The following is a 57,671-nucleotide window of genomic DNA, read 5'->3' as shown; positions in this document are numbered from 1 at the left end:
TGTTTTAGGAATATTTCAATAGAACATCATACGACACTCACTGTCGTTTAGCCTCCCAGCACCCTCAATATTGGCCTTGGATTTTGTTATAATTGCCTTATCTAATCAACAGTGATATAAAATAGGGTGGCTTAAAAATTACGTGAAAAGCACGTGCTAACTAAGCTTACTGACATTATTACGCTTATTTACTAGCAAAAATTATGAACTTTTTTTTGCTTTTCTCATTATTGAATTTTACTGTATAGTAGGGTGATATATTCGATATCACCGTCTGAAACCTAATATTTCCAGCCACTTCAACTTTGCTTGAAAACATCCCTTACTGACGACTGAGCCTGTAAGCTATTCCATTGAGCAAGTGGTTTGTGACGAGTAGTTCTAAATAGTCAGTACGTTTATTACCCATACTCATTATTTACACTTATTATTAATAACAAGGAGTCCTACATGGACGAAAATAAAGCCAAAGCCCTCAAAGCAGCCCTTGGTCAAATCGAAAAGCAGTTTGGTAAAAACACCATCATGCATTTAGGTGATGACTCTGCCATTCTTGATGTGGATGTGGTCTCAACGGGCTCGTTGGGTCTGGATATTGCGCTTGGTATTGGCGGCCTACCAAAAGGTCGTATCGTTGAGATTTACGGCCCAGAAAGCTCTGGTAAAACGACCATGACGCTGCAAGCAATTGCAGAATGCCAAAAGCAAGGCGGTGTCTGCGCCTTTATCGATGCTGAGCATGCGCTAGATCCAGTTTATGCGCGCAAGCTTGGCGTGAACACTGATGACCTACTGCTCTCTCAGCCTGACAATGGTGAGCAAGCACTTGAAATCACCGACATGCTAGTGCGTTCTGGGGCGGTTGATATGATTGTCATTGATTCCGTGGCTGCGTTGACGCCGCGTGCGGAGATTGAAGGCGAGATGGGCGACTCACACATGGGTCTGCAAGCACGTCTAATGAGCCAAGCGCTACGTAAAATCACTGGTAATGCCAAACGCTCAAATTGTATGGTGGTGTTTATTAACCAAATCCGTATGAAAATCGGTGTGATGTTCGGTAGCCCTGAGACCACGACTGGTGGTAATGCGCTTAAGTTCTACGCCTCGGTACGTATGGATATCCGCCGTATCGGTGCGGTTAAAAACGGTGATGAAATCATCGGTAACCAAACCCGTGTTAAAGTCATCAAAAACAAGATGGCACCGCCTTTCCGCCAAGCCGAGTTTGAGATTACTTATGGTGAAGGTACTAACCATTTAGCCGAAGTGATTGACTTGGGTGTTGAGATTGGCGCAGTTGGCAAAGCTGGCTCTTGGTATAGCTATGGCGATGAAAAAATCGGTCAAGGTAAAGCCAATTCTGTGTTGTTCTTAAAAGAGAACCCCGCGATTGCACAAGAAATCGAAGCTAAAATTCGTGATGAAAAGCTTGGGACAAAAAAACAAGCTAAAACCACAGATACTGACGAAGCCAATGAAGAACTAGCTTCTGAACCTGTACAATAGCGGCTTCATTATTCACCGTTATCAATGATCATGACTTGTTATGAAAATTAAATTGTTATGAAAATTAAAACCTTAGCTGAAATACTTGCTGAATCGGACGCCGATTCAGCGAGTATTCCTACTATCAAAGCAAAAAAACCTGTCAAATCTTCTGAATCTGTCAAGCATTCTCAACACTCCTATCAAGACAAGCCAAAAAAAACGGCTAAGACGCGCAAGCATTCAACCTACTCTCGTGAAGATTATTCGTTATCTGACGACTCTGGCCTCGAGTTAGAATCAGCTGACGCTTACTCTTCTACTAGCAAAAACCCTACTAGATCCAAGAAACGTAAAAAGCGTTTTCACCCAGCGGCTAACTTTAGCCCTGAGCCTAGTGATGTGCCTGCTTATCAGCCACCAGAAGCGCAAAGTATTAAGCAGATGCTGGCTGAGGTTAAGCAAGATATTCACGGTCATAAAAACGATGATGATGCGAATCCTGAGACTCATACTGGGCACAATCTAGAAAGCTCAAGTTATTCCTCTACGCTAACGGCAAGCCATAACCATGATGGTGATGCTGAAGCCGATAGCACAGCCGACAACCTACCCGCGGCGCTTAAAGCGTATTTGCGTACCCCTGAACAACGCCAAGCGGATATTGATGCCATTAAAGCCGAAAGCCGCTTACGTTGGTTGGCATTTTATTATTTATCGCGCCGTGAATACGGCAAGGCTGAGCTCAAGCAAAAACTGCTGGATAAAGAGCAAGACCCAGAAAAAATCGATGCCCTGCTCGATGAGTTTGAAGAAAAAGGTTATCAAAGTGATTATCGTACTACCCTGATGCTTATTCGGGAAAATATTCGCAAAGGGCGCGGACGCGGGCGTATTAAGCAGGAGTTTTATCGTAAAAAAATTGCCATGCCCGGTAATATCGACGAGCTTATCGATATGGCCAATGCAGAATCGGAAGAATTTAGCGAGTTTATAGACGACAGCGCCGATAATTTAGTTGAAGGCATTGACTGGCTAAAACTGGCAGTCAGCGCACGTACCAAAAAATACGGCGATGACATACCGACCGAACAAAAAGACAAAGCCCGTCAGCTACGGTTTTTACAATATCGCGGCTTTAATACCGATATCTGCTTTGAGGCGCTCAACTATACCTTGGAGACATTGGATGAGCGTTTTTAGCTCGTTTAAGCGCTCACTATTAACTTTTAACCTTTAACCTTTAATAATAACCAAGTAGCTTCCACCAAATCAAACCAGCGCCGATCCATACGACCAGGTTTACCACACTCATAATGGCGCCAATACTCCACCATTCTCCTAACGTCACATAGCCTGAGTTAAAAATAACGGGCGCAGTACCGGTTGCATAATGGGTAAGCGTCATCATGATATTACCGGCGGCTGCTAAAATGAGCGCATATAACATCGGCGGTGCACCTAAGCTTAACCCGACAGCATAAAAAGCGGCAAACAGCGCGGTAATATGCGCGGTGGTACTGGCAAAGAAATAGTGAATATAGAGATAGACCAAAGTTAAAATAACCACAGCGCCGACCCAACCGACTCCTATCATGCCAATCATTGATTCGATATTATCAGAGAACCAGCTGATAAGACCGAGTTTGTTAAGGTATGACGCCATCATAATCAGAGCACCAAACCAGATAATCGTATCCCATGCCGATTTTTCTTTCAGTACATCATCCCAAGTTAAGACACCCGTCAATATCAAGGTCGTCAAGCCAATAAACGCGGTGGTAGTGGCGTCAACGCTTAACTGTTCACCAAAAATCAGCGCTGGGATATTCGCCCACAATATCAACATCAGCGCAAAGACGCCCAGCATGATTCTTTCTTGCAAGCTTACCTGACCCATCTCGGTCAGATTGTCTTTGGCAAATTTCTTCGCATCAGGCGTTATCTTAACATCGGGTGGATAAATCAGATAAATCACCAGTGGCATTAATAATAAACACAGCATCCCTGGTATAAACATCGCCACCGCCCACGTCGTCCATGACAGCTGAATCTCACTACCCGTTGCCTTATTGACCAAATCTACCACCAATGGATTTGGCGCAGTGGCGGTAATAAACATACCGGACGTAATCGGATTTGCATGGTAATTGACCATTGCTAAGTAGCGGCCAATTTTATTTTGGGTACCCTCTTCTGGCGTAGAATGAAAGCTTTGCGCAATTGATCTCATAATTGGGTGAATAATACCGCCACCACGAGCGGTATTAGATGGCGTGATAGGCGCTATCATCAGCTCTGCGGCAGTCAAAGAATACGCAACCCCGATCGTCTTTTTGCCAAAAATAGAAATAAAATAATACGCAATACGCCGACCTAAACCCGTTTTTATCAAGCCACGCGATATCATCACGGCAATACCAATCAGCCAAATCAGAGGACTTGAGTAGCTTGATAAAGCATCAGCGATGGCTTCTTTTGGACTCTCATTGGTCACCCCAGTAAGCGCGACCAAGGTAACGGCAATAATGGCAATCGCGCCAATGGGTAACACCTTACCAATGATGGCGACAATAGTAGCGATAAATAAAGCCAGCATATGCCACGCTTCGGGTGTGACCCCGTTTGGTACCGGAATAACAAACCAAATGATTAAACCAACTACAATGGCAATCGCTGCTTGGATAGGTTTAAATGGCATGAGAAATATATCCTTATCAATGCTTATAAAATCACACAGTCATGTCATATGAAATGCTATCGCAATAGTAACTGCGATAGGAAAAATACATGGGTCATATGAACATCTTATAAGATTTATATCAGCATTTTTCTATTGTTGACTATTTTTAACATATTTATTTAGCATACAGCATAAATATACGGAGATAAGTTATTAATGACAGCGCTAAATAATTGGTCATAAAAAAGGAGCACTTTATTAAAAGCGCTCCTTTTTTATGATATCTTGGCTAAATTTGACGTTTAATCATACTGAATTTCAAAGTGCTCAATTATTTTAACGTCCCTAAGCGGCTCGATAATTGATTCATAATTTGATCAATCTCTTCGTTGGCTTCAGGTTCATTATCCAAATTGCCATTGGGCGTCAATTGATTCATCACTTCAGGCAACAGCTCAGCGAGACCTTGACGTACTTCCATCTCATTTGCGCCAGTATGCGCGGCTACCTGCTGGATTTCGCTTTCATCAAATAAACGGGTAATTTCATTAGGGTCTAAATTATCATTGGCTTCTTGATTACTCATCCAAGAACGCGCTTGATTGTCATACCCCATACCAGTAATTTTTGATAAAGCGCCACTTAAACCACCATTACGTTTAATCCAGCTGAGCACCATAGGCATAAGCGCAGCGATCAGCATGCCTTTACCGCCAAAGCCACTTCTAGAGGTTCGACCGCCAGTCGCCTGACCACCTAATACGCTACCTAAAATATCGCCAAGTCCGCCAGCACCTGAGCTCATACCACCGCGTTGGTTGGCGCCTGTGAGCCCACCAATGATATCGTCTAGGCCAAAGCCATTATCAGCGCGGCGCTCATACTGCTGCGGATTGTAACCACTCGGCTGATTACCGCCGCCCAATACGCCGCCCAAAATATCCCCTAATCCGCCGGTACAGCGTGGATTGATACGTTGATTGACCGGATTGCGCTGTGCATCTTCTGGATCCATGGCACTGCGGGCAACTTGGCTCACTAAATTCCCTAATAAACTCATAATCGCTTCCTTTTTATTATAAAACAGTCATTATCAAAAGCTTTGCATTCAGTTAACTCATGCAAATAGCCATTTACCAGAAATATGGCAAGTGGTTATAAACAGGTCGGTTTAAACAAACACTTAAATAAGTTAGCTATTGACGCTTAATTGCAATATAGCAAATCTCTTTCGCTATCTAGATAGGCATTTTGTTATGGGATGTAGTAGATCGTTAGCGATTAACAAGAAAATAAATGCAAGGAATGCCAATCATAAATATGAGACTGGCTTTATTTAGGCAGTTTAATGAGAAATGGTATTTGCCAAAATCGTTAATTCGCGCCAGTGTTCTGCGCTGACTTGATCGCGAAATACCGTTACTGATAAATGACGCTGATAAGGTTCTATGATAATAAAACTTAAGCATATAACCCATGGATAGCTACTCACCGCCGTAAGCTCTGCCTGCCATAGGGCATCACCGCGACTGCTACGCATGAGTAGTTGCCAATGCTGATAAACGCTTTTATTCAATGGCGGCTGGCTTAGATGCATTAATATCGGGCGCGATAACGCTAAGTAGCTGACGACGGCGACGCTAACCACAAATATCAGTACATATTGCCACAACGCCATGGACGCAAGTCCTGTCAATATCACCATCACACTTGCTAAGAGCATATAAAATAACAGGCGCAAACAGCTTGCAGGCTGAATAGGTGCATCGATACGTAGCGAAGTTGGCGATATCATAATTGAATACCCAAGCAGGCTTAAAATAAATATTAAATAATTACGTCAAGTCTTTACTATGGCGCCATGTCTTAATTTTATTGACCAAATCCCATATGGCTTCATTTTCTGGACGGCTTTGATTGGTAAAATAATCCAATAAATCAGGGTCTTCATGGGTCAGCATTTCTGCAAAAGTTGCCTGTTCACTGGGATCAGCGGTTAAATACAACTCTTTAATATAAGGGTCAATATAAAAGTCTAATTCTTTTAATCCGCGGCGGGCTTGATAAATAATGCGGCGTTGCTCGATAGTTGGCTCTGGTTGATTGCTTGGCTCTGGTTGATTGCTTGGCTCTGGTTGATTGCGAGTCGTCATAAAAGTGTTCCCATAGGTTTAAATGATATTTAACTGAATAGATATTTAGATAAATGATAAGGTTAATAAATAATAGGATTAAGCTGTATTTATAAAGATACCGTTTATAAAAAGCTTTCTTATAAAAATCATTTTATAAAAAGGTAGTAGCCTATTAGCCTTGATGATAACTTGATAATTGCTGCCATAATGCCACGGCTTGCTGCATCATAGCGACATTGTGGGTACGAATAATACTAGCGCCCTGCTGTAGCGCAAAGATTCCAGCCGCCGTTCCTACCGCATCACGCTCTAGCGCTTGGGTAGTAGCAACAGCTTCGACTCCACTTTTAGTCAGTACTTCTGCTAAAAAGCGCTTCCGTGAAATACCAAACATTATTGGCAATTTAAGCGTTTGCAGGCTATCAAGCTGACTTAATAGTGCGCGATGATGCTCATAGTCTTTTGCAAAGCCAAAACCTGGATCGATAATGATTTTCTCACGCTTAACGCCGACATTCGTTACCTCATCAATACGCGCTGCTAGCTCGGCACTGACGTCTTTAATCACATCATCATACTGTGCCAAATTATTCATCGTCGTCGGCTCACCGCGCATGTGCATCAGCATGACAGGAATATCCAGCTTGGCTGCCATTGCCGCCGCACCATCACGCTTAAGCGCTCGTACATCATTCCAAATATCTGCGCCGGCATCAAAAGCTGCCTGCATAACCGCCGGGTTACTGGTATCGATAGAGAGCCAAATGTCTTTACCTATGCTTCCTAGCTGCTGACGAATCGCTTTGACCACTGGAACAACGCGCTTTATCTCATCGCTAGTCGCCACGGCTTGCGCATTTGGACGAGTAGATTCACCGCCGATATCGATAATGCTTGCACCTGCGGCAATCATCTCTTTAGCATGAGCAAGGGCGCTATCGATAGCATTAAACTGCCCACCGTCAGAAAAAGAATCTGGGGTGACATTTAAAATACCCATGATATGCGGCTGCGATAAATCTAATACTTTATCGCGACTTATCACCGTATAATTAGGTAAAGGTTGGAATAATGACATAAGGTATCCATTATAAATTCAGTTCGTAAAATCGTTTTAGCTGTCGTGATAATCTACCAAGCTATAATGCCTATGATAGCAGCAAATCTGATGCTGTCCTAAAGCCTTCATGAAATTGTAGCAACAAAAAAGCCCTTTATTAAAAAGGGCTTTTTCTATCAAAAATAGATGCAATCTTAAAAAACTACATTAATAAACCAGAAACTACATCGCTGGTAATGGCGGCGGTGTTGAAGTCGTGGTTTTAACATCATTTTTTGATAAGTTTACTTCATTATGCTGATAAACTCTTGGCGGACGCGGTTCTTCGCCAGCTAGAATATCCTGCAATTGATCGCGGTCAATGGTTTCCCATTTCATCAAAGCATCTACCATCGCATGAATTTTTTCTTGATTGCCTTCAATCAATTCGCGCGCGATGTCATACTGCTCTTCTAACATACGGCGTACTTCTTCATCGACTTTTTGTTGCGTCGCTTCTGAAATCGTCCGACCACCGCCACCGAAGTAACCTTGTGAGTTATCATCATCTTCATAGACCATGATACCTAGCGCATCTGACATACCGTATTTGGTAACCATCGCTCGTGCCATCTTGGTAGCACGTTCAAAGTCGTTTGAGGCACCCGTCGACATCTGATTGATAAATACTTCTTCTGCGATACGACCACCAAATAAAATCGCAATATCACTGAGCATTTTTGATTTATACATACTGGTTTGGTCGTGCTCAGGCAGCTGCCACGTCACCCCAAGGGCAAAACCACGCGGCATAATCGTTACTTTATGCACAGGGTCGGTACCCGGTAGCAACTCAGCAACTAAGGCATGACCCGCCTCATGATAAGCAGTCGCACGGCGCTCTTCTTCACGGATGACCATTGATTTACGCTCAGGACCCATATATAGCTTGTCTTTTGCATCTTCAAAGTCATTCATATCGACGCTGCGCTTGTTACGACGCGCGGCAAATAAGGCCGCCTCATTCACAAGGTTGGCTAACTGCGCACCACTAAATCCAGGAGTACCACGCGCCAATGCATGCGCATCAACACCGATAGTATTTGGTAATTTACGTAAATGCACTTTCAGGATTTGTTCGCGACCTTTGATATCTGGCAGACCTACTTGCACCTGACGGTCAAAACGACCCGGACGCAGTAATGCTTTATCCAGTACGTCTGCACGGTTGGTCGCCGCAATGACGATAACGCCTTCATTGCCTTCAAAACCATCCATCTCAACCAATAATTGGTTCAATGTCTGCTCGCGCTCATCGTTACCGCCGCCCATACCTGAGCCACGATGACGACCGACCGCATCAATCTCATCAATAAAGATGATACAAGGCGCGCTTTTCTTCGCTTGTTCGAACATATCACGCACACGCGATGCACCAACACCGACGAACATCTCAACAAAGTCAGAACCTGAAATTGAGAAGAACGGTACTTTAGCTTCACCAGCGATTGCTCTCGCTAACAGCGTCTTACCGGTACCCGGAGGACCTACCATCAAGATACCGCGTGGAATTGTCGCACCCAATTTGGTGAATTTATCAGGGTCACGCAAGAACTCAACGACTTCAACGACTTCTTCTTTGGCTTCTTCACAGCCAGCAACGTCATCAAAGTTAACCTTGATTTGGTCTTCGGTCAGCATTTTGGCTTTTGATTTACCAAAGCTCATCGGACCACCGCCTTTACCGCCAGCGCCGCCCTGCATATTACGCATAAAGAATAGGAACAGACCAATAATTAATAAAATTGGGAAACTGGCTATCAATAGTTGCATCAAGACACTTTGACGTTTAGGCGCGGTACCTTGCACCTCAACTTGGTTTTCACGCAATAGCGGCATTAGCTGTTCATCAGCCACGGCTGGTCGAATGGTCTCAAATGATGAGCCATTTTTCTTTTCGCCGGTGATTTGCTCGCCATCGATTTCAACACTGGCTACTTGGTTTTCTGACACAGCGGTCACAAACTCAGAGTAGTTAAGGCTATCCGGCTCAGAAGATTGATCAAAGCCGCTAAACACCAGCACTAAAACGCCGATTACCACCAGCCACAATAAGGTATTTTTTACCATGTCGCTCACTAGTTATTCCCATCCCTTACTTATTGGTGTGTTTGTTAAACACGTGACGTCTATATGCAAACGTATGCCTCATTATTCAATAGCCATTTGTAAATTATCGTTTAAGCTTGGATTTAAATGACTTAAAACCCCAAACAAAATAAATAGACAAACGAACATAAATAACTGAGCCAATAAAGCGCTTACTATTAAACGACTTTGCTTAAAACAACTCTGTTTAAAACACAGCCTTAATATATAGGTATATATTTAAAACGATATAGATTCAAAACAAAGTTAATATACCATGATATGTGGTGCTAACCTGAATAATTCAAGCAGCATTCCTATTTATTCAGTTATCGATTGTAGCGGTTTTATGTTAATCAGCAATACTCTTGATGATGAAATCCCATCATCTGGGAAATTTGCGCAACTGATTGACCTTAAAACCATTTTATAGAAAGGTTTGCATACCTACTACTTGATGGCAATCCAAAACATCTCTTTTGAGCGTGGTCGTGAAGCACCCGGTTTGATACTACGAATTTTACTAAAATCCGCCTGCATCTGCTTGCGTAATTCCTGTGTACCCTCGCCTTGAAACACTTTCATAATAAGCGCGCCACCTTCTGGTAAGGTTGCGAGGGCGAAATCGACTGCCAGCTCGCATAAATACATCATGCGCGGCTGATCGATAGCACTATTGCCAGCGGTATTGGGTGCCATATCGGACAACACCACATCGACCTGTTTATCGCCCACTTCTGCCATGATACGGTCAAACACTTCTGCCTCGCGAAAGTCGCCCTGAATAAAGGTAACATCGGGCAAGGTATCCATTGGCAAAATATCAGAGGCAATCAACACGCCTTTTTCACCGACCAATTTGCCAGCGACTTGCGACCAACTACCCGGCGCACTGCCTAAATCGACGACGGTCATGCCTTTTTTAATCAGATTGGTCTTCTCATTAATCTCAAGCAACTTATAAGCAGCACGGGCACGGTAGCCATCTATTTGGGCTTTTTTCACATAAGGATCGTCAATGTGCTCCTGCATCCAAGCACTGCTGCTTTTTGACAACTTTTTATTTTCAATACGCGTGACCAAAATGACTGCTCCTATTACTTTGCAAAATACGGCTAGCGGCTTATAACGTGGTTATCTATGACGATTCAATATCTGTCTATTGATAAAACAATTATCTACAACATAGCTATTACTAGGCGCTTAAGTTACCTAGCTAAATTAGCTATTGAACCTCTTATGCACCTTATAACTTTTTACGGTTAAATTCTCTTGGTGAAAACACTGCTTTATAAGACCGTAGCGTTTATAATGTACTCATACTTTCAGTTTAACATTTTCATCACGTAAAATCGTGCAAAATCCTGCTGATCTCATGCAAGATGACCACAGATTATCTATAATGGTCATTATCTGCTCTCAATAGCACCATCTTTTATTTTTACCAACATCTAGGAATTATATGCAACTCGATAACGCTACCATCAAACGCCTAAAAGGCATTGGTCATGACCTAAAACCTATCGTTATGATTGGCAACAAAGGTATTACCCCAAGCATCACTGAAGAGATTGATCGCGCTTTAACGGATCATGAACTTATCAAAGTAAAGCTGCCAGCTGGCACCAAAGAAGAACGCGATGTCATCGGCGCTCAGCTTGCAGCAGCGGCTAATGCCTCTTTGGTTCATTCAATTGGTCGTATGGCGCTTTTGCTACGTAAAAACCCACATGCCAATCCTAAGCTATCAAACCTTGCTCGTCATGCGCAGTAAGTTGTTATTTTCAGCTTAGTTTATGTTCTATCCTATCTAATAAAAGCCGCTCAGCATTTTGCTCGCGGCTTTTATGCTATTTATAAGCTATTTCCTGTTTTCTATTTATAGTCAGTCCTAAATAAAATCAGTACAAGTATTATAACGCGCTACTGGTATTCATTTTTCTTGCTTGCTGTGCCTACGCAGATAGAGGCTGCACAAAGTTAATACCAGTAGCTCTGTGTTCATTTTATAGCGAACCGCCTATAAGATATCCTTAATACTATTAAACTGCGGATATTATTAACTTATGAGCCAAACTTTTCATCTATGCCTCGCAACCGACACCCTTGCCGCTGATGCCCAGACTCTTGGCGTGACGATAGAAGACTTACAAAGCATTCAGGTAGAAGTCATCGTAACCTTAGCTCAAACAAATCAGATAGCCCAAACCGCACAGATAACCCGAAGTACTCAGCAGCCAAAGTGGTATTTACAGCTTGATTATCACATAACGCTGCCACTTAAATCGTTAGCGGCGCAATTAGACTGGCCAACATGGCAACCGACGCAGGTAGGATTTGCAGATTATTTATGGGAGCAAACTTGCCTTGAGTGCTTTTTAGCAGGCGGCTTAATAAATAGCAGGTTAATAAATAATAGCGCTTCGATAAATGATATTAATGAGATTGGTATTGATGGAGCGGATGCTAATAAAACTAGCGCTTATATTGAAGTTAATGCCAGCCCTGACGGTCGTTATGCGCTTTACGAGTTTACAAGCTATCGTAATCCTGCGACACTGCCGCCAACGCCGCTTTTACAACCTGATGGGCAAACACGGGCGTTTATTAACTGGACAGCCAGCCATTGCCCTGCAAGTAATGGCATTGCGAATAATGGTACTGCCAACGCAAAGCAAAACTCCTTATCAGCGCAAATCGAACCTGCTATCGATTCATTGACACCTAATACCAGCACCGCTAACTCTTATCTTTATCAGCGCAGATTTACTGTGCCCTTAAGCCAACTATCCAACGCAAAGGCTTTTATCGACGATACTGGCATTGAATATATTCATCCCTGTGTGATTTTAAGCTTTGCTACGACGTTTGGTACAAGGTTTGGTACAACGGCGTTATATTTTGCGCCCACACACGCCTCCCCGCCCGATTTTCACAATCTGCAATATTGGTCAATATTTGATAAGCAGGCAGCACTGGCTAGATAGCTGCTTAAATTAAGCACCTTCTCCAACTACATAGCTTCTTTAATCAAATAACCTCTTTATGCCAAGCAAAAAAAACCAGTAATGTCATAAAGAGCATTACTGGGTTCGGAGAAAACTTTTGAATTACGTTACATCTAGCTGCTGCTTATTTGTCAGCCATTGCAAGGTAGATACCGCGATCTGATGCATCATCGACGTATTTTGAATCGCGCCATGTCGTGTAGTTATGATGACCGCTGTATGGGCTAATGCTGTTTTGACGGAAGTCAGAAACCCAATCATTACCATCAAATATTTGAATATGGCCATGCGGGCGTCTTGAGGTGCGATCATAGACCACGACGTCGCCTACTTGTGGCTGCGTATTGTTACTGATTTTAGTAAAGCCAGCTTGGGCCAATGTGCCACGAGAGGCATACTGATACGCTGAAGGGTTAGGCGTAAATTCATAACCCGCTGATTGTAGGGCTTTACGCACATAACGAGCACAGTAACCACTACTGCTAGATAGCGCCACACGTGAAGCATTGGCGGCGGCAATCGCAGGTGCAGAATAACGATCTGGCACTGAGCTTGCTTGCTGCTGACGCTGCTCATAAGACAAGCGGCTGGTTAGCGAGGCAAGCTGATATTCTTTTTGCTTAGCATGGGCACTAAGATTGTCAATTGCTTGACTGATTTCATCATTGCTTGAGACATAAGCACCACTTTTAGTGCTATAGATATTGCGACTTGAACCGTAGTTCGCAGAAGTAGAGATATTGGTGATGGTATGACTCAAGGTATTATTTGGTTGAAAGGTTGTTTCGACAGCACCACTCGTCTGTGCTATACCCATTCCCAATACTGACAAAATTAATAAAGCTTGTTTCATAAATTTACTACCTATTGTGAATACAGGATTGCTCGTCATCCGTGACAAAGCATGAATTAATTTAGGGAAGATGACCATGAAATAAACATGATAAAATCCTTAGTACAAAAGCTCGCTGTTTATGATGAATATCGATTTTGTCACCTATTAGATGAGTGTTCACGATGTCAAAAAAACAACCTAACCGACTTGCTAAACTTATCGATCATCAAGCCTTTGCTGGTAGTGCGCTACCTCAAACATTGGCTGATAATATGCGTTTATATCTGCAAGCTACGACCGAAGTAAAAGAGCTTTTGGTAGATTGTCTACCTGAGGAAATCCTCGATAACTGCTGGGTCGTGGGCTTAACCTCTGAGCAACTTATACTCAGTGTGGGCTCGATGACTGCCGCCAATCATATTCGCTATTTACAGAGCGCTTATTTGCAGGTGTTAACAGAGCAGTCAATTACATTTAAACAACTCAAGCAAATCCGCGTCGTAGTAGCCAAAAATTCTGCTCATAACGATTATCCCAAATCATCACAAGCCTTGTCGGCACCCTTATCAAAGCCTCGTAAAGCCCATGAAAATCAGGCTCTTAGCCAAAACACAAAGCGGACTATATCACAGGCTGCAGAGCATGTCACCACTGATGAAAATCTCAAAAAGGCACTTTTGCGCCTGATTAATCCGTAAAAATACTCGCTTTACTCTGTAAACTTATGTAAATTAAACCCGTAATTGACGCCGATAAAGCTGCGTTTTTGTAATTTCGTCAACAAAAAAAATCATCTGTCAGTGCCATTCACAATGTAAACCTCACTGACAGATGATTTTATTATTTCCCACATCTTTTATTTTACCTACTCTGAAGCAGGTTATTGGTAAAATGAGAAAGAAAATATCTATTTAAACGAATATTATTTAGCGCTACTTATAACCATCTTATGTAATATTGCGTAAATGTTTCGATACTTCGTGTATATTCCTGTATTCATCCTTCAACTGTTAAACCATTTAATGGTAAATATTCGATAGGACAGGTTACATTGTCATCAAAAGTTACAATTTCAAAGTTATCAGGATCTGATAATATCTCACGTACCAACATATTATTTAGTGCATGACCAGACTTATACGCATTAAAACGACCTAAAATCGGATAGCCAATCAGATATAAATCGCCTAGCGCATCTAAAATTTTATGACGTACAAATTCATCATTAAAGCGTAAGCCTTCTTCATTAAGGATACTGGCATCATCAATGACAATGGCATTGTCCATGCTGCCGCCTAACGCCAAGTTGTTCTGACGCAAGGTTTCGATATCACGTAAGAAACCAAAAGTACGCGCTGAGCTCAATTGCTCAATGAAGTTTTGCGTGGAAAACTGCAATTGTGCATGCTGAAAATCTTTATCAATGGCAGGATGGTCAAAATCAATCTCGAAATTGAGCTCAAAGCCTTCATAAGGACGTAGCTCTGCCCATTTATCGTCAACTTTGACGCGTACTGGGCGCACAATCTTAATAAAGCGCTTTGCCGCTTCTTGTTCACAAAATCCTGCTTGTAGCAGCAGTCCCACAAATGGGGCGGCACTACCATCCATAATCGGTATCTCTGACGCTGACACGCGGATTAACAGGTTATCAACGCCAAGTCCCGCAACCGCACTGAGCAAATGCTCAACAGTGCCCACACGGGTGCCACCAAATACGAGATTCGATGACATCATGGTATCTTGTACCAAAAAGGCACTGGCAGGAATAGGATTGCTACCGACAATATCAGAACGTTCAAATACGATACCGGTATTGATCGGCTGTGGATGAAACTCTAAGTCAACAGGTTGACCACTATGAAGACCAGTACCTGTAACGGCTATCGCTGTTTTTATGGTTCGTTGGTTCATGGCTGTCTTCTCACATATTTTGTTACAATTGACATAGTGTAGCATTACCCGACCCTATTTCGCTAGCGCTAAAAAGCGTTAATTTGCTTATGTCTTTGATTGATAACACTTATCGTCATTATTTTAACGATGACTTTTAGCAGACAATAAACTGTCAATCAGCGATAAATAACGGTTTATAGCTATTTATAAGCAGCAATTGGATAGAGCGTCACTTTATTTATAAAGGTTGTATAAATAGCTCGCTTATAAATAGACAAAGCCTAAAGACAGGCACAAAAAAGCCAGTATCGAAATACTGGCTCTTTTTTATTCATACTATCTACAACAAGCATTCATTTTAATGCCTACTTATTCTAAGCACTATTTGTTCTGTTGGCGCTTAAGATAATCTTGAATACTGTTGGTTTTAGTTTTAGGCTGCTCTTGCGTCACATTTGCGCGTATCGGGCTTTCTTGATACTGAGCTTGCGACTGTTTTTGACTGTTGAGCGCGCTGGTATGTAAGTTTGGATCAACAGGCTGGGTGCTGTTTACCGATGGCACAGGCTGCTCTACCACTTCAGGCTCTTGACCAGCATTTTCATCTAAAGTCAGACCGGTTGCGATGACTGTTACATGTAAATCATCACCCATTTTTTCATCAATCACTGAACCATAGAAAATATGCGCATCATCTATATCAGTAATTTCTTCAACGATGACACTGATTTTGCTCATCTCATCCAATGATAAAGATTCAGAAGAGATGACGTTAACAAGCAAGCCTTTGGCATTCTCTAAACGCAAATCATCAAGCAATGGCGATCTGATGGCTTTCTCGGTCGCTTGACGCGCACGATCATCGCCGCTGGCGCGACCGATACCCATCATCGCATGACCTTTAGCTGTCATCGCGGTGCGGATATCGTTAAAGTCAATATTAATCATACCTTCGCTAGCGATGGTTTCTGCAATACCTTGTACCGCATGCAACAGGACGTCATCAGCTTTTTTGAAGGCATCTTGCATAGAGATGTTGCCATACACACTCATAAGTTTGTCGTTTGGAATGGTAATGATAGAGTCAACGAAATTGGTCAACTGCTCGATACCAGCCTTAGCAGCCTTGATACGTTTGCCACCTTCAAATTTAAATGGTGTGGTCACAACTGCGACCGTCAACACTTCCATCTCTTTAGCAATACGCGCAACCACTGGAGCGGCGCCCGTACCTGTACCACCACCCATACCCGCGGTTATAAAGACCATGTCTGAGTGTTCAAGTAAGGCACGGATGGCTTCTTCTTCGCTTTCTGCGGCTTCACGGCCCACTTCTGGGTTTGCCCCTGCGCCAAGACCACGGTTGGTCTTAGCACCAAGCTGCAATTTATGCGGCGCTGTCAGACGATCGAGCGCTTGTTTATCCGTATTGGCACAGACAAACGTTACACCTCTAATCCCTTGTTGTACCATATGCTCAACCGCATTACCGCCGCCGCCGCCCACACCGAATACAGTGAAGCTTGCCTGGCCGTTGTTTTGAAGCTGATTATCATCTGGCATGGTGTATTTTGACATAAAAAGGTTTCTCCAGTTGCAGATAGCGTGATGGTCGATACGTGGTAACACACTCATATGGCGCGCTATCGACTTACTATATATAAATGTATTTAAATAAAACAGGGCAAAGGCTTAAATAGTTGTGCTTAGCCTATATATGCCGTTATTGTACAGGGTGTTGCTTTAAATATGCTTACCTATAATACTGCGGCAGGCTCTTAACTGCTTCATCTGAGTAAGTTTACAGCAGATTATAATATCTTTTTGAGTACACTGGCAAAACGTTGCCCTGCACTTTGAAAAACACCCGTGACACGATTCTTTTGAATCGCTTCCGGCTCACTTTTTTCACTACGGCGAAACTGCTCGCTTTGACTATATAGTAATGTACCAAACGCGGTTTGATAAGCGCGATCATTGACCTGCATATTCAGCTGCTTAAACGATTCATCATTATCAAAATGATTATAAGCACTAATAGCAGGATGGGTATTGGTCAATACCACCGGCATTTTCAGCAGCTTTTTGGCAAAAGGTATCATGCCTTTAATAGCGCTGCCACCGCCTGTGAGTACAATGCCTTTATCAATATAGCCTAGCAAATCCGCATCATGTAATTGGCGAACCACTTCAGTAAAAATCTGCACATATCGCGCTTCAATAATACGCGCTAAATTATACGTACCAATATTAATTTCATCGCCCGACCCTTGCGGCTTAAAGAGAAAGAATGAGCTAGGATCAACGCTATTGATATCAACGGTACCATACGTTTTTTTCAGCCTTTCCGCCTCTATCATAGAGATCCCAACGTCGGCTGAGATATCCATCGTTACTTCATGACTGCCGGTAGCGATACAGTGGGTGAAAATCAGCTTATTTTCTTTATAGACGCAAATACTGGTGGTACTCGCACCGATATCGACCAAGCAAACCCCTTGCTGACGCTCATCACTCATCAAACTGTATTCGGCGCTGGTAACCGCATCAAAAACGATATGGTCAATACCGACGTCACAGCTTTGTAATAATTTTTGGATATTCTGACGGCTAGATACTGGCATCATCATCATGTGATACATCACAGTGATATTGTGCGCGACCATATCAATAGCATCATCAACCATAAATTCTTGGTTGTCGATATAGATACCTTGCTGGCAGCAATGCATCAAATAATAATCAGGCGACAAGTCTTGCGATTTTGCATTTGACAGCGCTTGCACCATATCTTTGGCACGGACGACTTCGTCTTCGACTCTGACATCGCCTGCACTATTTTTACTTAATAGCTCAGGCGTCGCCATGGTCAACCAGACACTATGTACACGGCAATTGGCCGTATCTTCGGCTTCTTGAATGGCTTGTTTGATAGCGCCCTGCAAACGTTCACGATGCTTTATCTGACCTTGATAAAAGTCGCTATTTTTAACTTGCCCCACACCCATAATACGAATGTCTTTTGCAGAGACAACACTGCCAATGACGACATATACTGCCGTGGCACTTAGATGGACAACAACCAGATTTTCAGTATTTTTCATGGTACCAGACAAATTATCGCTAAACAGGAGACCAGATGACGTCTCCATTAAATCATTAAAAAGCGCTAGCAGCACGCGGTGATATTGTATGTTAACTCTTTATATTAAGAAAGCAGACAAATATAAGGTTTTGACTGCTTTCTTGATGTTTTATTCATTTACGGTGGTGTTTCAGTAGTTTTTGGCGGCGCCAGATTCCATGCGATAGTAAATCCATTTTTGTAACGAAGATCGACAGACTGTATTTCATCGCGGCGATTGCTTAACTGATTGCCGAGCAGCTGACTTAAATTCAACAGTTTTTGCGCGGTATTTTCATTATCAACGATGACACGTTGACCATTATCAAAGCGAATCAGCCACGTCATTCTTGGTGACAAAATGATATCTTCAACCTGCATACCAAGCGGCGCATACCAATCATTGACTTGCTGCATTTGTTGCATAATAACGGGCGCTTGCGCCATATCACCTTGCAACGTCGCAAAACGCTCTTGCGTTAAATCTCGACTGTCAGCAGGAACAAAAACCGCCCCTTTTGCATCAACCAAACGCTCAGTGCCGAAATTTGCCACCGGCTGTTTTGGTAAGGCTTTAACGACTATACCACGCTGCCAATCACGGCTCACGCTCACTTGGTCAACCCAAGCCAAACTGGTGGTAATATCTCTTAGTGCCTGCAGGTCCGAGGTGAAAAAACTGCTCACACTCTGTTGGCTCATGACATGCTGTAACGCTTGATATTGCGCAAATGTCAAATCTCGATTATCGACATGAATAGCAGCGGGCGGTGCGTCGCGTAATGCCTTACCACCCATGATTAATATCAGCACAAGCAAACCCAACACCAGTACCGTAAAGAAATATCTGACCGAAGTCGGTACTTGAAAACTAGATGTCGGGCGACGGGTCTTATCACTCATCAAGTCAGCGACGTCATTGACAGTTTGAGTCATAATAAACTTCGTCCCTATTTTTGCTTAAAGCTATTTGCATAACGCTAATAGTGCTTCTATTAAAGGTAAATCTGCTAAACATTCGCAGGAATCTATAAAACTAACATATTATCAATTTATTTGTCTAAAACGGTTTATAACGTGCGCTTATCGTCATTAAAACGTAACATTTTTCTCATTTAATGAATGACTTAAGAGATAGCGGCGCAAATAACCATAAATATCACGAATATAGACCAATATTTACAATATTAACGTATTTTACGTTTAAACAATAGCCTAACCCCTACTACTAACAACGAATTTACACAAGTTTACATGAAGCTGTGCTATAGCAGCTCTAGCGATACATTTGACAATATTTATACAGGCTAATTACCATCATTAAGTAGTTTGTAAAGCTGGTTTTAGCCGAGACATAATTGGCAGCTTAATGCTAAATATTTGCATACCTATATATAAGACGTCCAATCAGTTATTTAATAGCCAATTGAACGTTTATTAAGTAAACCTCTTCTATTTATCAGTCGTGCATTTATCAGTCGTACAGCTATTAGCGGCAAAATCGTTAATCGATACTTATACGGTTTGCGCCAAAATATGCCAACACAAGCTCTCAAAATCCATGCCGCGAGCTTTGGCCGCCATTGGCACCAAACTATGACTGGTCATGCCCGGTACGGTATTAATCTCAAGCAGCCAAAAGTTGCCCGCTTCGTCTTGCATCGCATCGATACGTCCCCAACCTTTTGCATCAACCGCACGGAATGCAGCCAAGCTCAAATCTTGCAAATGCTTTTCATCCGCAGCGCTTAGACCGCAGGGAATGTAGTAGCTGGTATCGTTACGGTTGTATTTGGCTTCAAAATCATAGAAGTTGGTGATATCAGCAGGCTCAAGGCGAATAACCGGATAGGCTTCATCATCGATAATAACAATGGTAAATTCGCGACCGGTAATCCAACGCTCAGCCATCACCGCATCACCGCATTGTACGGCGGTTGCATACGCAGCAGGAAGCTCATCAAGATTATTAACCTTGGTCATACCAATGCTTGAGCCTTCATGGACTGGTTTGATAATCAGCGGCAGTCCTAGCATATTAACCACTTGCTGCCAGTCGGTATCAGCAGTTAGCAATGAAAACGGTGCGGTCGATAAACCACAACCTTGCCACAGCTGCTTGGTACGTACTTTGTCCATACCCAGTGCTGATGCCAAAATACCAGAACCGGTCTGCGGAATATTAAACCATTGCAGCACGCCTTGTAGCAGACCGTCTTCGCCGCCGCGACCATGCAAAACGTTAAACACGCGGTCATATTGACGAAGCTCAGTAATATCTTGGTTTTTCGGGTCAAAATGCGTGGCATCAACGCCTTGGTTTTGCAGCGCTTGTAAAACGGCCGCGCCACTATCTAAAGAGACACTGCGCTCATTGCTACTGCCGCCATATACCACAGCCACTTTCCCAAATTCACTCGCATTTTTTACTTTACTAGGAGCGACATTTAAGAATGTATCTTGGCTTGATTGTTTATTTTCCACACCTTCACTCTCAGCTTGGGCAGCAGCTGCTAGGGCTGCCTCTGGATTGGTAATGGAGGTGTTCGCCCCAACATTGATATTATTATCGATATTTTTATTATCGATACTTTTATCCATGTTATTTTCATTTTCTTGGTTATTGTTTTCTTGGTTATGAGTAGTCATGAGTCTCGTTCCTAAAATTCGTTTGCGGCTTATTTGATATATAAATTATTGGCGGCCAATTCGATCGCTATTTGTCCAACATTACCCGCACCTTGGGTAATCAACATGTCATGCGCTTGAAGCAAACGCTGCATGACTGGTGCCAAATTATCCTTATCGATAATCGTCGGTTCAACGGCACCGCGCAAACGGATACTACGTGCCAAGGCTTTGGTATCGGCACCAGCAATCGGGCTTTCACCAGCAGGATACACATCCAATAACAATAACTCATCGACGCTTGAAAGCACTTCGACAAAATCATCGAAACAATCACGGGTGCGGCTATAACGATGTGGCTGGAACATCATCACTAAACGGCGCTCAGGGAAGCTTTGACGGGCCGCTTTAATGGTCGCGTCGACTTCTCTTGGGTGATGACCATAATCGTCAATAAGCAATACATTGCCATCATCGATATCTACGGAGGCATGCTGCTCAAAGCGGCGACCAACGCCTTCGAATTTCTGCAGGGCGCGCTTAATCGCTTCGTCATCTACGCCTTCGTCGGTTGCCATAGTAATAGCAGCCAGCGCATTATAAACATTGTGTACACCCGGGATATTCAAGGTTAGACGCAATGGCTCATGGTCGCGGCGCAAGACGGTAAAGTGAGTTTTGGTGCCTTCGCTGACCAAGTCAACGGCTTGTACATCGTTAAAAGGTTCAAGACCAAAGGTTAATACTGGACGACCAATATCATCAATCATGGAGTACAATTCAGGGTCGTCACCGCAGACCACCGCCAAACCATAAAACGGCATATTTTGTAAAAACTGGATATAAGCGGCTTTTAAGTTGTCAAAACTATTGCCATAGGTTTCCATATGGTCTTGATCGATATTGGTAACAATCGCCGCCATCGGATGTAAAGATAAGAATGACGCATCAGATTCATCGGCTTCGGCAACCAAATAACGGCTGCTACCGAGCGCGGCATTTTTACCTGAGGCATTGAGCTTACCGCCAATCACATAGGTGGGATCAAGCTGCGCTTCTGCCATCATGGTTGTCAGCAAACTGGTGGTGGTGGTTTTACCATGTGCGCCAGCAACGGCGATACCATGGCGATAGCGCATCAACTCGCCGAGCATATCAGCACGGCGTACCACTGGCAGACGCGCTTCAAGCGCCGCTTTGACTTCAGGATTACTACGGTCGATAGCAGACGATACGACGATAACATCGGCATTGGCGATGTTTTTGGAATCATGACCAATCGCAATAGTAATACCAATCTGCTCTAAGCGCTTAGTCACCAAGCTCTCAGCGATATCAGAACCACTGACTTCATAGCCTTGATTGTTCATAACCTCAGCGATACCGCACATCCCCGAGCCACCAATACCGACAAAATGCAGATGCTGAATACGGCGCATTTCTGGTATTTCAATCAAACGCTTAGTTAAGGCTTTAGCAGAGGTTGGCATAGGGTTTTCTCTTTATTGTAGACAAACAAATTTGGTTAATAATACGTAATAAAAATAATAGGTAATAAAATAATGATTAAGACAATCAGCTTTTATAAGGCCTGCCAGATAATATCGGCTACCTGTTGGCAGGCATGGCGGTTGGCAAGCGCATGACCTTTTTCTGCCATCTCTAAACAAGCACGCCTATCTAGCATCGCAAGCTCACTACTCAAACTTTTGGGCGTCAGCTCGCTTTGTGGCAGCAAAATCCCTGCTTTGTGTGAGGTCAAGGTGCGTGCATTTGCCGTCTGATGGTCATCAACCGCGCTTGGTAGCGGTACAAATATCGCCGCTATACCGACGTTTTGAATTTCAGTTACCGTCAAAGCACCCGCCCGACAAACCACAATATCCGCCCAATTATACGCGGCTGCCATATCATCAATAAATGGCTGTACCGTAAACTGATGGGCGCTTAACGCTTCACTGTCATACGCCGCTTGCGTGGCGGCCTCATTATTGCGTCCACATTGATGACGGACCTCAAACGGACGGTCAATCAAAGCCAGTGCTTTTGGCAGCGTCTCATTTAACACTTGCGCACCGAGCGAACCACCCACCACTAACAGTTTAAGCGGCGAGCTGTCATTGACATCGTAACGAATACTGGGTTCGGCAACACCGCTAATGGCATTGCGCACGGGATTACCCACCGTTTCTATCTTGCTATCATGCTGGCTATTGGCAAAGGTATTTTCAAACGCTTGCAATACCTTGGTTGCTATCTTGGCTAAATAACGATTGCTCATGCCTGCAATAGCATTTTGTTCATGGATAATAAGCGGCGTCTTAGTCAAACGCGCCGCAATACCGCCGGGCGCAGTGACGTAACCGCCAAAACCAACGACCACATCGATTTGATTGCCACGAATGACCTTAATCGCCGCCATCGTCGCTGACAATAACGTCACGGGTAGCTTTAGCAAGCGCCCCAATCCTTTGCCGCGCAATCCTTGCATATCAATCGCATGAAAAGGATAACCTGTGGGTGCAACCAAGCCATTTTCCATGCCATTTGGCGTACCGAGCCAGTGAATAACAGCACCGCGCTTGGTCAATTCTTCGCTAACCGCAAGTGCTGGAAATACATGCCCGCCTGTACCAGCAGCCATCATTAATATATGCGGTGTTTTCATGAACGCCTGCCTATCTTTTCTTTATTTATATGAAAGACTTATTATCTTTTGACTGTATTATTTATCGAACCAAAATGAGCCTATAAAAGCCCGCATAGTATAGTGTAAATCGCTGCCTGATAGACAGCACTTTATGCAGCGCAAATAATAAAAATCCAAGCCATGAGTAATCGCGGCTTGGCTTTTATAAATACGCTTAAAAAATCATAAAAACAGCGCTTTTAATAACGTTTTATCGCTTTTTAAAGGCGCTATTAAGCAATAAGGTTTATCAATATATCTTAGCACACCGTTTTTTAAGTATTGTGCACATAGCTTAGTAATAAATTACTGTATCCTTACCGCTTTGCATACATTGTTTTATTTAAGAGACATTATTTAAACATCGTATTTAAACGTCATTATTTAAATAGCGTTATTTAAACGGCAGTACTTAAACTGCTAACTTCTTCTCAATAGCGATAATAAAGTCAGTTGCAATATCGGTTCCACATTGATCATCAATCTCACGTACACAGGTTGGACTGGTGACATTAATCTCAGTGATACGGCCACCGATTAAGTCTAAACCGACGAACATCAGCCCTTTTTCTTTGACAATTGGTGCGACGACTTGGGCCACTTGGCGTTCGATATCGGTGAGCGGCATCGCAACACCGCTACCACCTGCCGCAAGATTACCGCGCGTCTCGCCTTTCACCGGAATACGTGCCAAGCTATAATCGACCACTTCGCCATCGACGATTAACACACGCTTATCACCTTCTTTGATTTCCGGCAAATAACGCTGCGCCATAATCGGTAGCGTCTCAAGCTCGGTTAAAATCTCCAGCGTCACGCCGATATTTGGACTGTCAGCAGTCAAACGGAAAATACCCGTGCCGCCCATACCATCTAATGGCTTGACGATAACGTCTTGCTGCTCAGTAATAAACTTGCGAATATGCGCCTGTTTACTGGTCACAATCGTCGGGCTCATATAATCGCTAAACCAAGTAGCAAACAGCTTTTCATTACAATCGCGTATCGCTTGTGGATCGTTGACCACCAGCACGCCTGCGGCTTTAGCATGGTCAAGCATGTAAGTGGCATAAATAAAACGCATATCAAACGGCGGATCTTTACGCATCAAAATCACATCATAAGCGCTGACCGGCGCTGTCGCTTTCTCACCTAATGTATAAAAATCATTCGGGTCACGCTTGACTGTCACCGGCTGAGTATCGACCATCAATTGCCCACGGTCCAACCATAAATCATGAATCTGACAGTAACCAAGGCTGTGCCCACGGTCTTGCGCCGACCACATCATGGCAAGGCTGGTGTCTTTTTTATAATTAACCTGCTTGATTGGGTCCATGATGACGAGTATGTTTAATGATTTGTTTTGTTTTTCTTGGCTCATGATAAGGCTCACTTACGTTATAGTATTAATCATTTAAAATAGTATTAATCGTTCGAACAGACATCAATAACATGACTCAAATTTCACCCAATATGGCTGAAACACAGCAATGACTGCGATAAATTATACGCCGTACTGGGCGCGGTAATGCTGCATTTTTGCAAGCTGGGTCGCATCTTTATTTGGGCTACTTTCTGCTAGGTAACTGATTAAATCATCGATATCAATCAGCGCGCGCACCGGTACTTCTAAGGTCGCAGCCAACTCTTGAATAGCAGAACGCTCCGCCAAACCTTTTTCTTTACGGTCGAGGGCGACGATAATACCGGCAACGCTTGCGCCCGCTTGCTCTAAAATCTCAACCACTTCACGCATCGCCGTGCCAGCAGTAATCACATCATCAAGCACCCAAACCGCCTTGCCTTTGACATCAGCACCGACTAAATTACCACCTTCGCCATGGGTTTTGGCTTCTTTACGGTTATAGCCCCATTTAGCATTGATACCATGATGCAGCCATAATGCTTGCGCGGTTGCTGCGACAAATGGAATGCCTTTATAAGCCGCACCAAAAATAACCAGCTCCTGCTCATTTGTACCATTATTTGCCATTGAACCTTGTGCAGCCATTTGTTCTGCCACTTTTTCAGCTAGGGCATCGGCATAACCACGCGCTAATAAAGATAACATCTCACCCGACGCCAGCAAACCCGCGTTAAAAAAGTATGGACTAATACGTCCAGACTTTAAGACAAACTCACCAAACTTTAGAACCTGATTGTCTAAAGCCAATTGGATAAATTGATGCGATGAAAATGAAACATTATTAGCAGCTTGATTATGAGGCGTTGCGGCATTAAGCATAGGGTCTTCCTATCGGCAAAAAGAAAATGGAAAGTTAAATAATGAAAAGTCGTGAAGCGCATTATAGTCGTCGTGCTTTAACTTGACCAACCATTGATATCATAATCTTGCATATTTGCGTAACGCGTCAATAACCCACAACGTGATGAGATATTGAAGTAGCATTGACCATCGCTACTGACTTGTATATCCCAGCCCAAATGATAGGCGGCAACGATAATATGCCCCGTAAATAAGCGCACTTGGCGATAGGCGTGGCGCTGTGCTGGCTCAAAAACAATCTGACTGAGCAAGTAGCTGCGCAGATGCTGACAAATTTGCGCCGCGCTGTAGCTGTGGTTAATCGTTTTTCGCGTACTGCATTGCTTTAAAGCATGGACGGCGACGCTACAGGCCATAAGATCAGTCGCCAAACTGCCCTCGCCGCTGTCAAATTGCTGTGGCTGCAATACCACTTGCCAATCGTCAGCATAGATACTATTGAGCAGCTCATCAGGATTATAACGTTTGGTCAATGCTCGCAAAGATTCTGACGCTAAAGGCTTCTTAATATTCTTAGCAGTATTTATATTGTCAGTATTTATATTGTCAGTAGCCAAAAACCCATAACGGCTCAGTTTTGGATACGCTTGCAGCGCGCGCTGGATATCTGCCATATCGAGCAAAGTCATGTCTGTTAATGAAGCTAATAACGGCTGCTCGCTATGATTGTGATAAAAACTCTCGGGCAGCTCAACCAGTTTTGCGGCACTGAGCAGTGATAAATGCTCAGCAAAGGCTTCTGAAGCCACTAGCGCCCATTTCGATAAGCTGTCTGTATTGGGCTGATAAAAACGGGTCGAGCTACCATATAAGCGGCACAGCTGACTGTTTAAGCGCCGTGCAGGCTCTGGAATATCAGTCAATGGTCGTGCAGGGTCCAATGGCAAACGCTTTGGGTCAAAATTAGGATGTACAATCGCAGGCTGCTGACTATTTGCTAACAAAGCGGATTGCTCAGCATGACCTTCTGCAAGCTGATCCTCTGCTGCTATAAAGCTAGCGTTGGATAAACGGTCATCAGAAGTAGAATGCTGGGTCATGAGTTTTCCCTAAGCTTGCAAATTTAAAAGATATAAAAATAAAAGATGTAAAAATAAAAGCAATCAAATGGTCATTTTACTCTTGATGTTATTGGCGTTGCTCTTCTTGATTGTGTTGATGTTGCTCTTGATGCTGCAAAATATCTCGGTAGCCTACTTGCCAATCAGGATAGTCCAGCCAAGCTAGCGGAATATTACTATGCAAGCGTTTTCCCGTTACCGCCGTTTTACTATCATCAATAGCAGGCGGCACTTCATCTATTTGCTCACTTAACCAAGTGCCGAGCTCAAAAGTGGTGACTGGCGCATAATCAGTAGCAATATAAAGCGGTTTTGGCATACTTATAGTCATGACATTTGCGATAATGGTGACCAAATCGCGATCCATAATGCGATTGCTCCAGTGCGCTGCTGCCACTGGCTCTTTTTGTGGCTCGCGGGCTTTACGCAGACGCATGAGGCGCTTACGTCCGTAAATACCACTTGGGCGAATAATAATAGCCTTAGCACCAAAACCTTTTTGCAATGCTTGTTCCGCTTGCAATATCACTTGCGAGGCTTCACGCTCTGGCGTCACAGGCGCGGTATCTTCATCAATCCATGCGCCATTATCTTGCCCATAGACACCCGTTGATGAAATAAAAATAATGCGCGCAAGATTGGTTAGTTTATCCGCTAATGTTGCCAAATGCTGGCTGATTGCTAAATAACTATCATGATAACCGCTGGTCGAATACTCATCAGGAGTGACGATAATCGCTATTGCGGTAAAATCTTGCAGCTGCTCAGCGCTGAGCGTTAACGCATCGGCTTGCAAAAACTTAGCGTTAGGATGTAAGTCATAATGATGACGCTCACGACGTGCCAGCCCTGTGACGTTGAGACCGTCTTGAGCGAGCTTATTGGTGACGGGTAAACCGATATCACCTTGACCAATAATCAGTAAATTTTGCGTACTCATCATATACCCTTTATTTAAAAACTGCTTCTGATGACTGTCTATGCTAATGACTGGCTAAGAAGGTTTTTATAATTTAATAACAAGCGCTAAAAATAGCGTCTATACGACAGCTGTATGTCTTCCTTGGCATCGATACGATCTTGCCATTCGTAGTTGGCATTGAGACGTAACGCTTGTTTTTTATCGATATCGTATTGCAAACCTAATGTCGATATCGGCTGCCAGTAATGACCACAGGCATTAGACTCGTCGCTGCTGCCATGATACCAATATGGCAGTTGTAATTCAGCCTGCGCACGTAACTGATTGTTAATCTGATAACGGCAACCGGCATTGACGCCTGCGCCGACACGATAGCCTTTATTAATACCGCGTCCTGCTTGCGCCGTACCTGCCAAAAGCGTATAGCATAGCTGCGGCGGCATCTCGCCTGTGCCCGCGCTAGGTGTGCCAAACGCCCACGACCAACCGGTCTCATAGCCTAAACTACCAACTAGATGATCGCTGCCCTCTTGCTGCGAGCCGTCATTTACGCGGGTCGCTTCAACACTGGCGCCCCAGGTTTTGCCTTTTTTGGCAGAATTAACCGGATTAAACGAGCGCCCTCGCACCAAGGTTACATTTTGCAAGACCACACTACTTGGCTGATTGGCTTTGTCATTATCGGTGTCATATAAACGTAAGGTTGCAGCCGCGCCTTCTAAATCAAAGAACTGCGGGAATCCTGAAGGACGATCGAGGGTATCGTGATAACCTGCGCGCACGCCTAAATCAATATAGTTATTATCACCGCGCTGCCCTAGCCCGATAAACCCCAGTTGCAAGGGATGTCTGTCTATCGGATTGTTATCCGCTACTGCAATACGACGTGGCAATAGCGTTTTTCCGTCGGCGGCTATGCTCGAGGTTGGATTCAACTGGGCAGATTTAATCTCATTTAACGTCTGCTCGGCGCTATTATGATAGCCCAATTGCTCACGCTGCTCTTTAACCTTGTTCAACTGCGCTTGGCGTAAGGTGCTATCGGCGGGCGTATAGTTGGTGCTGGCAAGTAAGCCTTCGCTATTAAGTAATTGCACGACATCTGAGGGAATAACGGCATAAGGCAAGCGACTTAATAAATGCTGCTGCGGACGTACCACGTCAATCAAGCGTAAAATCTCAGAGGCACAGTTATCAGTGGTGAAATAATACGGCAACTTCAAATCTTTGGTTTCCCAAACATGTAGCATAATCTGTTGCACTTCTGCTGGAGTCAAATCCAATTGGTATGTCCACGCATCACGCTCATCTTCTTGCAGATACTTCGCCAGCTTCTCGGGATAAGGGTCAATTTCAATCAGATTGTCATAACCGCCGGTCATCGATTTGATGGCATAGACCAAAAAACTATCGGTTGAATCGCCGCCTACCGTATAATTTAGCGCAACTGCATGATGAATTTGGCTTGGATCGGCCACGCTGGCTTTAGAATCAATGCGTAATAACGTATGAGCAAAGGCTGAAATAGGATTGTCCAAATATTCCTGCGCAAACATAATAGACAGCTGCTCAGGTGCTAGCTTTTGCATCCAGTCATTCAGCTCTGGACAGTCAACTTTTAAACCGCTCTTGTCGATATTGAGTGTATCGGTCAGCCATTGTACGCGCGCTGGGAAACGGCATAGTACTGAGTTTTGTCCCGAGTTTTTAGTCGCACGATTGGATGCACTATTACTAGCAGTGCTGTTATTTGGGGTCGTAGCCATTTCTTCAGCAAGGGCAACCAGCAAGGCATCAAGCTCGGCAGCTGAATCATGCTGTCCATTTTTACTTAAGAAAAATGCAGCATCATCAACGATACTGCTGTCTTTTTTCTTGCCGATTAAATTCTTTTGATCATCAAAGAAATATAATAAGCGTCGCCATGTTATATGTTGGGCAAGGTTTTTTGTTTTTGCTTGCGCACGCCATGATGCTAATAGCTGTTGGGTGTTCGTCTCATTAACACTATTGTTAGCACTCTGATGGTTAGATGTCCGAGAAGTGACTGCGGTATTTGAGACACTATCTGGCTTGATGGTATTATTTGATTCGGCAACAACCGTCTCAGCATAAGCCGTTAATATTGGCTCAGCTTTTTGTGATTTAGCGTCAGTAGTATCTAGCGCTAACTCCCCTGTTGTCACAAGCGATGCCGGCGTTGGCAAAAACGCCTGTGCTTGTGCGGTCAGCAGCAGTCCAGCTATGGTGAGCGGCAAACGTGCTCGCCTGCCAATGCTTGTTGGCGTACAATCTATCGTCAAAAGGTTTGAATGTTTTGAATATATGGACATGAGTAACATCTCGCACTGTAGGAGTCATACGCTTATCGCGTTATTAGGTCTATCGAATTGTCAGAGTGATATTATAAATCAGTGTTTTTAATAACAGCTTTAAACCATGGTTTTGAACGAATGTTTTGAACGAATGTTTTTTTAGTTAAATGCGCCGCTTATTGATAAAAAACTTATAATCATCAGCATTTACCGCGCACTTATTATCACATTATAAAAGAGAGTATTATGTCTACAGCATCGTCAATGACTATTAATGCCGGTCGATTATCTGCTGCGACTTGGCTTGCGTCACCCAATTATAATAAACGACCGGAAAATATCACGATTGATGCCATCGTTATTCACAATATTAGCTTGCCGCCCAATGAATTTGGAGCTTGCGATACTGACGGCTTACATTACGTTAAGGCCTTATTTACCAATCAATTAGACTGGGAGGCGCATCCTTATTTTCAAACCATTAAAGGCGCAGAAGTTTCAGCACATTTATTTATAGAGCGCGATGGCGCGATTACCCAGTTTGTCAATTTTAACGAACGCGCGTGGCATGCCGGACGCTCCAGCTATTTGGGTCGCCCTGAATGTAATGATTATAGCATTGGCATTGAGCTTGAAGGTTCAGATTTTGTGTCCTTTACAGCCGCCCAATATGAAGCGCTTGCCAAAGTTATCGTTGCTATCTATGACGCCTATCCAAAAACTCGCAGACATCTCACCGGTCATAGTGATATCGCGCCCGGTCGCAAAACCGACCCCGGTGATTATTTTGAATGGAAAAAGTTGCGTGAGATGGTTGCTCATCATTTTGCGAGCAAGTCATAAATTTTGCGAGCAAGTCATAAATTGACCAGCTAAATTGTGATAATAGTCTTATCGAAAGCTCTGTAGACAGTGGATATTATTCCCCATTCAATCCATTTATCAGGACAATGAAAGTGCTATAATCCGTCAGTTTTTTGACAACACTACATCAGCAAACAACCATCACTACACAACCTTCATTAAACAAATTAGCAGAATAGGTTCTCATGGCAAAAAGTCGGTTATTTCGTTCAACCATGGTGGTCAGTAGTATGACCATGCTGTCGCGTATTTTAGGTTTGGTACGCGATATTGTGTTATTAGGCGTGTTTGGCGCAGGTGGTCTGATGGACGCCTTTTTGGTCGCCTTTAAGATACCCAACTTTTTGCGCCGTCTATTTGCAGAAGGGGCTTTTAGCCAAGCGTTTGTCCCTGTGCTGTCAGAATATAAAGAAAAATATAGCCTACAACAGGTTCAGATTTTAGTCAGTCGCACTTCAGGAGCGCTGCTGCTGGTGTTATCGATGCTGACGGTCGTGGTGATTTTAATCGCCCCTTGGGTGGTGACTTTATTTGCCCCAGGTTTTGCTAATCAGCCCGATAAATTTGCCATCACCGCTGAGCTGCTACGCCTGACCTTTCCTTATTTATTATTTATTTCTATGACCGCTTTTGCCAGCGGTATTTTACAAAGCTACGGCCGTTTTGCCGCGCCAGCCTTTGCGCCAGTGTTACTCAACCTATCTATGATTGGTGGTGCGCTAGTGTTTGCGCCTATGTTTGATGTTCCTATTATGGCGCTTGGCTATTCTGTCGCTATCGCAGGTTTGCTCCAGCTATTGATACAACTGCCACAGCTCTCGCAGCAAAAACTGCTGGTCGCACCAAAGATTGACTTTCAGCATGAAGGCGTTCGCCGTATTTTAAAGCTGATGCTGCCGGCTATTTTTGGCGTCTCTGTCACACAGATTAATCTATTATTAAACACTATTTTTGCATCATTAATGATTGGCGGTTCGGTTTCTTGGCTTTATGCTGCTGAGCGTATGAGCGAGTTACCACTAGGCTTAATTGGCGTGGCTATCGGTACAGTTATTTTGCCAAGTCTGTCGAAAAGTGAAGCACGAAAAGATGACGTTAGCTTTAAAAAGACCATCGATTGGGCAGCGCGCTTAATTATTTTGGTCGGTGTTCCAGCATCGGCCGCACTATTTATACTCTCTGACGTACTTATGCAGGCGCTGTTTTTACGTGGCGAATTTACCTTACGCGATGCACAAATGAGCTCCTTGGCGTTAAAAAGCATGGCGGGCGGCATATTGGGTTTTATGTTAATTAAAATCTTTGCGCCCGCCTTTTTCGCCCGTCAAGACACTAGAACGCCAGTCAGAATTGGTATTGTTTCCGTTTTTGCCAATATGGTATTTAGTGTCATTTTTATCGGCATATTTTACTTCTTCGATATGCCGTTGCATGGTGGCTTGGCATTGGCAACCACGGGCGCGGCATTTGTGAACGCGGGCTTGTTATATTACTTCTTGCATAAGCGTGATATTTTCCGCTTTGGTAGCCATTGGAAAAAACTCTTTACCCAGTTTGGGATTTCTACCGCCTCTATGATTGCGGTGCTTTATGTCATGCTGCCCTATTTCCCAACCAATGATTTTCAATGGAAACGTATCGTCGCGCTGCTGATTATGTGCGTCGTCGGTGCGGTGGTTTATGGCGTTGTGCTATTGGCAACAGGCTTCCGTCCGCGCCAGCTAAAACATGGTTAAGGATTAATTATTAAGCACTAGGCAAGGCTTTAACTTACCAAACCAAAACAAGCTTAGTATGAGAATTGACAGTGAACGCTGCTGATAGTTGCCATAATTACTGTTTAATGAATAAATGAATTTTGGGGACTAATATGACGACTAAATCATCAGCTTCACAAACAGCTTTATCAGCAACCCTGTTGCGCTTACCAAGTATACTGACTGTTGGCATTTTGAGTACCGGACTGCTTTTAAGTGGTTGTAGCAATAATGATAAGGGTGAAACTGAGACTGCTGCCAGTAATAATGAAGAGGCTACAGTGGTCGCGCAAACATCTGAGAACGACGCGAGCCAAGTAGAAGTAACAGGCACTACTACTGATAGTAAACAGGCAGCAGATAGCACAAAAGATGAAACCACGATTGCTAGTAATAATATCAATCCAGTTACCGCTTCCGCTAAGCAAAAAAGCTTGGTAACCAATCCGACCCAAGACGGTACGCCGGAAGATACCGTTAAACAAGCGCTAGACAGCTTGTATTATGGCGATGTCAAGCAAGCTGCTACTTACTATAAAGTAGATATGGCAAACTTCGAAGAAGAGCTAGCCAAGACCCAATCGGCTTTTCAGCAAACGGTTGATGGCGTTACTTTTACTGATACTACATACAACGATGATAAAACCCGTGCCACCATCACTGGCGAGTTGATGTTAAGGGGACAAAGCGAGCCTGCACCCTTGACTTATGAGCTACAAAAGATTGGTGGAAAATGGAAGATTTTAGGATAAGGCATCTGACTGCTATTCTCTAAATTTACTTCATTTGGCATTATTAGCTGTATTATTTATCATCATTAGCTGCCATCACCGCTTTACCAAGCATCACCACATCGGCGATAAACCCCTGCATATCGCAAACCTTTGGCATATAGCCCCATTGCTCAAAACCAAGCTTACGGAACAATCCTAAGCTTGGTTGATTATGCGCAAAGATAAGCGCCACCACGTTATGAATACCTAATCTCGGCGCTTGCGTCAGCATCCAGCGTGTCAATAAGCTACCCAAGCCTTGACCATGATAATCCTGATGCAAGTAGATACTAATCTCAGTGCTGATATGATAAGCCGGTCGTGCATACAAATCACTAAAGCTGCCCCAAGCGACGATTGGCGATACTGTTTGCCCCTTACCTCCACCGCCTACAATTTCTTCTTCTTCGACAGCGCGAACAATATAAATAGGTCGCGTAGCATTATTTACATGCTCATCAAACCAATCCCGACGCTCTTCACAACTGACGGGCGTAAGATTGGCAGTTGCTTGCTTACCGGCGATACTTTGGTTATAAATGGCTAAAATTGCGGGTAAATCTTCTTTTTTGGCACGCTGTACCGTAAAGCCCTCATTGAGCTTATTAATTGCCAAGACAGGTGCCATCGAATGAGAGGCATCATGACAAGCAGCGACAGAGGTAGCATCAGGCATAGCGTTTCCATGATTATTAATAGTAAAAATGAATGATAAATAACGGCTAATTAGTCATTAATGTCTAATACTTAAGGCTTAGCCGTTGCACCTTTTATCTAATCTAGCTGTACATATCGGAAGTCAGCAGAAGTAATTAACAAAGCAAGCAACGTGAGCCAGATAAAAACCATACCTTTTGGGCTGTTAGCGTGGTTGTTTGATTATCAGCAGACTATAGGATGTTAGTATGGCTATTTTACTTTATAATGACTGATTTTAGACACATCAATCTTTGGTAGAGGTGTGTTTTTTCTTTTTTATCCGGTCTTATCTATCATAGCTGAAAATTTATGAACACCTATTTTCTTGAGCAACTGATGGCATCGCCAAGCGCTTTGTCTGCCAATACTAGCCCAGTAGATTTAGCACCCTGCGTGCTAACTATTGGCAACTTTGATGGCGTGCATTTGGGTCATCAAGCGATGCTTGCGCACGTGCGTGATATTGCCAAGGCGCAAAATATTGGCTCGGCAGTCATGATATTTGAACCGCAGCCGCGTGAGTTTTTTGCGCCAGCTACCGCGCCTGCCCGCCTCACCAATCTTGCCGAAAAGCAAGCCTTGCTGGCAGAGTATGGCATTGAGACTTTAATTGTCGCAAGCTTTGATGCGGAATTTCGCTCGCTATCAGCAAATGCATTTGCCGATATCTTAGCGCAGCGTTTGAATGTACAAGCATTGGTATTGGGTGATGACTTTAAATTTGGTCATGATCGTACCGGTGACAGTCAGTTTTTGCGCGATTATGGCTTAGATGTGACCAATCTACATACCGTGATCGATGATAAAGGCAAAGGCGCGCGCATTAGCTCTACGCGTATACGCAACCTATTGTTGGCCGGTGACATTGATGCGGCCAATGCCTTATTGGGTCGCGATTATGCGATGACAGGCGTCGTCGTTGGCGGCGATAAAATCGGTCGTACCATGGACTTTCCCACTGCCAATGTCGACTTAAAACGCATAAAACCTGCTCTACATGGCATCTTTGCTGTCGATGTCGTCAGCCTTGATGATAATGGTAATGTCATAGCAAACGGCTTAACCGCACTGACAGATAGCGAAAACCCAGGGGTTGCAGGTTTACGCCCGCATAGTTTATTTGGTACTGCCAATATTGGTATTAGGCCGTCAGTAGATAAAGAGCATGATTGGCGCTTAGAGGTACATTTTCCTAAGCTACAAGCAGATTTATACGGTTTAACCTTACAAGTACGCTTCTTGCATTATTTACATGGCGAGCGCCATTACGAGAGTTTAGAGGCATTAAAAGCAGGTATTCATAGTGATGTTATCGATTTACTCGAATGGCGTGCTAAGCAGTCGAATTAAAATGGTAGTTATAAGCCTATAAAAGTGTAACGTATAAAAAACCCACAGCGTGAATAACGTTTGTGGGTTTTTATTTATATTGATATTTTATTATCTTCTAGGCATCAGGATGCATACGCACGTTTAAATCATCGATAACTTCTACCCATGCGGCATCTTTATTCCACTCTTCTTGCAAAAAAGCACGCTGATTGTCATTCCATACCGCCGCTTCGATTAACTTCTCTTCTTTTGACAGTTTATTATTTTCGACAAAACTGTCAATCGCTTCATCCGAGCTATCAAGCCCTAACTGCGCAAATAACTCATTCATATTGTATTCAGGTTCACCCAACATAGTCTTTTCCTTAATGACAGAAATTTAATAATGATTTGATTGTACTTATTATTTAAATTAGCCACTTTATTGTAGCAAGCTTGCTGCTAATAGCTGTTAATCAACGTTTAGCTAACGTTAGCAATTGTATTGATGGTTACGCAAGGCACAAAAAAGCCCTCTATCGTAGAGGGCTTTTCAGATTAAATTCTATATAACAGCTTGAGTAGATTGCCTACTTATGGAAGCAAGTGTGCTACTGCATCACGCTCTTCGCTAAGCTCTTGCTCAGTTGCGGCCATTTTCTCTTTTGAGAAATCTGATGACACATCAACGCCTTCTACGATAGACCAGTCGCCGTTAGCGCAGGTTACTGGGAATGAGTAGATTAAGCCTTCAGCAATACCGTATTCGCCGTTTGAGTAAACGCCCATAGATACCCAATCATTCTCATCAGTACCTAGTGCCCATGTACGTACGTGTGCAATAGCAGCGTTGGCAGCAGAAGCGGCAGATGATGCACCGCGAGCTTTAATAATCGCTGCGCCGCGTTGTTGTACTTCTGGGATATAAGTAGCTTCGTACCATTCGCGATCGACTAAATCTAGTGCTGGCTTACCGTTTACAGTTGCAGACGTTAGGTCTGGATACTGAGTTGATGAGTGGTTACCCCAGATAGTCATGTTTTTGATGTCATTAACAGTGCTGTCTGTTTTCTCAGCCAACTGTGCCATGGCACGGTTATGATCTAGGCGAGTCATAGCAGTAAAGTTACGTGGATCTAAATCTGGTGCATTACGCTGAGCGATAAGCGCGTTGGTGTTGGCAGGGTTACCGACGACCAATACTTTTACATCACGGCTTGCAACGTCGTTCAATGCTTTACCTTGGGCTGAGAAAATCGCAGCGTTGGCTTCTAGCAAATCTTTACGTTCCATACCTGGGCCACGAGGACGTGAACCGACTAGCAAAGCATAGTCTACATCTTTGAATGCAACGGTCGCATCATCAGTTTGAACGATACCGGCCAATAATGGGAATGCACAGTCTTCTAACTCCATGACCACACCCTTTAGGGCGTCAAGTGCTGGGGCGATTTCAAGCAATTGCAGAATAACTGGCTGATCTTTACCTAGCATCTCACCAGATGCAATACGAAATAACATAGCATAGCTGATATTACCAGCGGCACCAGTGACGGCAACACGTAAAGGCTGTTTCATTGACATTGAATACTCCCTAATTATAGATTAGATAATTCATGATTCTGATTGATGGTTCTGATTGAGGATGATCGTTTTAGATAGCGATTTACTCGCTGAATATAGCAGTCATAAACCGAGAGCTAGTGTAGCACCTCAGCCTATTAACCGTCTAGAGAAAGCGCGAACGTGATGGATAACTATGCGGGTTATATTGTTACATTTTATACGAACAGATGTTTTATCTTGCGATAAAAAGCTATAAAAATAAAGTCTTAGAGAGATATAGGAGCTGAAAAAAGAAAAGAATTAATAGGAATTTTGGCAGCGTTATTTAAGAGAATTTAATACGATTACATAAGTCATATTACCGTTAAATACATAACACTGCCGTTTTTGCTTATGGTCATTTTTGCTTATGGATAATCGCGCCCTAATTAATAGTCACGCACTGAAAAGCTAGAGGGATATACTTTGTGGTTCATTACTGATTATGACTAATGCCTACTTGCTGTTTACTTGCCGCCTGAGATAATAAATTTACTGCCACAGTTATCGACGACGTTGCTACAAGTGCCAAAGGCACTGCCTTCATAACAAACATGGACGTCCGTCAATACCATTTGACGACGCGCACCTGCCTGGCAAATCAAATCAACGCTATCCGCTGACATACCACTGTTTAAGCGGGTCATTTGGCCCACAAAACGCGATTTTAATACCGTATAACTGTTGCCCGTATTCAATTCGCTCGGCAGTTTTAAGTCGCCGGCATAGTTAGTGATTTGGCGAAAATAATTGCTGGCGCTCAGCGGACTACAGATGCCATAGCGCTGCCATGCTTGGGTACGCACCGTGGTGTCAGGCATGATACGGTTGACGACTTTTAATTGTAGTGGCGTCAAACGTGGCTCACTACCGCGCCCGCAGCGCTCGCCATAACCCATATCTAAACCTGAAACGGTTAGCGAATAGCCTTCTAAACACTGGCGCATACGCGCGCGCGTCGGTTGTAAGCTGCACAGCGCTGGCGTCATCTCAATCATCAGTACGCGCTGCCCCGTTTTGGCAGCACTTGCCGCTTGCGCTGGCAATACCATAACACCCTGCAACAAAAGTAAAGCCGTAATAGCTATCGTAGCATTAGCAGCATTGCCTTTACTTTCATACTTTTTGCTGATCAAGCATTGATTAAAATGCTCCGATAGCCTTGTCTTTGACATCGAGCCCACCTTTGTCTGAACACATAACTGACGCCTAGCTTGCGACAATATAGGCAGATTGAAATATTTTTTAATCATAAGAGGTTAAAGCATTTAGCAATGAAGAAGATAGCTTCTAGAATTGGTTATATTCGGCATTAAGCCAGTTTGCTTTTAAAATTTCAGCAGCCTAAGAATCAACCAACGAAAAACGCAGACGGTAATTAGAGTCATGGTAGCAAATTGCCTTTTTTAATCTATAGCAAAAACGTAAACAATGCTTAAAAAGCAGATAACGGACTTTAAAAGGGCGATTTAAAACCGTCATATATCAGCGCTATAAAAGCATTTTATATGAAAGCAATGTATATAAGAAAAGTGCATATAAAAGCCGTATCTATAAAAACCGTACCTATAAAAGAAGTGCCTATAAAAAAACCACTAGCAGCAAGCTGATAGTGGTTTTTTAGGGTATGGAAAAAGCATTAGAATGCCGCAGGAACCGTTCCCATACGCTGGCTGATAGGCTGATCACGACCTAATAGACTGCTATAAATAGTAGCGTTTTCCATCACGTGTTTGACGTAATTGCGGGTTTCAGGAAAGGCAATAGACTCGACATACTGGTCAGCTGCAAGTGAGCCATAAGTCGGCTGCCAGCGTTTGGCATTATTTGGACCGGCATTATAGCCCGCTGTTGCCAAAACAGGCTGGCTGTTCAATTTGCCAAAGATATCACCCATATACCACGTACCATAACGAATATTGGTATCGCCACTATTGGCACGGCTGGCGCTATAAGTCTCGCCTAAATTACGCGCAATATATTTTGCCGTATCAGGCATGACCTGCATCAGACCGCTGGCGCCAACGTTTGAGCGCGCTGATGCTACAAAACGGCTTTCTTGACGCATGATGCCATACGCCCACGCCGGATCGATACCCGCCGACTGACTATAACGGACGACCGCCGATTGGTGCGGCATCGGATGCGATAAAGCCAAGCTGTCTACCCTATCGGTATTATCAACAGCATAAATCGCCCGATCGAGCCAGCCCATATCATACGCTTGGCGCGCAGCAGCAATAATCAAATTGTCATCACGATTATCACGCGCTTTTTTCACCGCCCAATTCCACTCACGGTTGGCATAGGCGCGACTGGCATCGGCATTGTATAAAGCAAATGCCCGTGCAAAGTGTGGGTTTTGCATGACGCGCGCGCGGTCAGCGGTACTGACATTGGGTAAATTACTACCGCCTAAGCGACTGGCATCAAAACGTTGACCGACCTTATCCTTTGCCATTAAGCCATAATACTCATTACTTTTTGCCAAGTTTTGATACATCTTTTTGGCGGTATTGCGTTTGTTGGCATCACTCGATTGCTCATAAGCACGAGCCAGCCAATATTGCCATTGATTGGTTTTTTGCGTTTCGGCGTCCATTTTTGAGATGGCTTCGACCACATCATCCCAACGACTAAAGCGAATCGCTGCCATGGCATAATATTCGGCTTCTTCAAAGCTAAAGTCATCATCTAAGCTATTACGGAACCAGTCAACCGCTTCGACATTAAAGCCGTCATCGGTATTGTGATTCATGCGCTGTACGCCAAGAATACGATAAGCATAACGACGGGTGTCATCATTTAATAACTTCGCTGAGCGCTGATTGTCTTGCTTAATATCAAAGTCTAATTGTAGTGCCGCCTCACGATAGGATTTTTCTGCCAAGCGTCCCATCGCATATAAATACAAGTATTGATTGGTTTGGGTGTTTGCTTCGCGGGCAAAGCGGCTAAAAAATGATGATGGATTCAGCTGAATTTCACTTAACGACGAGTAAGGAATAGGCGTACCCAGACGTGAAGACAGCGCCATAATATCGCCTGTTTTGCCTTTACGCAGCATACGCTTGAGGCGTGATACTCTATCTTGATTGCTAATCAGGGCGTTATTATTCATCTCTAGCGCCAATTGGTCACACAAAGCTGGCTGCTTTTTGGTGGCGAGCCAAACGTCAGGCTTTGCTGCCATAGCACGCATGCTATCGCCGCCATTATTAAACCCAAGCGCAACCGCACAGCGCTCACTGTCATCAGCATTGGTAATCAAATTTGCCACTTGGCGTACGGCGGCATAATCATTGGAGCCCGCTTTGGTTTCCGCAAAGTCAGCCGCCAGTTTTTCTGCCATTACCGTATCTGGATATTGACGCACAAACTGCGATACCGCCGCTGGGCTTTGCGAATTCAAATCGACATTCATGCGCCAATAAGTCGGATACATGGCAAACAAGCCGCCATTCATCGCTTGCTCGTAATTATAAAGGGCATTGACATCACCGCGCTCGGCTGCAATCGCCGCCGCTGTAAATGAGCCCACGCCATTATCTGCTTGATAGCTGCTGTTTGACGGCGCACTCTGTGGTTGATAGTTATCCGGCTGATAGCTTTGTGGTTGATAGCTTTCTGGCTTATACTTGCCTTCTTGCGGATAACTACTATCACTACCCCAAGTGAGTTCGGCACAAGCAACTTGCGACAAGCCCATGACACCCATCGCCGTCGCCAAACCCAAAACGCTGGTTTTTAGCGCCGTTTTTTTCAGGCGGTCAGGCGTAATATTTTGGCGCTTGGCATTTTTATCCTTAATACCTTGAGCAACTTGCGGCTTTGTCATACGAATTCTCTTTATAATAAGTCTAAATAATTTGGCTAAATAAATTGTTTCAATATAGGTTTAAACGATAGGTTTAAATGATGTTTTCATCCTACTTAAAACGCTCATTTAAACAATAGTGCAGCTATGGTTACTTTCATCATACTACACTCGTTGCACATTCAACCATAAGCTTTACTTTTCGTTAATAAATCGGATAGCCCTGCGTAACACAGAGGTGCTACGACGCTTGAAACAGTGATAATCGTAATTAATAGCATTTATTATTGAATAATACTAGGTAAGCATTTGATACTATTATAAATAATCTAGCATAATTATCCCGATAAGCGTACGCTAACTTTTCACATTGGGCCGGGGTTGTGATAAAATACGCCACCAGTTAATCGCCTACCCCGCTATATTTTTAGTCAATCATGGACTTCGCTTATGAGTGTTACTGTATTTAATCCCCGCATCGATGACGCTGCTGTTGACACAACGGTTACTGCGCCTGCCGTTACGGCACTCAAAGCGCCAAACTCTATCCAAAAACCAATAGCCCAAGCACCAGTTAATGGCGCGCCAAAAAAAGTCTTTGTCACCACCCAAGGCTGTCAGATGAATGTCTATGACTCTGGCAAAATGCTCGACGTACTTGGTGATTCACATGGTATGGAAGTCACCCACGATATCGACGAAGCCGATGTTCTATTAATGAATACCTGCTCAATTCGCGAAAAAGCCCAAGAAAAGGTCTTTTCAGAATTGGGTCGCTGGCGCAAATTGAAAGAAAAACGTCCTGACTTAGTCATCGGTGTTGGTGGTTGCGTGGCTTCACAAGAAGGCGATAATATTCAAAAACGCGCGCCTTATGTCGATATGGTTTTTGGTCCACAAACTTTGCACCGTTTGCCAGAGCTGTATGACCAATCGCACGAGCAGCGTGAAATGTCACCTAAAAATCGTATTGGTACAGTGGATGTGTCATTTCCAAGTATTGAAAAGTTTGATTTTCTGCCAGAGCCACGTGTCGAAGGTTATAAAGCCTTTGTATCAATCATGGAAGGCTGCTCAAAATATTGCTCGTTTTGCGTCGTGCCTTATACCCGCGGTGAAGAACTATCGCGTCCGCTTGATGATGTATTGGCTGAAATTGACAGCTTAGCCGCCCAAGGCGTGCGCGAAATTAACCTACTTGGTCAAAACGTTAATGGCTATCGCGGCGAAAAAGACGATGGCAGTATCTGCCGTTTCGCAGAACTGCTACATTATGTCTCGCACGTCGACGGCGTCGAGCGTATTCGTTATACCACCAGCCATCCGCTGGAATTCACCGATGATATCATTGACGCTTATGCGCAATTGCCAGAGCTGGTATCACATTTGCATTTACCGGTTCAAAGTGGCTCAAACGCTATCCTCGCGGCGATGAAACGCAACCATACCATTGATGTTTATATCAATCAGATTAATAAGCTTAAAGCCATACGTCCAGATATTCACTTATCAAGCGACTTTATCATTGGCTTCCCCGGTGAGACTGAGCAAGACTTCCAAGATACGTTAAATCTAGCAAAAGAATTAAACTTCGATCACTCTTATAGCTTTATTTATTCGAAGCGTCCGGGCACGCCAGCAGCAGAGTTGCCGGATGATGTGAGCTTTAAAACTAAAAAAGCGCGCTTGGCAGAATTTCAACAGGTTATTATCGATTCAACCCTTGCCAAAACCCATGAAATGGTCGGCACTACGACTCGCGTCTTGGTCGAGCAAGTGGCCAATCGTCATCCTGATTGCTTAATTGGCACAGCGGACAATACCCGTACCGTGATGTTCCCTTTTGACGTTGATAAAGTAGATGAGCTATTGGGTAAAATCGTCAGTGTACGTGTGACCGATTTTGTCAGTCCGCATATGGTGAAAGGTGAGCTAATCGAGGTGCTTGCTTAAGTTTTAAAAAAAAATAAATCAATAAAAAAGCCCTTTACTATTAAATAGTGAACGGCTTTTTTGTCGTTAAAGTTTAAGGCTAGAATGAGTAATCATTATTCTGACAACCAGTCCGTCTGCCGCAATTGCTGCTTGGTCTCACGGCGACGTTTTTTGCGCACGATATCAATATCTTCTTTCTCATGAATACCACCTTTTTTTAACAGCGGATCAAGCGCTAGATAATTACGCGCTTTGACAGTGCCTAGCGAGTGTTGCACACCTGTCACATTTTGACGTTCTAACTGTCGTTCAATTTGCTTGGCCTTTTTTAAGGTTTGTTTTAAGCTCATATTGTTACCTGTTCTTTAATTCTTCTGAGATACCAATGCCGAAAATTATCTTAGCGAGGAAAATGAGCGCAAATTGTACATTCAGTACATTAAGCGAATTTGACAACGCTAAGATATTCAGTACATTAAGCGAATTTGACAACGCTAAGATGATTTGCAGGCTTGGTATTAGCCTTTAATACACATGACCTGTTTCAGCGTATGCACCACTTCAAATAAGTCGGTTTGGTTGGCCATCACTTCATCAATGTCTTTATAAGCGCCCGGTATCTCATCAATGACGCCTTTGTCTTTACGACATTCGACGCCAGCGGTTTGCGCTTTTAACTCATCGATAGTAAAGGCACGCATGGCTTTACCTCGGCTCATCTGTCGACCTGCGCCATGTGAACACGAACAAAACGATTCTGCTTCCCCAAGACCACGTACGATAAAGGACTTGGCACCCATAGAACCGGGGATAATCCCCAACTCACCTGCATAGGCACTGATAGCGCCTTTACGAGTCACATAGACTTGCTCACCAAAGTGCACTTCTTCATTGACATAATTATGATGGCAATTAATAGCTTCTTTGGTGAGTTGAAATCTTGGCAAGCCTGATTGTGGTGACTGCATTGCTTTGATGACTAAACGCATCATCTCACGGCGGTTCTCTAGTGCGTAATCCTGTGCCCAGCCTACGGCCTCAACATAATCGGCAAAACTATCAGACCCTTCAGCAAAGTAAGACAAATCCCGATCTGGCACATGACCAAAGCGCGTTTGACGCTCTTTTTTGGCAAGATTAATAAAGTAGCGACCGATGCAATTACCAATGCCGCGACTACCAGAATGCAGCATGACCCAGACATCATTTTTTTCATCTAAGCACAGCTCAATAAAATGATTACCACCACCCAATGTGCCGAGCTGCTTTGCCCACGTGCGCTCAAAACCTTTAAGCATTTTGAGTAAACCTGGGTGCTTATCAGTAATCGGTTTTAAGCGTTTGCCTAATGGATCAAGCGTTGAGTTTTTAGCTTGAATTTGCTTGTGCATGTTGAAGCCAACTGGCACTTGCTGCTCAACTATCAAACGCAGTGATTTCAAACTATCAGGCAAGTCGCTTGCCGTCAGGGACAAACGCACCGCGTTCATACCGCAGCCAATATCTACACCGATTGCGGCAGGAATGATGGCGGACTTGGTCGGAATCACACTACCAATTGTGGCGCCTTTGCCAACATGCACATCGGGCATCACCGCAATATGCGAATGTACAAACTCCAACTGGGCTACATTGCGTAATTGCTGCATCGCACCTTGCTCGACATCTGAGGTGTAAATCTTGACTGGTACGCCATATTTACGATTTTCGTTTAATATTAATTGAATGCTCATAATTTATTATTTCCATTTTATTATTTTAATAACCATGCAGAGTATTCTTTAATGCTACTTATCTTTATAATTTTATAAATCACTTATCCATCTCATTTAAAAGTAGCACTTAATAAGAAAATAAATTATAAAATATAGACAATAAAGTACCGTATCTCTATTAATTAAAAAATTAATAGAAATTCATGGTTAATTTATGATGGACGTTTTCAAGATAGGTTTTATGATACCAAAAAAGACAGCATAAATATTATGCGCATAGATGGTCATCCACTAAATAATAGTGTGAGCCATCATATTGGTCACAATAGTAACGTAAAATGTTAGATAAACAGATAACAGCAAGCGCAAAAATGCTTAGCACGATTACATTGCTATTTTGACACGGAATACCTAGAAGAGTAATAGATCGAGTAGATACAGAAGGCCAGTTGTTGATATCAGTAAACAGGATATCACTCAATAGCTTATATATAAATTCAGCCAAACCTTTTCGAAGTCGTCATTGCTGTCATATAGCTTACACATTTAATCTTTAAAAACGTCTTGATATTTAAATAGGACACGATGATTCCTCCGTAGGTTGTGGCCAATGTCAGAGCGACAATAGCAGATTGATTGGGATGATTTATTACTTATAAAAGATAAGCCTTATAAATCAATGAGCTAATAATAACGATTTAAAAAATAAAGTCAATAATTAATTTAACTTATATATAAATTTTATACAAAATATACATATGATTAATAATATCACTTTAGACATAGACCCCAGTATTTTTTAAACCATAAAACCATTTAATACTTCAGCCAATAACGCCGCGGCAATTAAGAGAAAGATTACTCCGCACGCACGATTTAACCACGCTAAGCGATTGCCAACATCGAGCCAACTTGCCAGCTTTGTACCGCCCAATGTATAAACGATTTGCCAAATCGTCTCGCTTAAGAACAACCCTGCCGTTAATAAAATATATTGCGGCCATAGCGGCGCACTAAAATTGATGAATTTAGGGAAAAACGCGGCAAAAAACAAGATCGCTTTTGGATTAGACAGCGACACCCAAATACCGGTACGAAATAAAGTCATATTGCTCGGCGATACTTTGACTGCCGCACTAGATAGTGAGCGTGGCTGCGGCGTTGTTTTATCAGTCACAGCTGACATCGTATCAGGATAGTCAGCCGCGACCTCCTCGCCCATTTCGCGGGCATCGCTCATCAAACTACTATCACCGGCATCGCGCCACGAGCTGATGCCCAAATAGATTAAATAGGCGGCACCCACAGCTTTGATAACAGTTAGCACCCAAGGCGATTGGCGACTGATTACATCTAAGCCAAGTAAGGTCGAGAGGAGCAGTAAAAACAAACCCAAACTCAGACCTGCCAGCGTCCATAAGGTGCGCTTCACGCCATAATTCATACCATACTGGAATGCTAGCAGCATATTCGGCCCAGGGGTCGCTGAAATAAAAAACGTACTTGCAAAAAATACCGCAAACAGATGCCAAGACATCAACCAACCCCTACTTTTTATTAATAGAAAATTTAAATGCTTAATGCTCAATGCTTAATGCTCAATGGTTAATACTTAATGGTGAAAAAATAAACACCGCCATAAAGACGGTGTATTTTATGCTCATGTATATTGCAAAAGAACTACTTGCTGCCTATTGTATCAATTGCTGGCACAGCTGTTTAGCAGCTTTTGTAAAAACTCATCACAGCGTGCCATCTCACTCAGCGCTACATACTCATCGGCTTTATGTGCCTGCTCAATACTACCGGGGCCGCAGATAATCGTTGGGATGCCCGCATTGGTAAACTGCCCGCCTTCCGTCGCATAAGCAACTTTATGGCGTGTATCATCGCCCGTCAGTGCGGCTATTAACGCTTGTAGCTCGGTGCTGTCGCTATCGGTCATCGCTGGTACACTTTCTTCTTGCAGCAGCTCAATGCCGGTATCGGCCGCACGTGCTTGCATTTGTGCATTTAGCTCTGCAACTTTTGCCTGAATTGGTACAAGGATATCGTCTTGCGTCATATGCGGTAGATTACGATAGTCAAAGGTAAATTCACACAGATTGGGGACAATATTGGTCGCGGTGCCACCTTTTATCGTACCCACCGAAAGTGTCGAATAAGGCACATCAAACATGGCATCGTTATCACTGCGATAGCTCATCTCTTCTGCTAATTCATCGACATAACCAATCAGACGACTGGCATAACTAATGGCGTTGACACCCTGTTTAGTCAATGACGAATGCGCTGACTTACCATGGACACGGCAACGGTAAACCGCGATGCCTTTATGCGCCACCACCATCGCCATATTGGTCGGCTCACCAACGATACAATAATCAGGTGTAATACCGCGCGCCTTTAAATCGGCCAATATGAGTGGCGCGCCCAAACAGCCAACTTCTTCATCAAATGACAGTGCCAAATGTAATGGACGACGCAACTGACCTGCGTTAGATAGCTTTACCGCTTGTGGTAATAGCGTCAGCGCACAGGCAATAAAGCCTTTCATATCGCAAGCACCGCGACCGTATAGCTTGTCGCCGCGAATGGTCGCGGTGAACGGCTCTGATGTCCAGTCTTGACTATCGACAGGCACCACATCGGTATGACCTGATAACACCAGACCATGATTCACATCGTCAGCGTTTGCCCCTGCTGGCACCGTAACAAATAAATTGGCTTTATTTTTAACGTCATTAAAGGTTAAATCTACTGTTAAGCCCAATTGCTCACAGTAAGCTTGTACATCTTCAATCAAAGCTAAATTAGAATGGCGACTGACCGTATCAAAGGCAATCAGCCGTGTTAGCCAGTCGATACTGTCGGTAGGATAATTATTGGCAGCAGGATAACTAGCAGTAGCCGTTGCTCGCTCTTTACCTTTATTGTAATTTATTACCGTCATAAGACATCCTTATCGTACTACAAGATAAAAAGACCCAGCTTTTTAATGAGCCTTTTTTAATGAGCTTTTTTGAAATGAACGCTGTTGCAGGGCTTTAATTTCTTCATCTAAGCCAGCAATCGGACCATCTACTGGTATATTCGGCGCAACTTCTTGAATACTTAATGAATTGATGGGCGATGTCGATGTTACGCCCATCTCATCCATCCATTCGCTTAGCTGCCTTGATGAGCTGATATAAACAATACGACCAAGTCCTGCCCAAGCATGCGCGGCTGAGCACATGGCGCAATGCTCACCTGAGGTATAGACCACTGCTTTTGCCCGTGCTTCAGGGGTCATATTTTGAGCGGCCCATTTTGCCACGGCAATTTCAGGATGGTAGGTTGCATCGACCGTATTGGCGCGATTACGATCTTCACATAATATAGTGCCATTACCATCGACCAATACGCTGCCAAACGGCGCATCGCCTGCCTCTAATGCTTCCGTAGCAAGCTCAATGCAGCGGCGCAAATAAATCATATCATTATCAGTAATCATCATAGTTTCCCTTCTGTTATTAAGAGCCAATGCTTATTAAGAGCCAATGCTGGCTCTTAAAATCCATCATACCTTTTTAGCAAATCCTAGCATTGATGATAAGTTAATTTTTATGACAGTTGGTTTTTATGATAGTTACTTCTTACGATGGCGTCTTTATTATGACGGACGGTTTTGATTCATCACATCAAGCACTGGCGGCATCGGTTTTGGCAACTTACCTTCTGCTTGTAGCTCTTTGGTGGTTTTGGCATCGATAGCCAGTCCAGCAATCAAGGCAATATCTTTCACCGCTTTACGCTTACGGGTAGCAAAGCTCACTGGCACCATACGCGCAAACTCATAAATATGCAGATAAGACTCTTCGCCACCTTCAAAGTCTTCGTCATCTTCTAAACGAATCCCGCCGATTTTAGCCAAATCTGACAGCATCTCGTTTTCATCGCTACTCAGACCACAGTCAGTAATACCAAAACCAGTCATAAAGCCATTTGCCCACTGTTTCAGCGCAATCACGCGCTCGTACAAGTCATGTTCATCATCTGGTACCAGCGGCGTATACGAATAAGCGTCGTCTTTGTCTTTCAACTGAAAGACGGTGTCTTCCGCTTCTTCAGTTAACAAGGTTAATGCTTCATCAGGTAATGGCGCAAAACTCAGCTCCTCAAACACCTTTGCCCATACTGGCTCATCAGGCGCATCACAGGCGGTCATCAGCCCTGTCATCAAGCCATGTACCTCGCTGATAGACACGTCAGTCCAGTCATCAAACGCAGTCAGCCATGTATTCCAGCCAGAGATATTATCATTCATAATAGAGGTCCTAGTTATTGATTAATAGTATTAAATATAAACAAACGCCGCACGATGGTATGAATAAGGCGGCGATTGATAGCAGTCACGAAACAAAGCGGCATACAATTACTTTGTTGATATAGATATTATGCGGTCACCTATGGCATTATTAAACGCAGAGAACAAAATTCATTCACGCTTACTTGTTAAGGATAAAAACTGACTATGTATGACCAACTTAGAATATTAGAAAAAATGGTACTCGACATCAAAAAACAGTATCAGCTTGTCAGTGCTGAACTTAGCAGCCTCAAGCAACAACCAATGACTGACCCAAAGGAGCTTGCCGCGCTAAAAACCAAACTCGACAGCAGCTATACAGAGCGTGACGGTGCCAAAAAACAATTGAGCGATTTAGATAAGCGTTATCAAAACCTTGCCGAAGCGCATCACATGATAGGCGAAGAGCAAGATAATTTGCAAAAACAGATTAGCCAATTACAACAAAAGAATAATGAGCTGCAGCAGCAAAATAATGAATTAAAGCAGCAGTACAGCGATATTAAACAGCAAAATAATGATTTGAGAAAGAAAAACGAGCTGGCAGCTGAGCGCACGCAAGTGGTATTAAAGCGCTTAACCCGTATTGATCAAGCAGAAGGCTAAGCAGAAAGTTAGGAAAAAAGTTAGGCACCGATGGCAATGAATCACGCGTAACTTGCCTATTTTTGCTAATTAATTTTTATTCATTAAATCGCCAAGTTTATCATTACCATATTTATAGCTGTGATAGTTAATTACTCACTTTACTGACATATATTGTAGGATTTATCATGACCGATGACCGCGCAAACCCTGTAGACAGTCAAAAACCAATGCCAAATAATTCGAATACTGATAGTAGTAATACAAATAGTAATAATGCGAATAGCGCCAGTGCAAATAGTACTAATACAAATAGTACTACTACAAATAGCAGTACGGTAAATAGCAGCGCTGCCAGACCTGCTGCTAAAGCTGCAAGCGCTCCTGAACCGCAAATTAAAAAGGTCGATGTGGCGATTGCTGGCGTGACCTATCCGATTTATTGCCCAGTGCATGAGCAAGAAGAGCTGCACTCAGCGGTTTCTTATATCAATAACTATGCGTTAGATCTTAAACGCGATGCGCCAAGCCTCAGTCAAGAAAGCCTCTTAGTACTGTGCTGCTTGAACTTGTATGAAAAAATCCATGCCAATCAAAGAAGTGAAGAAGATCGTTTGCAGCAAAGCAAGCAGTCTGAAGCCTTATTAAATAAAATTATGAAAGACGCCCATTCTATTTTATAAGCTTGTACCGATATTAAATTGCTATTCTAAAAAGATAAGCGCTTAACTCATTGAAGCTAAGCGCTTTTTTTAAATGTAAATAACATCTTATTTACTTATGCTTTACGACTTATGGCTTACAAGTTAAGCATCTGCTTGATAAGTCTTACCAGCGTGAAAATCCGCTTGATGCTCATAATTGCAAAAGAATAATTCTTTATTACTGTCCATATCATTACCGCTGTCACTATTTACCGCTAAATCTGCTGCTGAATTCTCTTCCAAAGAAACGGGCTTAGTCTCTAACACACCACGGTATTCAGCCAAACTGTTGCCACAAAAATTGCACTGACGCGGCGTGGTCACATCGCCTTTTTTTGGCATCATACTTTTGGGTGCGCGTGGGTACATAAACTTATAAAAGCCCCACATCACAGCCCAGATAATAAGAATTACAATAATAACGGCCAACACGGCAGTGCTCCTTCGAATAGGGTCTAAGACATTATAAACTTAACGCTGCAGAATAAGCGCATAAAAAACTGGCCACATGGAGCCAGTTTTTTATGTCGTTAATAAATCAAAAGTATAGATGCTCAGCGTGTCATTGAGCTATAACTGTCAAACTATAACCGTCAAACTATAATAAACGAACTATAGCTGCAGCTCACTGATATCAGCAACGGTTAAGAATAAGGCACGAACTTGCTTAAGTAGCGCTAAGCGATTGTTCTTTAGCGCAGCATCGTCACTATTGACCATGACATCAGCGAAAAACTGGGTCAATGGCGCATCTAAACTGACCAGTGTTTGCAATACTTGCGTATAGTCAGCCGTTTCTAGCAACGGTTTAACCGCCGTTTGCGCTTGCTGAACAGCCTGATATAAGGCTTGCTCGGCAGGCTCAGATAATAACGACTCATCGACATTGTCAGCAACGCTCACTTCTGACTTGGCTAAAATATTGGCAACACGTTTGTTTGAGTCGGCAAGCTTTTCAGCTTGTGGTAACTCACTAAAGGTCTGTACGGCACGGATACGCTGATCAAAATCAAGCGGCATATGTGGATTAATCGCTTGTACGGCTTGAATGGTATCGACGCTAACGCCTTGCTCGGTATACATGGCACGATAGCGTGAATTTAAGAACGCCATCACTTGGGTAAAGGTATCGCCCATTTTAGCAATCTTGCTACCATCGCTCGTGCTATAGCCTTTAATCGCTTGCTCAACCAGAGCCACCAAATTAATCGGTAACTGCTTCTCAATGAGAATACGCAAAATACCAATCGCTGAACGACGTAAGCTGAACGGGTCTTTTGAACCTGTTGGAGCTTGGTCAATGGCAAAAATACCAACCAGCGTATCTAAGCGGTCGGCCAATGCTAAACAAATACCAATCGGCGTTTTTGGTAACACATCACCACTAAACTTAGGCAGATACTGCTCTTCCAAACTTGCGGCGACTGCTTCTGGCTCGCCATTTAAGCGCGCATAATACGTACCTGCGATGCCTTGCAACTCAGGATATTCACCGACGAGCGAGCTTGCCAAATCTGCTTTGGACAAAATCGCGGCACGTACCGTTTCATCAATACTAATATCACGACCTTGCTGCTGCATTAAAGTAGCAATAAAAGCGGCAAGTTTCGCAATACGCTCAGATTTTTCCCAAATCGTACCCAGTTTATCTTGGAAGACGCGCGTTTTAAGGCTTTCTGTCAGCGCAAATAATGGCTGCTTTTGGTCTTGTAAGAAGAAAAACTCGGCATCGGCCAAACGCGGGCGCACAACTTTCTCATTACCTTCAATAATCTGATTGGGGTCTTTTGACTCGATATTGGTAATAAAAATAAAGTACGGCTGCAGTTTGCCCGCTTTATCGGTCAAGCAAAAATACTTTTGATCGGCTTGCATGGTTGAGATAAGCGCTTCTTGCGGGACTTGTAAAAAGCGCGCCTCAAAGTTTGCTCGCAGCGCAATCGGGAAATCAACCAACGCAGTTACTTCATCTAATAAATCTTGCGGTACGATAGCATCCGCATTGACTTCATCGGCTAGCGCTTTAACTTGGTTTTTAATCAGCATTTGACGCTTATCAAAATCAGCCACCACTTTTAAACCATCGAGCAGTTGCTCATAATCATTGGCGTGCGCAATCTCATGATAATCAGGGCTATGGAAGCGATGACCACGAGTTTGCGTACCCGTCTGATGCCCTTGGATAGTGGCATCAATAACCGTACTATCTTGCATCAATACCGCCCACTGTACCGGACGCACAAACTCATTGCGGCTTGCGCCTGAACGCATGCGTTTAGCAATTGGTAAATTATCAAGCGCCGTTTGGAATATCGCAGGTAGCAGCTCAGTGGTCGCTTGACCATGAATGACTTGCTCATAACCGACATAATCACCTTTATCGGTGTTAATAGTTATCAGCTCGCTGGCTTCAATACCTAAACCCTTGGCAAAACCCATTGCCGCACGGGTTGGATTGCCATCGCTATCAAACGCCGCTTTAATCGCCGGGCCGCGCTTTTGCTCGCTACGGTCAGGTTGCTTATCGCTGATACCTTGAATCTGAATCGCCAAACGACGCGGAGCAGCAAAGGCTTTGATGCTATCAAACGTGATATCAGCTTCAGTCAATTGATCGGTGACACTGGCTTGTAGCGCGTCACGTAAAGGCTTTAGGCTTTTTGGAGGTAATTCTTCACACCCCAGTTCAAATAGAATAGTACTCATGGGATGCTCCTATTTATTATTGTTAGTAGTTTGATTGTTTTCAGTAGACTGACTAGCGCCTGTAAAATCATCTGTTACCGATTCTTCTTTTGGCAAATACTTATCGAGCGCCGCTTGACGATGCGCCTCATCAGCCAATGGGAAGCCTAACTTAGCGCGTGCTTCGACATAACCCATGGCGACTTTACGTGCCAGTGTACGCACTCGCAAAATAAAACGCTGACGTTCGGTCACTGAAATCGCGCCACGAGCATCGAGTAAGTTAAAGGCATGCGAAGCTTTTAACACCATCTCATAAGCTGGCAGCGGCAAACCTTCAGCAACTAGCTTATCCGCTTGCTGCTCATAAAAGTCGAACATCTGACCCATCATTGGCACATCGGCGTGCTCAAAGTTATAGGTCGATTGCTCAACTTCGTTTTGATGAAAGACATCACCATAAGTGACGCGACCAAATTCGCCATCTGCCCAGACCAAATCATAAACGCTATCGACGCCTTGTACATACATCGCCAAGCGCTCAAGACCGTAGGTAATCTCACCCGTCACTGGGAAACACTCGATACCGCCAACTTGTTGGAAATAAGTAAACTGGGTGACTTCCATACCATTGAGCCAAATCTCCCAACCAAGTCCCCACGCACCAAGCGTTGGCGACTCCCAGTTGTCTTCAACAAAACGCACATCGTGCACCAGCGGATCGATACCAATGGCTCTTAATGAGTCTAAATACAACTCCTGGATATTGGGTGGATTGGGCTTAAGCACCACTTGAAACTGATAGTAATGCTGTAAGCGGTTCGGGTTATCACCGTAGCGTCCATCGGTTGGACGACGTGATGGCTGCACGTAAGCGGCATTCCAGCGCTCAGGACCTAAAGAACGTAAAAATGTCGCAGTATGAAAAGTACCCGCGCCGACTTCCATATCATACGGCTGCAAGATAACGCAGCCCTTGTCAGCCCAATAATTTTGTAGGGTTAGGATGAGATCTTGAAACGTCATCGGTTGAGAGTCTTTCTCTTGTGTCATCGAGGTTGTCGCTTGTGATGTCATAGTTTGGATTGTCATAGTTTGGGGCATTGTAATAAAGCCACGGTGGAATTAGTATTATGAAATAAAATATTGATAGCGCTCGTATCGCCTATTCGGCAACGACTCTATTTGCCTGCTCACCTTACTAAAAATTGACTATTTTATCTATATTTACCGCAATTAAATTTATCTCACGGGCTTAAATCGTCAGTTATACGCCTTGTTTATCGTTAAACTGTCCGGATAGGCGTTATTAAGCCTATAGATATAAAAGTAAGATAAAAAAATACCCAAATGCAGAGCATCTGGGCAGGAGGAAAAGTATGTCTTTGCTATCCTGATGAATCAGGCTTTTTGTTTTTTCGTGGGCTGTTATTTTTTTATTGGCCTTATTTTTTAAATCTTGTTTTCTATGATTACTTTACTTTCATTGTACGTTAGAAACTTTGTGCTTTAGTAAATTTTAACTTTAGAAGCATCTTACTGATAGGACTGATTGCTTGCCTTTGGCATGATTATCCATAGGATAATATAAATTAAAATACCTGGTACTGCTGCGCTCATCGTTGAGATAACAACGAATAGCAATCTCACCCATGTTGGCGACCAGCCGACATATTCTGCAATACCGCCCATCACACCTGCTATCATGCGATTATTTTGTGAGCGATGTAATTTTGCTAACTTAGCCAAATCAAATACCTCTCTTAATATTGGTTATATTTATTTTATAGCTATTATTTATCGTTATTTTTGAATATTATTTTTCAAAACTATTCTTAAATTCATATGAGTCTTTTCAACTTACGAATCAGTATAGCAACTATTCCTATTCTATCTGTTGAGGATGTAGACGTGCTTTGTGAATTTATGCTACTTAAGCTTGCCCTAACCTCTCATAACTGCTCGTAAACCCCTGATTTTAAATAATTATTTCAAAATGTTTCATAATTGACTTTGTTGCTACTACCTTACAACTCTTGTTACAAATTCAGTAATCGTCGATTGATAACAGCTCAGTGAATCTTATAGATTTACTAGCAAAAATTGCGAATTATCATTCAATAATGACCAGAAAATGAATAGCTTGATACTATTGCTTATCAATAAAAAACTCATAAACCACTGCCAATTTACAATAACCTACCTGTAAATCTGTTTAAACCTTTATACCATGCTGATAAATAACTAAAACAACGACTGTCGATTAATTGTTTTTAAAATAATAAGGATAGCTATGTACGACTCAGGCTTAATGATTGGACATTTTGAACCGCTACATCTAGGACAGATGCGCAGTATATTGGCAGCAGCAGGACAAGCAAAAACCTTAAATATCGTGATTATGGCGCATCCAGCACCGCATCCAGACTTTAATATTACCTTGCAAGATAAAGCGCGTTGGCTCCAGATGGCGTGTGCTGATTTGCCCTTTATCCATATTCATACCACTGATGAGATTGAGCTGCCACTCCATGAAAGCTTTGCTGATGTCAGCATAGATATTGCTGCCAGCAATGCCAAGCTGCAACGCTTGAGTGATGCATTAGCGTTGCCAGCAGAGACGGTATTGTTTGTCGCAGAAAATCATCCATTGGCGCAAAGCGATGTTTGTGAGCAGCTAATCATGCCAGTGCTCACCACGCCCCTACAGCCTGAATTCGACTCCTATGCGATTGCGCGTAATCCGGTCGCGCATTGGTCGGCGCTGCATCCACAAGTGCGCGGCGACTATACCAAAACCGTTGCCATCGTTGGCGGTGAAAGCTCAGGCAAGACCACCTTGGTACATAAACTTGCCAATTATTATGGAGCTAGCTTTGCGCTAGAGATGGGGCGGCTATACGTCGGTACAGATTTGGGTGGTAGCGAGATTGGCTTGCAGTACAGCGATTACGGACCCATTGCGCTCAATCATGCCCAAGCAATCCGTGATGCCGCCGCTAGAGCAACAGCGCCCGTAACTATTGTTGATACTGACTTTGTCACCACTCAGGCCTTTTGTGAAGAGTACGAGGGTCTTAGCCATCCTTTTGTGGCGGCTTGTATCGATGAGTTTCGCTTAGACCATACGATCATGCTCGATAACAATACGCCATGGGTTGACGATGGCATGCGCTCATTGGGCACACCTGAAGCACGCGGACGCTTTGAGCAGCGCTTATTAGATATTTTCGCCCGTCATGATATTAAGCCGCATATGATTGATAAACCCGACTATGATGCCCGCTATAGGCAAGCTTTGTTAATTATTGATGAGGTTATTTATGGCAAATAACAGTATCAAAAAACGAAAATAAAAAGAACGAAAGCAAAAATGATTGCTAGAAGTAAATGACTGTGACAAATATTAGTAATGGCAAAAACGACATACTAAACCATACTAAAAAAAAGAAAAAAACTATTATAGCTTTTATACTTTAAGGAAAAAGGCGTTATGCGTATTCAGCTCCTAGACAATATCACCGGAAAATGGGCGATACAATGGATTGTCATCTGGTTTATTTGCGGCGTGATTGCCTTATCAGCAGGCTTTTGGCTGACTACTGAACATACGACCCTTGACTGGTTTTACTTAGCCGTATCATTTATTGGTTTGATTTGCGTGGTGTCATTATCGTTTCGCAAAAATATCATGGGTAATGGCTTTGGCATGGCAGCGACCGCAGGGGAATTTGTCGTCCAAGCAACCTCTGGCGCAGTTGGTTTGATGTTAGCGCCGCTCTTTAACTTTTTCAGTCATCTTTATGGGATTTTTTATTGGTCAAAGCATACTGATGCCGATGGCGATATGGTGCCCAAATCTGCCAGTCGCTGGATTTGGCTACTGACCATTGCTTTTATGGTTATTGGTTTGGCGCTATTCCCTACCGTGAATGATTTACTTGCCAGCTATGGCTATGCGGTCGTTGAAGATGATAATAGTAAATTTTTAGGTCTTATCTCTTTCTTTTGGATTAACGTCATTGCCTTTGTACTGTCTATCACCGCGCAGGCAGCGATGATTCTGCGTTATTCATTCAATTGGTGGTTATGGATTTTATCCAATTTCGTTTGGCTGACCGTCAACTTAATGTCGGGCAATTATATCTTTGCTATTCAAACCATGGTTTATCAGGTGAACTCGTTTGTCGGACTGTATGAGTGGTATCGTAGTGAGCAAGATTCTGTAGAATTGGCAAAACCCGTACGTTAAGGGATAATTTTAGTAAGTGACGAAAAATTGAAAAACAGGCAAATGAGGTTAAAAAGATAACAAGCTTTGACTGTGCGGTTTACCAGATAAAATGGCAGATTGGGCTAATTAGTGCTACAACTGGTATTAATTAGTAGAGTTTTCCATTTATCTGCTGACTATTATTGCTTAACCGTCATTTATTTACTAACAGGGAGGTTAGTATGTCTCGTACGTCGCAAAATCGCATGTCTAAACGCACACTTGAGCAATGGCTCAGTGAGTATTCTGTCAGTCATCAAAATCTAGTCAATAAAAAAATCCATTGGTTATGTGTTCCGGCCATTTTTGTCAGTATATTAGGCATGGGCATGTCGC

The 57,671-nt window shown here is 43.4% G+C and carries 50 protein-coding genes (1 of these 50 cut by a window edge); 15 read left to right on the top strand and 35 right to left on the bottom strand.

The genetic code is table 11. The features are described from left to right. The first annotated feature begins 450 nt into the window (after positions 1-450). Positions 451-1,509, top strand: a complete 1,059-nt coding sequence (gene recA, locus PG901_RS03790; protein ID WP_201625215.1) for a recombinase RecA — start codon at positions 451-453, stop codon at positions 1,507-1,509. A gap of 57 nt (positions 1,510-1,566) precedes the next feature. Next, positions 1,567-2,691: a regulatory protein RecX gene (locus tag PG901_RS03785; protein ID WP_271133556.1), complete on the top strand. Its 1,125-nt coding sequence runs from the start codon at positions 1,567-1,569 to the stop codon at positions 2,689-2,691. A 40-nt stretch (positions 2,692-2,731) separates the two neighbouring features. On the opposite strand, the gene PG901_RS03780 is transcribed toward PG901_RS03785, so the two are convergent. The 7 genes from PG901_RS03780 to PG901_RS03750 form a co-directional block, all read right to left on the bottom strand. Continuing rightward, entirely contained in the window at positions 2,732-4,189 is a 1,458-nt protein-coding gene (locus tag PG901_RS03780) for an anion permease (protein ID WP_271133555.1), read from the bottom strand. Between the two features lie 313 nt (positions 4,190-4,502). Next, complete coding sequence (locus tag PG901_RS03775) at positions 4,503-5,231, bottom strand: YidB family protein (RefSeq protein WP_271133554.1); 729 nt, start codon at positions 5,229-5,231, stop codon at positions 4,503-4,505. A 285-nt stretch (positions 5,232-5,516) separates the two neighbouring features. Beyond that, complete coding sequence (locus PG901_RS03770; RefSeq protein WP_271133553.1) at positions 5,517-5,966, bottom strand: hypothetical protein; 450 nt, start codon at positions 5,964-5,966, stop codon at positions 5,517-5,519. 40 nt (positions 5,967-6,006) lie between these two features. Then, positions 6,007-6,324 carry an FAD assembly factor SdhE gene (locus PG901_RS03765; RefSeq protein ID WP_271133552.1) on the bottom strand — a complete coding sequence of 106 codons (318 nt, stop codon included), beginning with the start codon at positions 6,322-6,324 and terminating at the stop codon, positions 6,007-6,009. 154 nt (positions 6,325-6,478) lie between these two features. After that, on the bottom strand, positions 6,479-7,384 hold the full coding sequence (gene folP, locus PG901_RS03760; RefSeq protein ID WP_271133551.1) for a dihydropteroate synthase: 906 nt from the start codon (positions 7,382-7,384) through the stop codon (positions 6,479-6,481). Positions 7,385-7,588: 204 nt separating this feature from the next. Further along, a complete protein-coding gene (gene ftsH, locus PG901_RS03755; RefSeq protein WP_271133550.1) occupies positions 7,589-9,484 on the bottom strand; it encodes an ATP-dependent zinc metalloprotease FtsH in 1,896 nt (631 codons plus the stop codon). A 459-nt stretch (positions 9,485-9,943) separates the two neighbouring features. Further along, positions 9,944-10,576 (bottom strand): RlmE family RNA methyltransferase, encoded by a 633-nt coding sequence (locus PG901_RS03750; protein ID WP_201628228.1) that lies wholly within the window; start codon positions 10,574-10,576, stop codon positions 9,944-9,946. A 379-nt stretch (positions 10,577-10,955) separates the two neighbouring features. Between PG901_RS03750 and PG901_RS03745 the strand changes: the two genes are divergently transcribed. Both PG901_RS03745 and PG901_RS03740 read left to right on the top strand, forming a co-directional pair. Continuing rightward, positions 10,956-11,267 carry a YhbY family RNA-binding protein gene (locus PG901_RS03745; RefSeq protein ID WP_183620392.1) on the top strand — a complete coding sequence of 104 codons (312 nt, stop codon included), beginning with the start codon at positions 10,956-10,958 and terminating at the stop codon, positions 11,265-11,267. Positions 11,268-11,559: 292 nt separating this feature from the next. Beyond that, positions 11,560-12,480: a hypothetical protein gene (locus tag PG901_RS03740; protein WP_271133549.1), complete on the top strand. Its 921-nt coding sequence runs from the start codon at positions 11,560-11,562 to the stop codon at positions 12,478-12,480. A 145-nt stretch (positions 12,481-12,625) separates the two neighbouring features. Here PG901_RS03740 and PG901_RS03735 read toward each other — a convergent pair whose 3' ends face one another. Then, positions 12,626-13,354 carry a CHAP domain-containing protein gene (locus tag PG901_RS03735; protein WP_191691009.1) on the bottom strand — a complete coding sequence of 243 codons (729 nt, stop codon included), beginning with the start codon at positions 13,352-13,354 and terminating at the stop codon, positions 12,626-12,628. 164 nt (positions 13,355-13,518) lie between these two features. On the opposite strand from PG901_RS03735, the gene PG901_RS03730 reads away from it, so the two are divergent. Then, positions 13,519-14,034 carry a hypothetical protein gene (locus PG901_RS03730; RefSeq protein WP_201625536.1) on the top strand — a complete coding sequence of 172 codons (516 nt, stop codon included), beginning with the start codon at positions 13,519-13,521 and terminating at the stop codon, positions 14,032-14,034. A 298-nt stretch (positions 14,035-14,332) separates the two neighbouring features. On the opposite strand, the gene lpxC is transcribed toward PG901_RS03730, so the two are convergent. From lpxC to PG901_RS03670, 12 genes are all read right to left on the bottom strand, one after another. Further along, a complete protein-coding gene (lpxC, locus tag PG901_RS03725; RefSeq protein WP_201564816.1) occupies positions 14,333-15,250 on the bottom strand; it encodes a UDP-3-O-acyl-N-acetylglucosamine deacetylase in 918 nt (305 codons plus the stop codon). Between the two features lie 363 nt (positions 15,251-15,613). Beyond that, positions 15,614-16,810, bottom strand: a complete 1,197-nt coding sequence (ftsZ, locus tag PG901_RS03720) for a cell division protein FtsZ (RefSeq protein WP_183620383.1) — start codon at positions 16,808-16,810, stop codon at positions 15,614-15,616. A gap of 233 nt (positions 16,811-17,043) precedes the next feature. Continuing rightward, entirely contained in the window at positions 17,044-18,336 is a 1,293-nt protein-coding gene (gene ftsA, locus PG901_RS03715; protein ID WP_201564883.1) for a cell division protein FtsA, read from the bottom strand. Positions 18,337-18,494: 158 nt separating this feature from the next. Continuing rightward, entirely contained in the window at positions 18,495-19,292 is a 798-nt protein-coding gene (locus PG901_RS03710) for a cell division protein FtsQ/DivIB (RefSeq protein ID WP_201564817.1), read from the bottom strand. Positions 19,293-19,871: 579 nt separating this feature from the next. Beyond that, positions 19,872-21,005 (bottom strand): D-alanine--D-alanine ligase, encoded by a 1,134-nt coding sequence (locus PG901_RS03705; RefSeq protein WP_271133548.1) that lies wholly within the window; start codon positions 21,003-21,005, stop codon positions 19,872-19,874. Positions 21,006-21,034: 29 nt separating this feature from the next. Further along, a complete protein-coding gene (gene murC, locus PG901_RS03700; protein WP_271133547.1) occupies positions 21,035-22,474 on the bottom strand; it encodes a UDP-N-acetylmuramate--L-alanine ligase in 1,440 nt (479 codons plus the stop codon). Between the two features lie 92 nt (positions 22,475-22,566). Beyond that, positions 22,567-23,652 carry an undecaprenyldiphospho-muramoylpentapeptide beta-N-acetylglucosaminyltransferase gene (murG, locus tag PG901_RS03695; protein WP_271133546.1) on the bottom strand — a complete coding sequence of 362 codons (1,086 nt, stop codon included), beginning with the start codon at positions 23,650-23,652 and terminating at the stop codon, positions 22,567-22,569. A 433-nt stretch (positions 23,653-24,085) separates the two neighbouring features. Next, a complete protein-coding gene (gene gshB / locus PG901_RS03690) occupies positions 24,086-25,057 on the bottom strand; it encodes a glutathione synthase (protein ID WP_271133545.1) in 972 nt (323 codons plus the stop codon). 123 nt (positions 25,058-25,180) lie between these two features. Then, complete coding sequence (pyrE, locus tag PG901_RS03685) at positions 25,181-25,921, bottom strand: orotate phosphoribosyltransferase (RefSeq protein WP_201625531.1); 741 nt, start codon at positions 25,919-25,921, stop codon at positions 25,181-25,183. 77 nt (positions 25,922-25,998) lie between these two features. Continuing rightward, positions 25,999-27,003: a hypothetical protein gene (locus PG901_RS03680; RefSeq protein WP_271133544.1), complete on the bottom strand. Its 1,005-nt coding sequence runs from the start codon at positions 27,001-27,003 to the stop codon at positions 25,999-26,001. A gap of 88 nt (positions 27,004-27,091) precedes the next feature. After that, on the bottom strand, positions 27,092-27,964 hold the full coding sequence (locus PG901_RS03675) for an SDR family oxidoreductase (protein ID WP_271133543.1): 873 nt from the start codon (positions 27,962-27,964) through the stop codon (positions 27,092-27,094). Between the two features lie 86 nt (positions 27,965-28,050). After that, positions 28,051-30,279, bottom strand: a complete 2,229-nt coding sequence (locus tag PG901_RS03670; protein ID WP_271133542.1) for an Lnb N-terminal periplasmic domain-containing protein — start codon at positions 30,277-30,279, stop codon at positions 28,051-28,053. 228 nt (positions 30,280-30,507) lie between these two features. Here PG901_RS03670 and ampD point away from each other — a divergent pair, with 228 nt between their 5' ends. The 3 genes from ampD to PG901_RS03655 all read left to right on the top strand — a co-directional run bounded on the left by ampD (position 30,508) and on the right by PG901_RS03655 (position 33,634). Continuing rightward, positions 30,508-31,104, top strand: coding sequence for a 1,6-anhydro-N-acetylmuramyl-L-alanine amidase AmpD (ampD, locus tag PG901_RS03665; RefSeq protein ID WP_271133541.1), 597 nt, complete (start codon positions 30,508-30,510; stop codon positions 31,102-31,104). Positions 31,105-31,310: 206 nt separating this feature from the next. Then, positions 31,311-32,861 carry a murein biosynthesis integral membrane protein MurJ gene (gene murJ / locus PG901_RS03660; RefSeq protein WP_201564825.1) on the top strand — a complete coding sequence of 517 codons (1,551 nt, stop codon included), beginning with the start codon at positions 31,311-31,313 and terminating at the stop codon, positions 32,859-32,861. Between the two features lie 134 nt (positions 32,862-32,995). Beyond that, positions 32,996-33,634: a hypothetical protein gene (locus tag PG901_RS03655; protein WP_271133540.1), complete on the top strand. Its 639-nt coding sequence runs from the start codon at positions 32,996-32,998 to the stop codon at positions 33,632-33,634. Between the two features lie 52 nt (positions 33,635-33,686). On the opposite strand, the gene PG901_RS03650 is transcribed toward PG901_RS03655, so the two are convergent. Next, positions 33,687-34,331, bottom strand: coding sequence for a GNAT family N-acetyltransferase (locus tag PG901_RS03650; protein ID WP_271133539.1), 645 nt, complete (start codon positions 34,329-34,331; stop codon positions 33,687-33,689). Between the two features lie 332 nt (positions 34,332-34,663). On the opposite strand from PG901_RS03650, the gene ribF reads away from it, so the two are divergent. Beyond that, complete coding sequence (gene ribF / locus PG901_RS03645) at positions 34,664-35,704, top strand: riboflavin biosynthesis protein RibF (RefSeq protein ID WP_442966845.1); 1,041 nt, start codon at positions 34,664-34,666, stop codon at positions 35,702-35,704. A gap of 97 nt (positions 35,705-35,801) precedes the next feature. Here the strand turns inward: ribF and PG901_RS03640 are convergent, their stop codons facing one another. The 4 genes from PG901_RS03640 to PG901_RS03625 form a co-directional block, all read right to left on the bottom strand. Continuing rightward, entirely contained in the window at positions 35,802-36,041 is a 240-nt protein-coding gene (locus tag PG901_RS03640) for a DUF2789 family protein (protein ID WP_271133538.1), read from the bottom strand. A 218-nt stretch (positions 36,042-36,259) separates the two neighbouring features. Continuing rightward, positions 36,260-37,249, bottom strand: a complete 990-nt coding sequence (locus PG901_RS03635) for a malate dehydrogenase (protein ID WP_183620353.1) — start codon at positions 37,247-37,249, stop codon at positions 36,260-36,262. A gap of 488 nt (positions 37,250-37,737) precedes the next feature. Beyond that, on the bottom strand, positions 37,738-38,445 hold the full coding sequence (locus PG901_RS03630) for a hypothetical protein (RefSeq protein ID WP_271133537.1): 708 nt from the start codon (positions 38,443-38,445) through the stop codon (positions 37,738-37,740). Positions 38,446-38,909: 464 nt separating this feature from the next. After that, complete coding sequence (locus PG901_RS03625) at positions 38,910-41,108, bottom strand: lytic transglycosylase domain-containing protein (RefSeq protein ID WP_271133536.1); 2,199 nt, start codon at positions 41,106-41,108, stop codon at positions 38,910-38,912. Positions 41,109-41,537: 429 nt separating this feature from the next. Between PG901_RS03625 and miaB the strand changes: the two genes are divergently transcribed. Further along, on the top strand, positions 41,538-43,040 hold the full coding sequence (gene miaB, locus PG901_RS03620; protein ID WP_271133535.1) for a tRNA (N6-isopentenyl adenosine(37)-C2)-methylthiotransferase MiaB: 1,503 nt from the start codon (positions 41,538-41,540) through the stop codon (positions 43,038-43,040). 95 nt (positions 43,041-43,135) lie between these two features. Here miaB and PG901_RS03615 read toward each other — a convergent pair whose 3' ends face one another. The 6 genes from PG901_RS03615 to PG901_RS03590 form a co-directional block, all read right to left on the bottom strand. Further along, positions 43,136-43,372: a hypothetical protein gene (locus PG901_RS03615; RefSeq protein WP_201625543.1), complete on the bottom strand. Its 237-nt coding sequence runs from the start codon at positions 43,370-43,372 to the stop codon at positions 43,136-43,138. 168 nt (positions 43,373-43,540) lie between these two features. Next, entirely contained in the window at positions 43,541-44,755 is a 1,215-nt protein-coding gene (locus PG901_RS03610; RefSeq protein ID WP_271133534.1) for an RtcB family protein, read from the bottom strand. A gap of 781 nt (positions 44,756-45,536) precedes the next feature. Next, positions 45,537-46,274: a LysE family translocator gene (locus PG901_RS03605; RefSeq protein ID WP_201564831.1), complete on the bottom strand. Its 738-nt coding sequence runs from the start codon at positions 46,272-46,274 to the stop codon at positions 45,537-45,539. A 162-nt stretch (positions 46,275-46,436) separates the two neighbouring features. Next, positions 46,437-47,690: an acetylornithine deacetylase gene (gene argE / locus PG901_RS03600; RefSeq protein WP_271133533.1), complete on the bottom strand. Its 1,254-nt coding sequence runs from the start codon at positions 47,688-47,690 to the stop codon at positions 46,437-46,439. 42 nt (positions 47,691-47,732) lie between these two features. Continuing rightward, entirely contained in the window at positions 47,733-48,233 is a 501-nt protein-coding gene (locus PG901_RS03595; RefSeq protein WP_271133532.1) for a nucleoside deaminase, read from the bottom strand. Positions 48,234-48,392: 159 nt separating this feature from the next. Then, positions 48,393-49,046 carry a UPF0149 family protein gene (locus tag PG901_RS03590; protein WP_201564833.1) on the bottom strand — a complete coding sequence of 218 codons (654 nt, stop codon included), beginning with the start codon at positions 49,044-49,046 and terminating at the stop codon, positions 48,393-48,395. 207 nt (positions 49,047-49,253) lie between these two features. On the opposite strand from PG901_RS03590, the gene PG901_RS03585 reads away from it, so the two are divergent. Beyond that, entirely contained in the window at positions 49,254-49,694 is a 441-nt protein-coding gene (locus tag PG901_RS03585) for a hypothetical protein (protein WP_201564834.1), read from the top strand. A 167-nt stretch (positions 49,695-49,861) separates the two neighbouring features. Next, on the top strand, positions 49,862-50,356 hold the full coding sequence (locus PG901_RS03580; protein WP_271133531.1) for a cell division protein ZapA: 495 nt from the start codon (positions 49,862-49,864) through the stop codon (positions 50,354-50,356). Positions 50,357-50,479: 123 nt separating this feature from the next. On the opposite strand, the gene PG901_RS03575 is transcribed toward PG901_RS03580, so the two are convergent. The 4 genes from PG901_RS03575 to PG901_RS03560 form a co-directional block, all read right to left on the bottom strand. Continuing rightward, a complete protein-coding gene (locus tag PG901_RS03575; RefSeq protein ID WP_227692365.1) occupies positions 50,480-50,809 on the bottom strand; it encodes a hypothetical protein in 330 nt (109 codons plus the stop codon). Between the two features lie 180 nt (positions 50,810-50,989). After that, entirely contained in the window at positions 50,990-53,083 is a 2,094-nt protein-coding gene (gene glyS, locus PG901_RS03570; protein ID WP_271133530.1) for a glycine--tRNA ligase subunit beta, read from the bottom strand. A gap of 9 nt (positions 53,084-53,092) precedes the next feature. Next, positions 53,093-54,088 carry a glycine--tRNA ligase subunit alpha gene (glyQ, locus tag PG901_RS03565; RefSeq protein ID WP_271133639.1) on the bottom strand — a complete coding sequence of 332 codons (996 nt, stop codon included), beginning with the start codon at positions 54,086-54,088 and terminating at the stop codon, positions 53,093-53,095. Positions 54,089-54,598: 510 nt separating this feature from the next. Beyond that, positions 54,599-54,811 (bottom strand): PspC domain-containing protein, encoded by a 213-nt coding sequence (locus tag PG901_RS03560; protein WP_201564837.1) that lies wholly within the window; start codon positions 54,809-54,811, stop codon positions 54,599-54,601. A gap of 544 nt (positions 54,812-55,355) precedes the next feature. On the opposite strand from PG901_RS03560, the gene nadR reads away from it, so the two are divergent. From nadR to PG901_RS03545, 3 genes are all read left to right on the top strand, one after another. Further along, positions 55,356-56,396 carry a multifunctional transcriptional regulator/nicotinamide-nucleotide adenylyltransferase/ribosylnicotinamide kinase NadR gene (gene nadR / locus PG901_RS03555; RefSeq protein WP_271133529.1) on the top strand — a complete coding sequence of 347 codons (1,041 nt, stop codon included), beginning with the start codon at positions 55,356-55,358 and terminating at the stop codon, positions 56,394-56,396. A 159-nt stretch (positions 56,397-56,555) separates the two neighbouring features. Then, positions 56,556-57,314, top strand: a complete 759-nt coding sequence (gene pnuC / locus PG901_RS03550) for a nicotinamide riboside transporter PnuC (RefSeq protein WP_271133528.1) — start codon at positions 56,556-56,558, stop codon at positions 57,312-57,314. 203 nt (positions 57,315-57,517) lie between these two features. Further along, positions 57,518-57,671 carry the beginning of an Mpo1 family 2-hydroxy fatty acid dioxygenase gene (locus PG901_RS03545; RefSeq protein ID WP_201625510.1) on the top strand. Its footprint extends 299 nt past the window's final position, so the window shows 154 of its 453 coding nt (coding positions 1-154); the start codon lies at positions 57,518-57,520; its stop codon lies beyond the right edge, outside the window.

This window comes from Psychrobacter sp. ANT_H3, assembly GCF_027919975.1.
Lineage (GTDB): Bacteria > Pseudomonadota > Gammaproteobacteria > Pseudomonadales > Moraxellaceae > Psychrobacter > Psychrobacter maritimus.
The sequence above is the reverse complement of the archived record's forward strand: the minus strand, read 5'-3'. Positions and strand labels throughout refer to the sequence as shown.

Coding starts and splice junctions, on each gene's coding strand:
- recA (WP_201625215.1), top strand. CDS start 451: ATGGACGAAAATAAAGCCAAAGCCCTCAAAGCAGCCCTTGGTCAAATC.
- PG901_RS03785 (WP_271133556.1), top strand. CDS start 1,567: ATGAAAATTAAAACCTTAGCTGAAATACTTGCTGAATCGGACGCCGAT.
- PG901_RS03780 (WP_271133555.1), bottom strand. CDS start 4,189: ATGCCATTTAAACCTATCCAAGCAGCGATTGCCATTGTAGTTGGTTTA.
- PG901_RS03775 (WP_271133554.1), bottom strand. CDS start 5,231: ATGAGTTTATTAGGGAATTTAGTGAGCCAAGTTGCCCGCAGTGCCATG.
- PG901_RS03770 (WP_271133553.1), bottom strand. CDS start 5,966: ATGATATCGCCAACTTCGCTACGTATCGATGCACCTATTCAGCCTGCA.
- PG901_RS03765 (WP_271133552.1), bottom strand. CDS start 6,324: ATGACGACTCGCAATCAACCAGAGCCAAGCAATCAACCAGAGCCAAGC.
- folP (WP_271133551.1), bottom strand. CDS start 7,384: ATGTCATTATTCCAACCTTTACCTAATTATACGGTGATAAGTCGCGAT.
- PG901_RS03745 (WP_183620392.1), top strand. CDS start 10,956: ATGCAACTCGATAACGCTACCATCAAACGCCTAAAAGGCATTGGTCAT.
- PG901_RS03740 (WP_271133549.1), top strand. CDS start 11,560: ATGAGCCAAACTTTTCATCTATGCCTCGCAACCGACACCCTTGCCGCT.
- PG901_RS03735 (WP_191691009.1), bottom strand. CDS start 13,354: ATGAAACAAGCTTTATTAATTTTGTCAGTATTGGGAATGGGTATAGCA.
- PG901_RS03730 (WP_201625536.1), top strand. CDS start 13,519: ATGTCAAAAAAACAACCTAACCGACTTGCTAAACTTATCGATCATCAA.
- lpxC (WP_201564816.1), bottom strand. CDS start 15,250: ATGAACCAACGAACCATAAAAACAGCGATAGCCGTTACAGGTACTGGT.
- ftsZ (WP_183620383.1), bottom strand. CDS start 16,810: ATGTCAAAATACACCATGCCAGATGATAATCAGCTTCAAAACAACGGC.
- ftsA (WP_201564883.1), bottom strand. CDS start 18,336: ATGAAAAATACTGAAAATCTGGTTGTTGTCCATCTAAGTGCCACGGCA.
- PG901_RS03710 (WP_201564817.1), bottom strand. CDS start 19,292: ATGACTCAAACTGTCAATGACGTCGCTGACTTGATGAGTGATAAGACC.
- PG901_RS03705 (WP_271133548.1), bottom strand. CDS start 21,005: ATGACTACTCATAACCAAGAAAACAATAACCAAGAAAATGAAAATAAC.
- murC (WP_271133547.1), bottom strand. CDS start 22,474: ATGCCAACCTCTGCTAAAGCCTTAACTAAGCGTTTGATTGAAATACCA.
- murG (WP_271133546.1), bottom strand. CDS start 23,652: ATGAAAACACCGCATATATTAATGATGGCTGCTGGTACAGGCGGGCAT.
- gshB (WP_271133545.1), bottom strand. CDS start 25,057: ATGAGCCAAGAAAAACAAAACAAATCATTAAACATACTCGTCATCATG.
- pyrE (WP_201625531.1), bottom strand. CDS start 25,921: ATGCTTAATGCCGCAACGCCTCATAATCAAGCTGCTAATAATGTTTCA.
- PG901_RS03680 (WP_271133544.1), bottom strand. CDS start 27,003: ATGACCCAGCATTCTACTTCTGATGACCGTTTATCCAACGCTAGCTTT.
- PG901_RS03675 (WP_271133543.1), bottom strand. CDS start 27,964: ATGAGTACGCAAAATTTACTGATTATTGGTCAAGGTGATATCGGTTTA.
- PG901_RS03670 (WP_271133542.1), bottom strand. CDS start 30,279: ATGTCCATATATTCAAAACATTCAAACCTTTTGACGATAGATTGTACG.
- ampD (WP_271133541.1), top strand. CDS start 30,508: ATGTCTACAGCATCGTCAATGACTATTAATGCCGGTCGATTATCTGCT.
- murJ (WP_201564825.1), top strand. CDS start 31,311: ATGGCAAAAAGTCGGTTATTTCGTTCAACCATGGTGGTCAGTAGTATG.
- PG901_RS03655 (WP_271133540.1), top strand. CDS start 32,996: ATGACGACTAAATCATCAGCTTCACAAACAGCTTTATCAGCAACCCTG.
- PG901_RS03650 (WP_271133539.1), bottom strand. CDS start 34,331: ATGCCTGATGCTACCTCTGTCGCTGCTTGTCATGATGCCTCTCATTCG.
- ribF (WP_442966845.1), top strand. CDS start 34,664: ATGAACACCTATTTTCTTGAGCAACTGATGGCATCGCCAAGCGCTTTG.
- PG901_RS03640 (WP_271133538.1), bottom strand. CDS start 36,041: ATGTTGGGTGAACCTGAATACAATATGAATGAGTTATTTGCGCAGTTA.
- PG901_RS03635 (WP_183620353.1), bottom strand. CDS start 37,249: ATGTCAATGAAACAGCCTTTACGTGTTGCCGTCACTGGTGCCGCTGGT.
- PG901_RS03630 (WP_271133537.1), bottom strand. CDS start 38,445: ATGTCAAAGACAAGGCTATCGGAGCATTTTAATCAATGCTTGATCAGC.
- PG901_RS03625 (WP_271133536.1), bottom strand. CDS start 41,108: ATGACAAAGCCGCAAGTTGCTCAAGGTATTAAGGATAAAAATGCCAAG.
- miaB (WP_271133535.1), top strand. CDS start 41,538: ATGAGTGTTACTGTATTTAATCCCCGCATCGATGACGCTGCTGTTGAC.
- PG901_RS03615 (WP_201625543.1), bottom strand. CDS start 43,372: ATGAGCTTAAAACAAACCTTAAAAAAGGCCAAGCAAATTGAACGACAG.
- PG901_RS03610 (WP_271133534.1), bottom strand. CDS start 44,755: ATGAGCATTCAATTAATATTAAACGAAAATCGTAAATATGGCGTACCA.
- PG901_RS03605 (WP_201564831.1), bottom strand. CDS start 46,274: ATGTCTTGGCATCTGTTTGCGGTATTTTTTGCAAGTACGTTTTTTATT.
- argE (WP_271133533.1), bottom strand. CDS start 47,690: ATGACGGTAATAAATTACAATAAAGGTAAAGAGCGAGCAACGGCTACT.
- PG901_RS03595 (WP_271133532.1), bottom strand. CDS start 48,233: ATGATTACTGATAATGATATGATTTATTTGCGCCGCTGCATTGAGCTT.
- PG901_RS03590 (WP_201564833.1), bottom strand. CDS start 49,046: ATGAATGATAATATCTCTGGCTGGAATACATGGCTGACTGCGTTTGAT.
- PG901_RS03585 (WP_201564834.1), top strand. CDS start 49,254: ATGTATGACCAACTTAGAATATTAGAAAAAATGGTACTCGACATCAAA.
- PG901_RS03580 (WP_271133531.1), top strand. CDS start 49,862: ATGACCGATGACCGCGCAAACCCTGTAGACAGTCAAAAACCAATGCCA.
- glyS (WP_271133530.1), bottom strand. CDS start 53,083: ATGAGTACTATTCTATTTGAACTGGGGTGTGAAGAATTACCTCCAAAA.
- glyQ (WP_271133639.1), bottom strand. CDS start 54,088: ATGACGTTTCAAGATCTCATCCTAACCCTACAAAATTATTGGGCTGAC.
- nadR (WP_271133529.1), top strand. CDS start 55,356: ATGTACGACTCAGGCTTAATGATTGGACATTTTGAACCGCTACATCTA.
- pnuC (WP_271133528.1), top strand. CDS start 56,556: ATGCGTATTCAGCTCCTAGACAATATCACCGGAAAATGGGCGATACAA.